The following is a 57,514-nucleotide window of genomic DNA, read 5'->3' as shown; positions in this document are numbered from 1 at the left end:
GGGCGAGGGGGCGCTGGAGGCGGAGATGCTCATGGCGAGACGGGGCGCGGGGCGGAGCGGAAGTAGCGGGCGAAGGCGGGGTCCGCGTGTCGCGCGTGGACGTGCTCGGGGCGGTACACGCGCAACGTGTATTCGTAGAGGGGCCCCGCGGCATCCAGCTCCCAGAACCGACTCAGCTTGCCCACCACGAAGTCCAGCAGCGCGCCCGGCGGTTGGTAGTACAGCTCCTCGCGCGTGTACTCGGGGTCGTGGAACGTGGTGAGGAAGTTCACCGAGAAGCCCTTCGTGCACAGCGCGTACATGGCGGCCAGCATTCCCTCGACGAAGCCGCGCCAGGCCTCGGGCGTGGCCGAGAGCCGGACGTTGAAGGTCCCCGACAGCGTCAGGTAGTCGTACCGTTCGGGCGGAAGGCTCGCGACGATGTCGCGCGTATGGAAGGTGCCCTGAGGAAACTTGCGCGCGCACGACTCCGTGAACGAGGGATGGACGTCGCTGCCGGAGTAGCGGGCCTCCGGGTGATGGTGCTGGAGGAACTCGCCGAAGTGCCCCATGCCGCACCCCACCTCGTGCACGGAGAAGGGGCCCGACGCGCCTTCGAAGAGCCGGGCCAGCCGGTGGAAGCGCTCGTATTGGGTGGCCTGGTCCCGGTGCGACAGGGCACGGGGGTCGTCTCCGTACTGGTCCAGGAGCGCGCCGTAGAAGGCGCGCTGCTCTTCAGCGATGTCCATGGAGGGTCTCCTGTCGCGCGGGCTCGGCCCGTGGCTCCGCGACGGCCAGCCTGGAGGTGCTCGTCGCCTGCCGCACCACCGCCTGGGGCTTCTGATTGATTTGGAGGAAGATGCGCGCCACGTACTCGGAGAGGATGCCCACGCCGAGCAGCGTCACGCCCGAGGAGAACAGCACCGCCACCGCCAGCGATGCCCAGCCAGGCACGGTGATGGTCCCGGTGATGCGCGAGAAGACCACCACTCCGCCCGCGATGGCGGACAGCACGGACAAGAGGAAGCCGCCGACGGAGGCGAGCCGGAGGGGGAAGGTGGCGTAGTTGAAGAGCAGGTTGAAGAACACCGTCACCAACCGGCCCAGTGTGTACGAGCTGCGCAGCCCCTCGGGGTGCTCGTGGCGCACCTCGGCGGCGGTGATGCGGTCGGTGACCCAGGACAGGTAGATGTCGAGGATGATGTCGTGCCGCTCGCTGCGGGCGACCTCGGCGGCGACGCGCCCGGAGATGAGCCGGAAGGCGGAGATGTCGAAGGCCACCCGCATCACCCTGCGAGGGATGACCATGATGAGGCGCGAGGCCAGCGAGCGCCACCCGGGGCCCTGCCTCACGCGGGGCAGACCGTAGACGACATCCGCGTCGGCCTGCTCGGCGCGGGCCAGCAGCGCGCCAATCTCCTCGGGCGGGTTCTGCAGGTCCTCGTCGAGCGTCACGACCCAGCGCCCACGGGCATGCCGGAAGCCGCACACCGTGGCGTTGTGTTGCCCGAAGTTGCGCATCAGCCGCACGCCCACGATGTGCTCATCCCCCTGCGCCAGCTTCTCGATGACGGCCCACAGCGCGGGCCTGGCGCTGTCGTCGACCAGGATGATTTCGAAGGGGGTGTGGCGGGCCTCCAACGTGCGGACCAGCCGCGCGCACAGCTCGGGGAGCGAGGACTCCCCACGAAAGCAGGGGACGACCACGGAGATGTCGACGACGGATGGGCTCATGCGAAGGAGGGCGGGCGGGGGAGCCCAACGCTCGCGAATCCTACCGCGTTCCCTGGACCTGTCGCGCGGTGGAGTGCGCTCGCCTGGTCGCCGCGAGTCCCTGGGGCACCCCGAGCGCGGTGTCCTCCGGGCAGGCGGGGGAGCCCCTCCGAGGCTCGAGCGGCTCCCGGAGCCCGGGAGGGTGCTGTAGCCTGGAGGCCCTCCCGCCTGCTTCATCGTGACGCCATGACCATTCCCTTCAATCGGCTGCAGATGCTCGGAGACGAGGCGAAGTACATCGAGCAGGCGCTGGCCAACAGCCACCTCATGGGAGATGGGGGGTTCACGCGCAAGTGCCATGCGCTGCTGGAGGAGCTGCTGGGCGTGAGGCGGGCGCTGCTGACCACGTCCTGCACCCACGCGCTGGAGATGGCCGGACTGCTGCTCGATTTGCAGCCGGGGGACGAGGTCATCGTCCCGTCCTTCACCTTCGTCTCCACCGCGAACGCCTTCGCGTTGCGGGGCGCGCGTCCCGTCTTCGCGGACGTGCGGCCCGACACGCTGAACCTGGATGAGCGCAAGCTGGAGGCGCTCATCACCGAGCGCACGCGCCTCATCGTCCCCGTCCACTACGCGGGCGTGGGCTGTGAGATGGACGCCATCATGGACATCGCCACGCGCCGAGGCGTGGCCGTGGTGGAGGACAACGCGCATGGCCTCTTTGGCCACTACCGGGGACGGGCCCTGGGCACCTTCGGGACCTTCTCCACGCTCAGCTTCCACGAGACGAAGAACGTGAGCTGTGGAGAAGGGGGGGCGCTGCTCATCAACGACGCGCACCATGCCGAGCGGGCGGAAATCATCCGCGAGAAGGGCACCAACCGCAGCCGCTTCTTCCGCGGCATGGTGGACAAGTACACGTGGGTGGACATCGGCTCCAGCTACGTCATGTCGGACTTGCTGGCGGCCTTCCTCTACGGGCAGCTGCGCGAGCATGAGCGCATCCAGGCGCGGCGCCGGGCGCTCTGGGACACGTACCACCAGGAGCTCTCCGCCTGGGCGACCGCCCAGGGCGTGGCCCAGCCCCACGTGCCCGCGCACTGCGAGCAGGCCTATCACATGTATTACCTGCTGATGCCGTCGCTGGAGGCCCGCACGCGCTTCATCCAGCAGCTGCGTCAGCAGGGCATCAACGCCGTGTTCCACTACCTGCCGCTGCACAGCTCGGAGATGGGCCGGAAGTTCGGCGGAGAGGTGGGCGCCTGCCCGGTGACGGAGGACGTCAGCGACCGGCTGGTGCGGCTGCCGTTCTACAGCACGATGACGGAAGCGGAGCAGTCCACGGTGCTCTCCGCCGTGAGGGACTTTCGGTGCTAGCGGCCCGGCACTCCGTCGCCATCATCCAATCCAACTACCTGCCCTGGAAGGGCTACTTCGACATCATCCACGATGTGGACACGTTCATCTTCTACGATGACGTGCAGTACACGCACCGCGACTGGCGCAACCGCAATCGCGTGAAGACGGCCCAGGGGCCGGTGTGGCTCACGGTGCCGGTGGGCTCCAGTACGGACCGGCTCATCTGCGACGTGCGAATCGAAGAGGGCACGTGGGCGCGCAAGCATTGGGAGACGCTGCGACACCAGTACGGCCGCGCGCCCCACTTCGAGCGCTATGCGCCGCTCTTGCGTGAGGTGTACCTGGAGCGGACGTGGACGCACCTGTCGGAGCTGAACCAGTTCCTGGTGCGCCGAATCGCCGAGGAGTGTCTGGGCATCCAGGTGCGCTTTCGCGACTCGCGCGAATGGACGCTCACCGGCGCGAAGCGGGAGCGGATCCTCGACCTGCTGCGGCACGCGGGCGCCACGCACTATGTTTCGGGCCCCGCGGCTCGCGACTACCTTCGACAGGAGGACTTCGACGCCGCGGGAATCCAGCTCACCTACAAGGACTACGCGGGGTACCCCACGTACCCCCAGCCCCATCCACCCTTCGAGCACGCGGTGACGGTGCTGGATGTGCTCTTCCACCTGGGGCCGGAAGCACCCGAGGCCATCTGGGGCTGGCGCCAGCGGGCTCGCTGAGGGGCTGCCTGCCTCCTGTTCGTCCTCGCGTCCGTGCTTGCGGCTTTGCCCGGCGCGCGAGGGGTGTGCTACCCCACGAGAGCGATGACTTCGGCTCGTGGCAGTACGGGATGGAACGCGGTGGCCCAGGGCGCCCTGGGGTGTTTTCTGGTGGCGGCCTTCTTCGGGTTGAAAGAGACCGCACCCGGGCTGACCGTCTCCTTCCGCATGCCCTTCAGCGCCAGCTCTTCCGGAGAGCTGTACCAGTGGCTGGGCCACGCGCTGTTGCTGGTGCCGGGAGGTGTCCTGCTGGGGCTGTCGCTCGTGCATGGGCTGTCGGCGCCAGCGGTCCGGATGTGGCGCCGGCTGGAGGCGCTGAGCGCGCAGGAGCGGCGCGCTGGAGCCGTGTTGGTGGCGGTGGTGGCCTTCCTGCTCGCACGAGTCGGGCGCTTCGTGTTCCTGCTGGACCGTCCCATCACGGATGACGAGCAGGCGGCTCGCTTCGGTGGGCAGGTGCTCGCCAGCGGCAGGTTCCTGGTGAAGCTGACGGACCCGCTGGAGTCCTTCCCCACCATCTTCCTCTACGTGCGGGATGGCATGGGCTCCAGCTTCGAGTGGCTCGGGCTGCAGGTGGCGTGGGCGTTGGGGGAGCTGACGGGGACGGGCTCGCTCGTCTTCTCGCTGGCGGCGGCGGTGCCCGCGGTGGTGGTGGCCTGGGTGGCCACCCGGCGGCTGGGCCCGGCGTGGGGTGGGGTGGCCGCGCTGCTGGTGCTGCTGTCACCGATGTCCGCGCTGCTGTCGATGACCGCTCATGCGCACCTGCTGTCCCGCGCGGCCTTGTCGGTGGCGGTGGTGTGCTTCCTCCAGGCGGAGGAGAAGGGCGGGCGCTGGTGGACGTGGCTGGGGCTGGTGAGTGGTGTCTCCTTCCTGTGTCGGCCGTTCGAGACCCTCTTCTTCCTGGCGCCGTTCTACCTCTGGGTGCTCTGGCGGCTGGTGTGCCGGGAGCTGCCCGTGGGAGCGTGTCTGGGAGGGCTGGTGCTGGGCTGGTTGCCGGCGGTGGTGGCCTTCCTCGCCTTCAACCATGCGGTGACGGGGGACGCGCTGCTCCCCGCGCGCGTGTCCATGTACACCTTCCCGGCGAAGCTCTCCGCGCATGACGCCTCGATGCTGGAGCGCTTCGGCGCGAACACCAGCTACAACGCGTTGATGCTCGCGGTGTGGTTCCTCGGGCCGGTGGGGGTGCTCCTCGTGGGAGTCGGGGCGTCGTGGGACCGGCTGACGAAGCTGTTGCTCCTGTCGGTGCTGGCGCTGCTGGGGCTGGGGCTCTTCCACGACAACCACGGCATCCACTCGGTGGGTCCCATTCACTATTCGGAATGCGCGCCGGCGCTGGCGCTGGTGGCCGTGCATGGGCTGCGGAGGCTGGTGGATGTGGCCCGCCGGGCCGAGCTGCCGTCCGCGACAGTCATGGCGGGAGTGCTCGGTTCCCTGGTGGTCGGACTGGGCATCTTCGACATGCGCAACGCGCTGGCCCTGCGAGAGCAGGCCCTCATCCACGAGTCGATGGAGGCGTACCTGAATGACGCGGGGCTGGGGCGCGCGGTGGTGCTGGCACCTCAGTACGCCGTGGCCTGGAATCAAGTGCCCGCGTTCCGGAAGGTGGGGAGCTTCGTCCTGGAGTGGCCGCCTCCGCACCCGGGCTACGAGGAAGACCTCATCGTCCTGCACGATGGGCCGGGCTTCGCGGAGAAGCTGCGTCCAAGGTTCCCGGATCGACGCTTCTTCCGATTGGTACCCGGCAAGGCCCCGGACCCCTTCCGGCTGGAGCCCATCGACGGGCGCGCACCTCCTCCCGCCTCGCCATCGCCCACCGTGGAAACGGGCACACGTTGACGCGCGTCATGCGAGCGCGCGAACGCGCGGGCGCCTCGAGTTCCTCCCTCGAGGCGATTGAATCCGACGTCACCCCTTCCTTTCGGCCCTGAGCTTCCGAGGCCCCTCATGACAACCGCCGCTGTGCGCCGCAGCTCCCTCCGTCCTTCTCCGCACTCCCTCCTGGTCTTCGTCACGGCGCTGGCGGTGTATGCGGGGGCACTGCGCAACGGGCTCGTCTATGACGACATCCCGCTCGTGGTGCAGAACCCGTGGTTGCGCTCGCTGGACACACTGGCCGAGGCCTTCCAGCGCCCGCTGTTCGCGTTCGACGACGAGCCAGCCTCCCAGGTGGATCGCAGCCCCGCGGAGAGCTACTTCAGGCCGCTCGCCCACGTGCTGTTCTTCGCGCAACGCGCGCTCTTCGGCACCACGGCCTGGCCGTACCATCTGGTGCTGATGCTCCTGCACGGCCTGGCGTCGCTCCTCGTGGGTTGGCTCCTGCGTGAGTGTCTCCGACGTCCCGGGGAGGGCCTCTCCGAGGCAGGAAGCTGGGCCGCGCTGGCCGGCGCGCTGCTCTTCGCCGTGCATCCCGTGCACACGGAGTCGGTGGCCTGGGTGAGTGGGTGCATGGACGTGGCGGCCACCCTGATGGTCCTGCTCTCGGTGCGCCTCATGGTGGGGAACTCCGGCTCATGGCGATGGGCCGTGGGGGCGGGTCTATTGTGGTTCGCGGGCCTGCTGTTCAAGGAAGTGGCGGTGGTGTTCCCCGTGGTGCTGTGGGCCACGGACCGTGCGGTGGGGGTGCGTCCCGCCCGCCCGGGGCTTCGAGGGTGGGTGCTCCGATATGCCCCACTGGGGCTGGGGCTGCTGGGGTACGCGGCTCTCCGGCTGAACGCGGTGGGCCTGTCTCTTCCCGTCCCCGTGGGGTCGGGGCGCACGGGGCTGTATCCCCTGCACATGCTGGCCCTGGCGGGGAAGCTGCTGGGCAAGTTGCTCTGGCCCCATCCGCTCGTGCTGACGATTCCCGTGCGTGTTCCGCCCGAGCCGACCGAGATAGCCCTGGGCGCCGTGTTGCTCGTGGCCCTGCTCGGCCTGCTGTGGTGGAAGCGCCGCGACGCGGGGCCGGCCTTCGCTGGATGCGTGTGGCTGTTGGCCCCGCTCCTGCCCGTCTTCTTCTTGCAGCTGAGAGGCGTGGAGGCCTACGCGGAGAGGTTCCTCTACCTGCCTTCCGTGGGCTTCTGCCTCCTGGCCGCAACGGGGCTGAGAGGGCTCCTGGAGCGGTGGCGCGAGCATGCGCGAGCAGTGAAGCTCCTGTCCGGTGGTGTCGTCGTGGTGTGCTCCGTGCTGACGCTGGTTCGTGTGCCCACCTGGCATGACGAGATCTCGCTCTGGGAAGACACGGTGGCGATGACGCCTGGGCAGCCCATTCTCAGGGGCTATCTGGGTGCGGCCTATCTCAAGGCGCGTCGCCCCGAGCAGGCCTTGGAGGAACTCAAGGTTGCCGCGGGGGCGCTGCCACGCAGCTATCAAATCCAGAGCGACCTGGCGGTGGCCTACGCGCTCCTGGGAAGGATGGACCTCGCCATCGTCCAGTTCGAGCGCATCCTCCAACTCCGTCCTGGCGAGCCGGTGGTCATCCACAACCTCGGGCTCGCGTTGCGGCGGACGAAGCGGATGGAGGAGGCTGTTGCCCGTTTTCAGGAGGCCCTGCGGCTGGCTCCTCGTCGCGCGGATTCACACCTGGAACTCGGGCGTACGCTGCTGCAGATGGGACGCCCGGCGGAGGCCGTGGCCCCACTGGAGGAGGCCTTGCGCCTCCATCCAGAGTCAGAGCCCGCTCGGCGAGGCTTGCAGCAGGCCCGGATGGCGCTGGGCTCCCCGCCCTGATTCAGACGACAGCGTGAGCGAGGGGCGGCCCGTTCGGTCCGGCCCCGGCTCATCAGCGGAAGTCGCGCCGCTCGAAGATGAAGATGGCGGCGGCGGTGAAGAGCGCAGCCCAGCCCAGGCCGTACCCCACGCCCGAGAAGAAGGTCGAGGTGTCGACTGGGAGGGCGTACGTCGCATGGAGGCGGAAGTTCATCCGCTCCAGGTTCGGCAGCAGGTAGTAGAGCGCCTTCGCGAAGGTCTTCACCGAGCCGTCATCCAGTCGGTTCGCGATGTCGTAGAGGTCCGAGGCCAGGTGGCCGGCGAAGTAGATGCCAGTGGTGGCGATGGCCGACACCGCCGGGCCCGTGAAGCTCGAGAAGAGGATTCCCGCGCTGGTCAGGACCAGCAACTCGAACCAGAGGCCCACCGCCGCGACGACCTGCGTGGAGTGGATGCTCACCTGGAACATCAGCAACTGGCTGACGAAGATGAGCATCATCGCCCCCATCATCACCGCGAGCGTCAGCATGTTGCCCGCCAGCCGCGCCAGCAAGAACTGGGTGCGTGACACGGGCTTGCTCACGACGAGGAAGATGGTGCGCCGCTCGATTTCGCGGCTCAGCAGCCCACTCGACAGGAAGATGGTGAGGAAGACGAGGATGAGGCTCATCATCCCCAGTCCAAAGTCGGTGAGCACCCGGTCGAATGTGGCGACCGTCACCTCCGTAATCAACGTCGACGACAGCAGCACCACCGCCGCGAAGGCTCCCACCACCACCGTGACGCGGTTTCGGCGTGCCTCCCGGAACCCATTCCAGACCATCGCGCCGAACGCGCTCATGTGTTGATCTCCCCGCCGACACTCGTCGTTCGTCCGGAATCCTTGAGGGCGTCCATGAAGAGCTGCTCCAGGGAGAACTGCGCCGCCTGGAGGCTGTTGACGCGTCCGCCGGCCGCCAGCACCTGGCTCAGCATCTTCTGGCTCTGGGCATCGGGCACCTGCACCCGCACCCGCCCGTCCAGGGACTGCGTGGACTCCAAGGCCACGCCCAGGCTCTTCACCTGCTCCAGTGGCAGGCCTTCCACCACCATCTCCACGGTGGGCACCTGCGTGGAGAGCAGCTCCCTGACGCTGCCCTCGCGCACGCGGCGGCCACCCACGAGCACGGCCAGCCTGTCACAGAGTGCTTCCACGTCAGGGATGATGTGGCTGCAGAACAGGACGGTGGTCCCCCGGTCTCTCTCGGCGAGGATGAGGTCGCGCATCTGCCGTCGTCCGACGGGGTCCAGCCCGCTGGTGGGCTCGTCGAGGATGAGCATCTTCGGTCGGGCCACTAGCGCCTGCGCGAGCGCCACGCGCTGCACCATGCCCTTGGAGTAGCGCCGGATCTGGAGCTTCTCCGCGGCCCCCATCTCCACGGAGCCCAGGACCTCCTTCACGCGCACGTCAAGCTCGTGGCCGCTCAGGCCGCACAGCTGCCCCGCGAGCGTCACGAACTCACGGCCCGTGAGGTACTCGTAGGGCGCGGGATTCTCTGGCAGGAAGCCCACGAGTCGCCGCGTGGCGGCCTTGTCCACGGGCTGGCCGAACAGCAACGCGTTGCCGCTGCTGGGCCGCACCAGGTTCATCAGAATCTTGATGGTGGTGGACTTTCCGGCGCCGTTGGGACCGAGCAGGCCGTAGATCTGCCCGGCGCCCACTTCGAGGTCCAGACCCTGGAGGGCGCGAACGGTGCGGTTGAACCAGAAGCCTACCTTGTAGGTCTTCGAGAGTCCTCGGACTTGAATGGGAGGGGCGTCAGGGCTGAGGGGATTCATGATTCTTCGCGTCCATGGGCTTCGGAACGAGGCGCTTCCCGTCCGACGTCTTCTCGTTGTGGATGAGCTCCAAGCGGAACCTCGCCGCGGTGGAATAGGCGCGTCCGTCGTCTCCCAGGAAGAGCTTGCCGCCCAGGGGATCGCCGGGAAGCTCGCTCAGGTCTCCTGATGAGACGAGGGCCTCGAGGGAGCCGGGCAACTGGCCGGTGCGAGCCTTGTGGCGCTGGAGGGCCTCGTCGAGCTGCTGGAGAAGCTGCTCCTGGAGGATTTCATTCACGCGGCGCTCGTAATACGTGCGCGTCTCCTCGTCTTCGGCGCTGTCGCGCAACATCTGCGCGAGACTCAGGCTGGTTTCGAATTCCCCGGCCTGGGCATACAACCTGGTCGCCAACCCCGAGTACCACTCTGGCGCGCCGGGCTCCCGCGCGAGCTCCTCGACGATGGCGGCCGCTTCTCGATAGCGGCGCTCGAAGAACATGAGGTTGTAGGCGAGCTGGAAGTGGATTCGCTTGTCTTCCGGCGTGTTGGCGATGCCCTTGCGGAGGATTCGCGAGGACTCCTCGACGTTGGCGTACTGCTCGCGGCCCAGGTGGATGGGGATGGTGATTCCCGCGAAGGTGTAGACCTTGGCGAAGCGGGGATCGAGGTCTGTCGTGAGGTCCGCGTAGTAGTAGATGTCGCGGTACTCGGACACGGTGCTGGCCGCGCCGACGCGGTTGATCGTCATCACCCAGAAGTAGTCGGCCACCAAGCCGAGCTGGGCCTTGAACAGGGCCTTGAGGAGCCCCGCTCGGGGAAGCAACGGGCGATCATCCAGACGAAGCGGTGGAGGTGGCCGGCCAGAGAGGAGGGCCACCGACAACAGGCCAGCGACCAATAGCAGGGCAGTCAGCTTGCGCATCGTTCCTTGGAATGCATACGGGGCACCCGAGTCTCTCGGGCGCCCCGTTGATACCATGTGATGCCCCGCCCGAAGGCGGGGCGTGCTGTGATTAGCAGCTCACGTCGTTGTAGGCGTTGCCAGGCTCACCGCCGCCGACCTGCGGGGTGTCGATGCCGCAGGGGGCCAGGAGGGTGGTGGTCGAGGTGGCGAGGGAGGTGATGCCCCACGTGTCCGCGGCGGGGTCGTTGTCCACGTTGCCCACGGCCACGGCGCTGAAGTCGCAGCTCGGGCATTCACCTTCGATCTTGGCGGTCATCGGGTAGGTGGGGGTGGTCGGAACCTTGGAGAAGCGAGCCTCGTCCTGGCCGATGCAGCCGTTCGCATAGGTACGACCCGCCGGGGTCGCGGGCTGCGCCAGGTTGCAACCACCGTTGATGGAGTAGCTGAAGCGGTTGCCCGGCTCCGGATCAAAGCCGACGACCTTGAAGTCCGAAACGTACTTGTCCTTCTCGCCGAAGTACGCCTTCTGGGCCGTGAAGATGGCCTTCAGGTTCGTCTTGGCCTCGGACTGCTTGGACTTGGCCTGGAAGCGGATGAAGTTCGGGATGGCGATGGCGGCCAGGATGCCGATGATGGCGACCACGATCATCAGCTCGATGAGGGTGAAGCCACCCTTCTTCTTCAGGAGACGGTTCAGCATGTCGGGAGTGCTCCGCAGGTGCAGAGGGGGGTTGAACGACAGCCCGGATTCATAGCACGAACGGTGCCATGGCCAACAGTTGCCCCAACCCGATGAATTCCCACAGCGGGGTGGGGCGGATCTCGCTCGCCTGTCGCCTGAGCTGCCAAAAATTGTCACCGCTCCTGCCGCAAATCGTCGATCCGCGATGCTGTCCTCCCTGGGCCGCGACGCTAGGATGCCCGACTCCGTGACGGACTCCTCCCTCGTGCCAGGCTGGGCCGGGCCCCTCTTCACCGCCTTCCTCCTGGTCCTCGGCCTGTGTATCGGCAGCTTCCTCAATGTCGTCATCGCCCGTGTCCCTGAAGGACTGAGCATCGTCCGGCCGGGTTCGCGCTGCCCCAAGTGCGGGCATGTCCTGTCCTGGTACGAGAACATCCCCGTCCTCTCGTGGCTTGCGCTGAGGGCTCGGTGTCGTTCGTGTCACGCGCCCATCTCCCCGCGCTACGTGCTGGTGGAGGTGCTCACCGGACTGCTCTTCCTCGCGTGTTTGCGGAGGTTCGGGTGGACGTACGAGTTGTTCCCCGCGCTCGTGCTCGTGTCGCTGCTGATACCGCTCACCTTCATCGACCTGGCGCACTGGATCCTGCCGTTTTCGCTGACGGTGCCAGGCATCGCCGCGGGGCTGGTGCTCGCGGTGCCCCGAGGCGCGGACGCGGTGGTGGATGCCACGTTGGGAGCGGTCATCGGCTTCCTCGCCTTCCGCCTGATGGAGTACATGGGCTGGAAGGTCTTCCGGAAGGAAGCGCTGGGCGGCGGTGACAAGTTCCTCGTCGCGCTCCTGGGGGCGTTTCTTTCCTGGCGAGCCCTGCTGGGCATCCTCTTCTTGTCATCGCTGCAAGGCGCGGTGGTGGGACTGGCCATGCTCGGACTCACCGGGCGCGCGGGGCCGTCGACACCTCCCGATGCCGCGCCCGTGACGCCTCCCGAGGGCGTCGCGCCACCTCCCGATGCTCCGCGCGTCAAGTCATCCGAAGGCGCGGCTTCCCCTTCCGAGGAGAAGCTCGTCTCGCACACGACCGAGGGCTCCGCCCTGCCTTCCGGTACCGAGAGCGCGACGCTTCCGCCTGTCGTTCCGGCTGACGTGTCGTCTCCTGGCCTCGGCGCGACGACGGCCGGGCCCGAGGGCACGAATGAGTCCGAGCCCGAATCCACGATGACGTGGGAGTTCACCCGGCCGGGGATTCCGTTGTGGAAGCGCTTGTTGCTGGTGCCCTGGTGCCTGCTCTTCCAGCCGATTCCCGATGCGCCCATGGACGATGAAACGGGCGAGGAAGAGGAGTGGGTGCCTGGGCCCACCAACATTCCCTTCGGGCCGTGGCTCGCGCTGGCGGGCTTGGAGGTGATGTTGCTGGGGCCGTGGCTCGCGCGCGTGCTGCCGATGGACATCGCGATGTTGCTCGGGGGCGCGCCGTGAAGCGCGCGCACGCGCGATGAAGTGGCGCATCGCCAGCGTGGCGTTCCTGCTGAGCTCGCTCTGCACGGGACTCTCCTGGTTGTCGCTGCAGCCCGTCCTCATCCGGTTGTTGGAGCTGGGGCGTCGGCTCGTGTCGCCGGGGACACCGGACGCGGAGGTGCTGACGCAGGTGCGAGGCTTTCTGCCGCTCGCGCTGGGACTGGACCTGGTCGCGCTCACGTTGCTGTCGTACGTGGTGTTGGACCTGACGGTGGGCCGTCCGCTGCGCTCCGCCGAGGCCATGGTGGAACAGCTGGGGCGACTGGAACTGGACCCGCACCTGACACCCACGCAAGGCGGGCCGCTGCTGTCGAGGATGCAGCGCGCGTTGCAGCGGCTGGCGGAGGCGCTGCGTTCGGAGCAGGCCCTCACGCGCTCCCAGGTGGAGTCGCTGCGGGAGGCCAACACCCGTCTGGCGCGAGCCCAGACGGAGCTGGTCTCCGCCGAGCGGCTGGCCACGGTGGGCAGGCTCGCGGCGGGCGTGGCTCACGAGGTGGGAAACCCCCTGGCGGGCATCCTCGGGTACCTGTCGCTGGCGCGGATGAAGGCGCCCACGGAGGAGCTGAAGGACTACCTGGAGCGCATCGACCACGAGGTGCAGCGCATCGACCGCATCGTCCGGAGCCTGCTGGACCTGGGGCGGCCGGAGACGGCGTCGCCAGGGCCGGTGGATGTCGGCTCGGTGGTGGAGACGTGTGTGCGGCTGGTCCGCGCCGCGCCCGAGCTCGCGGGTGTGTCGGTGGACCTGGCGCTGGAGCCGGGGGTGTTCGCCCGGGCGGAGGCCGGCCCGCTGTCGCAGATCCTCATCAACCTCCTGCTCAACGCCGCGCAGGCCATGGGAGGGCAGGGGAGCGTCAGTGTGGTGACCCTTCGTGAAGAGGGAGAGGCCCGGCTGGTGGTGAGGGACCACGGCCCAGGCATTCCGCCCGAGGTCATGCCCCGGTTGTTCGAGCCCTTCTTCACCACGAAGGGGCGACAGGGCACCGGGCTGGGGCTGGCGGTGTCGCTGCGGCTGACGCAGGTCATGGGCGGTCGGCTGGGGGCGGAGAACCTGCCTGAAGGTGGCGCGCGCTTCACCGTGTCCCTGCCCGCCGTGTGAGCGGACGCTGTCCGGCCAGAAGATATCTCCTGCCTCGGGACTGGGGGATGATGCCAGAAGGCCCCCATGTCCTTGTTCCGCACCATCCTCGTCGCCGATGATGAGCCCTCCATCCGGCACATCCTCACGTTGGTGCTCACCGACAAGGGCTACGACGTTCGCGCTGTCGCGGACGGGGAGGAGGCGCTGCGGGAGCTGGCCACGCGCGACTACGACGTCCTCGTCTCCGACGTGCGGATGCCTCGCAAGGATGGGCTCACGCTGCTGCGCGAGGCGCAGGCCGCGCACCCGGGGCTCACCGTGGTGGTGATGAGTGCCTACGGCTCGCAGGAGCAGGCCCTGGAGGCGGTGTCCGCCGGCGCCTACGACTACGTCCAGAAGCCCTTCAAGCCCGAGGAAATCGTCTTCGTCCTGCGCAAGGCCGAGGAGCGCGAGCGGCTGCTGCGCGAGAACCGGCGGCTCAAGCAGGGCGGTCTTCCCTCCGTGCCCCAGGGGCACATCCTCGGAGGGAGCGCGTCGCTCCATGCGGTGCTCAAGCAGGTGGCGCGCCTGGCACCGGTGGACACCACCGTGCTCATCAGCGGGGAGAGCGGTACGGGCAAGGAGCTCATCGCCCGGGAGCTGCACGCGCGCAGCCCGCGAGCCCCGCTCCCCTTCGTCGCCGTCAACTGCGGCGCCATTCCGGGAGGGTTGCTCGAGAGCGAGCTGTTCGGTCACGCCAAGGGCGCCTTCACCGATGCGCGCACGGCCAAGCGCGGCCTCTTCTCCGAGGCTGACGGCGGCACGCTCTTCCTGGACGAGGTGGGCGAGCTGCCGTTGCCCGCGCAGGTGAAGCTCCTGCGGGTGCTGCAAGAAGGAGAAATCCGTCCGGTGGGCGAGAACCGGGTGGAGAAGGTGGACGTGCGCGTGGTGGCGGCCACGCTGCGGGACTTGGGCAAGCTGGTGGAGAAGGGGGAGTTCCGCGAGGACCTCTACTACCGCCTCAACGTGGTGAACGTGAGGGTGCCTCCCTTGCGAGAGCGCCGCGAGGACGTGCCCCTGCTGGCGAGCGCCTTCATCCACCGCTTCAACCGCGAGCTCAACCGCGAGTCTCCCGTGGAAGGTCTGTCGCCGGAGGCCGAGGCCCTGATGTCCGCCTACGCCTGGCCGGGCAACGTGCGCGAGCTGGAGAACGCCATGGAGCGGGCAGTCCTCCTGGCGGATGGCCCGCATATCCTTCCGGCCAACCTGCCCGAAAGGCTGTGGGCCGCGCCCGCACCCGGGCCGACGGGAACCAACACCGGCGGGATGCCACAGGTCGGTAGCGACCTGTCGCTCAAGCGGGCCATCCGGGAGCTGGAGGAGTCCTACATCCGGGCGGCCCTGAGACGGACGAAGGGGAACCGGACCCGGGCGGCGGAGGTCCTGGACATCAGTCACAGGGCGTTGCTGTACAAGATCAAGGAGTACGGCATCGACCCGGACGCGGAGGCTGAACGGAGCTGAAGGGGAGATTCCGTCGGGCCGTATTTGACGGAATGCGGCCGGAGCCGGAAAATCGGGCCTCCGCGACCGTGGTGGGGGGCCCGGCGCAGTTTGGACGCAGGGGTCCCGGCCGAACGGAGAGCAGGCGGGCTCCGGGCACTTTTTAGGAGGGGTTGACGGCCAGTGCTACGCTGGCTGCCTCTCGACGGAGTCAAGCATGGCGAAGGGCAAACTGGCACTCGGTCTGGACATCGGATCGACCTCCATCAAGATGATCCTGCTCAAGGAGCAGCGCAAGCGGGGCGAGGTCGGCTTCGCGTTGCAGAGCTTCGGCATGAAGCCGCTGCCGCCCGAGGCCATCGTCGATGGCGCGCTGATGAACTCCACCGCCATCGTCCAGGCGGTGCAGGAGCTGATGTCCGAGCTGAAGGTGAAGGGCAAGGACGTCGCCATCGGCGTGTCCGGCCACTCGGTCATCATCAAGAAGATTCAGATGCCGCGCATGTCCCAGGAGGAGCTCGAGGAGAGCATCCAGTGGGAGGCCGAGCAGTACATCCCGTTCGATGTGAAGGACGTGAACATCGACACGCAGATCCTCGACGGGGGCGGCAACGACGCCACCGGGCAGATGGACGTGCTGCTGGTGGCCGCCAAGAAGGACATGATCAACGACTACACCACGGTGGTCTCCGAGGCGGGGCTCGCCCCGGTGGTCGTGGATGTGGACGCCTTCGCCGTGCAGAACATGTTCTCCGTCAACTACGACCTGCCGGAGAAGGAGACCGTGGTCCTCATCAACGCGGGCGCCTCGGTGGTGAACATCAACATCATCGCCAACGGCGTGACGGTCTTCACCCGCGACGTCACCATCGGTGGCAACCAGTTCACCGAGGAGATCCAGAAGCAGCTCAACGTCTCCTACGAGGAGGCGGAAGCGCTGAAGATCGGCGGCAACCGCGCGGACGCGGATGCCGTGGTGCCCCAGGAGGTCGAGCGCGTGCTCTCCAGCGTCGCCGAGCAGGTGGCCGGTGAAATCCAGCGCTCGCTGGACTTCTACGCGGGCACCGCGGCGGACTCGAACTTCACCAAGGTCTACCTGTCCGGCGGCACGGCGAAGATTCCGGCCCTGTTCAAGACCATTGAAGCGCGCACCGGGGTGCCGGTGGAGATCCTCAACCCGTTCCGCAAGATTGAAGTGGACAACCGCAAGTTCGACCCCGCGTTCATCATGGACGTGGCGCCCATGGCCGCGGTGGCAGTGGGACTGGCGCTCCGGCGTCCTGGCGACAAGCTGGCCTAGACCGTCCACTTCCTGGAGACGACGCACATGATGATTCGCATCAACCTGCTTCCCGTCCGGAAGGTTCAGACCCAGCAGAAGGGCCGGCAGATCCTGGTCCTCTTCGCGCTGGCGCTCATTGGCGCCGCCGTGGGCAACTACCTCTGGTTCGACGACCGCGACAGTGAGTTCCAGCGCAACGCCCTGTCCATCACCCAGACGCGCGCGAAGATCGCCGAGCTGGAGAAGGTCATCGGCGAGGTGAAGAACATCAACGCCCGCAAGACCGAGGTGGAGAAGAAGCTGGCCGTGCTGGACTCGCTGCGCAAGGGCCGCAACGGTCCGGTCCGGATGATGGACGCGCTGGCCTCCGCCACGCCGAAGAAGGTCTGGGTGAAGGCCTTCGTCGAGACCAGCAGCGCGGTCGCCATCGATGGCTCGGCCGTCAGCCACGATGAGGTCGCCGAGTTCATGCGCGGCCTCAACGGCGTGGTGTGGACGCCCAAGGGCATGGGGCGCCTGGTGGATCAGCGCCGGGACACGAAGACGTCTCGCGTGGAGCTCCTGACGGCGGAAGCCACCATCGAGGAGTTCCCCGCCGGCCAAATCACCCCGTTCTTCACCAACATCGACCTGACCAGCGCCGTGCAGACGAAGGGGTCCGCGGGGCCCACGGGTGTGCCCTCCCTGGTTGACTTCAAGATCACCCTCACCGCGAACTACGCCATCTGACCGAGGCCACCGCCATGGACAAGTACCTGGACCAATTCGTCAAGGCGTCCCCGGCCGCCAAGTTCGGTGGCCTGGCAGCGGTCATCATCTTGATGACCGTCGCCAACTTCTTCCTGCTCATCGACCCCACCGAGACCCGCATCAAGCACCAGCTGTCCGAGCGGCGCACGCTGGACCTGGAGCTGGCGGAGAAGAGTGAGATCGCCCAGAACCTCAACGAGCGGCGGCGTGAGATGGACGTGCTGGAGCAGAAGCTCGCCGAGGCCCTCACGGAGCTGCCGGAGAAGAAGGACGTCGAGGAGCTGCTCGCGCAGATCAACGACATCGGCAAGAAGAGCGGCCTGGAAATCTCCCTGGTGCAGCCCGACCGCGAATACGTGGGCAGCGGCGAGTTCTTCGCCCGCATCCCCATCCGGATGACGGTGAGCGGCAACTACCATGAGATCGGCATGTTCCTGCAGGAGATGGCGAACATGCGCCGCATCGTGAACGTCAACAACATCAACCTCGGCCAGCCGACCCTCAAGAACGAGAAGGTCGTGCTGCAGAGCACCTTCCTGGCGACGACTTTCCGGTTCGTCGAGACCAAGAACTAGAAACTTGATCCGTCCGGAAAGTAGGGCGACAAGGGGATTGAGGATGAAGATGTTCAAGGCCACCATGACGACTGCCGCGCTCGCGCTGACGCTCGCTGCCTGCGAGGAGGCACCTCCGCCCCCTCCGCCGGTGGCGGCGCCACCTCCCGCGGCGCAGGCCGCGGCGCCCGTGGAGACGGCACCGACCGCGGTCGAGGCCGCGGCCGTGGCGCCATACGTCTACAGTTACAACCCGGTGGGTAAGCGGGATCCGTTCCGCAGCCCGTTGGAAGAGCTGGGCCCGGTGGCCCAGGCCAATCCCGTCACGACGTGCATGGAGCCTTTGTGCGCGTTCGACCTGGACCAGCTCAAGCTGGTCGCGGTCGTCACGGGGGACGCCAATCCACTGGCGATGGTCGAAGACCCGCTGGGTCGAGGTCACATCGTGCGCCGCAACACCCGGGTTGGACGCCAGGGTGGCAAGGTCACGCAAATCCTTCGCGATTCGTTGACGGTGACCGAGGTGTTTTCGGGCAACGGAGAGATCATCAAGAATCCGGTGACTCTGCAGCTCAAGCCCGATGACCAGCAGGACCCTAGTTACAATCTGATGACGGGCAAAAACTACGGGGAGTAGCGCCCCCTGTGGCGCGCCCGCGGGCGGCAGCCCGCTTCCAACTTGGTGAGGGGACGCATGCTCGAGAGGAGCGCTGTGACGAGGGGCAAGTGGATGTTGGCGACCGCTTTTGCGGTCGTCCTTGCGGGCGCCAGCAGCAGTGGCGCCGAACTGAATACGCTTCGGGACCTGGATGTGTCCCGTACCGGCTCGGGCGCCCAGGTGGTGGTGACCGGAACCCGGCCCCCCACCTTCACCGTGTTCCGGCTGAGTGGTCCGGAGCGGTTGGTGGTGGACCTCTCGTCGGCTGACGCGACGGGTATCAAGGGCCACCACGATGGCTCCGGCCCCGTGGCCGGTGTCGTGGCGTCGCAGTTCTCGGACGAGCGCGCGAGCGTCGGCCGGGTGCTGCTGGCGCTGGACAAGGCGTCGCAGTACGACGTCCGGGCGGATGGAAACCGCGTGGTGATTTCGGTGGATGGCGCGACGCCCGCCGCCGAGGTCAAGCGTCCGGAGCCCGTCGCCGCTCCTGTCGCCACGGCTCCCGCTGCCCCGACGCCCGCACCGGTCGCCGAGGTCAAGCCCGCCGCGCCCGCCGCCGTCATGGTGGCTGAAGCGCCGGCGAAGCCCGCCGCTGAAAAGCCCGCGCTGCCAGAGAACGTGGTCGCCGCCGAGGCGGATGAGCGTGAGGTGGCTCAGCCAGCTCAACGCATCACGCAGCTGGCCTATTCCGACGACACGCTTCGCATCCGCGCGGATGGCGACATCGCGCGCTACGAGGTGCTGGAGCTGGCGGACCCGCCGCGGCTCGCGGTGGACCTGTACGGTGTTGGGCTCTCCGCCCGCGCCCCTCGCGTGAATGGCGCGACCCTCAGGGACGTGCGTGTCGGCGCCCACTCGGACAAGGTCCGGCTGGTGCTCGATGTGCGCGGCAAGATGCCCGCCTATCGGGTGGACCGGGCCGACAAGGGCCTGGAAGTGGTGCTGGGTGGAGCGGTGGCCCGCAAGGCCGCGCCCGAGCCCTCGCCGCAAGAGGTCATCGCGTCGGTGGCTGAAGTGGAGCCGCTGCGCCCCGCGCCCCAGCCGGTGGAGGCGCCTGTCACGGCCTCCCTGGTGGAGGTGAAGGACCTGTCCTTCCAGGAGGGTGGGGCGGGTGGTCGCGTGGTGCTGAAGCTGTCCGGAACGGCCGCCTGGAAGGTGGACCGTCCCGACCCGCGCAGCGCCGTGCTGACGCTGGACAACGCCCGGCTGCCGAAGAAGCTGGAGCGCAGCCTGGACACCAGCGCGCTGGAGACGCCGGTGAAGATGATCAGCGCCTTCAGTGTCCCCGGTGAGGGCCGCAAGGTGCGCGTGGTCGTCGCCGCCGACGGCGCCATCGAGGAGAAGGTCACCCAGAACGGCGGGACGCTCTCCTGGCGCCTGGACGTGAAGGGCGTGAAGACGGACGAGGTGTCCGTGGCGCAGCGCACCGCCGGCTTCACCGCCGAGGCGCCCGCCTACGCCGCCGAGGGCGCGCCGCAGCAGGCCCGCTACCGTGGCAAGCGCGTCTCCTTCGAGTTCAAGGACATCGACATCCAGAACCTCCTGCGGGTCATCGCGGAGATCTCCAAGAAGAACGTGGTCGTCGCGGACGACGTGTCCGGCCGCGTCACCATCCGCCTGCGCAACGTTCCCTGGGACCAGGCGCTGGACCTCATCCTGCGCACCAAGCAACTGGGCAAGGAGGAGTTCGGCAACATCATCCGCATCGCTCCCCTGAAGACGTTGGAGGAGGAGGCCCGGTTGCGTCAGGAGCGCAAGAAGTCGCTCCAGCAGCAGGAGGACCTGCTTGTCAACCTCATCCCCGTCAATTACGCGGTGGCGGCCGACATGGCCGCGCGCGTGAAGGACGTGCTGAGCGAGCGCGGCAACGTCACGGTGGACACTCGCACCAACGTGCTCATCGTGAAGGACGTGCGCTCCAACACGGAGAAGGCCCGCGCGCTGGTGCGCAGCCTGGACACGCAGACCCCGCAGGTGCTCATCGAGAGCCGCATCGTGGAGGCGAGCACCGCCTTCAGCCGCCAGCTCGGCGTGCAGTGGGGCGGCCAGGCGCGCGCTTCCCAGGGCACGGGCAACCCCACGGGCCTCATCTTCCCGAACAACGTCGCCGTCACGGGCGGCTCCGTGGGCACGGCCGCGGGTCTTCCCGCCGCGCCGAACTTCGCGGTGAACCTGCCGGCGACGGTCGGTGAGAACGCCGGTGGCGCGCTCGGCTTCGTCTTCGGCTCGGCCGGCGGCGCGCTGCAGCTCAACCTGCGGCTGTCCGCGGCGGAGAACGAGGGCACGGTGAAGACCATCTCCGCGCCCCGCGTGACGACGCTGGACAACAACACCGCGCGCATCAGCCAGGGTGTGTCCATCCCGTTCAGCCAGACGTCGGCCGGCGGTGTGAACACGACCTTCGTGGAAGCCCGCCTGTCGCTGGAGGTGACGCCGCACATCACCCAGGACGGCAGCATCCTGATGTCCATCAACGCCTCCAACAACCAGCCGGACCAGTCCAACACCGGAGCGAACGGGCAGCCGTCCATCCAGCGCAAGGAAGCCAACACTCAGGTGCTGGTGAAGGATGGAGACACCACGGTCATCGGTGGCATCTACGTCCGCCGTGGCGCGACCACGACCAACGCGGTGCCCTTCCTCTCGAAGATTCCGGTGCTGGGGCTCCTGTTCAAGAACTACTCGGAGCGGGATGAGCGTCAGGAACTGCTCATCTTCATCACGCCCCGCATCCTCAACCGGCAGACCATCGCGCAGAGCCTGTAAGGCATCGCGCCTCTTCATGCAGGAGAGCGTTCGCTCATGAAGCCCATCTATCTCGCCGCGCTGCTGGCGTTCGGCACGGTGTCTTGTGTCGACAACCTCCCGAAGCTCCAGATTCTCCAATCCGCTCCACCCGAAGAGGACTGCTCTGTTCCTGATGACGTGGCGTTGCTGAGCGGCTCGTTGAACCTTGCGCTGGCGGGTGACTACCTCGTCGGGCTCACTGTCACCTCCAACCTGTCCGACACGCCCATCGTCGTCGGGGAGGGGCCGGTCTCCGATATCGACTCCACCGCCGTCTATCTCACCGAACTCGAGCTCAGCTATCAGACGGAGCCCGAGCTCAACATCCCCAGTGCGACGGTTCCCATCTACGGGACCTTCCGTGGCAATGCGGATGGTTCCATGGTGCTCGGCCTGTTGACGCGCGACGCTCAGAACGCGCTGCTGGCCGCGACCGCGGGAGGAGGGGCCGTTGTCGATGTGCTCGTGACTCTGCGGGTCCGCGGACACACGGTCGCTGGCGGCGACGTGGAGACGAACGAGATTTCCTACCCGCTGGTCGTGGGCTTCGCCGAATACAAGTGCCCCAAGGATGGCGATGTCCATGGCCCCAGCGTGGGGCCGTGTGACCCGCGCGGGCAGAATGGCGCCGTCCCCGAGTGCGTGACGCCCTGAGCGGCGCCGCTGCCCAAGAACACTGAGAGCCCATGTCCTTTCGCACGCACCTCGAGTCAGTGGTCAACCAGGTGGACGGAGCCCTCGCCTGCAGCGTGATGGGCTTCGACGGCATCTCCGTGGACACCTTCCAGCGCGAGGAGGCAAGCGAGCTGGACTTGAGTGGTGCCTGGGTGGAGTACGCCAACCTCCTCACGCAGCTGCGCAACGCCGCGGAGACGCTCAAGACGGGGACGGTCAGCGAGGTCAGCGTCAACAGCGACAAGGTGCTGACGCTGATGCGGTTGGTGTCACCGGAGTACTTCCTGGTGCTGGCGCTGCGCGCGGATGGCAACTACGGCAAGGGGCGCTATGTGCTGCGCGTGACGGCCCCCAAGGTGAGCGCGGAGCTGTAGCCGCGCTCGCTGTAAACCAGTCATCCAGACGACGCGCCGCTCCACTGGTTTCCCCTTCCCATGGAAGGGGGCATGGGCTAGACACCCCCGACTTTTCAAGCTTCCGCTATTTCGAGTCTGAAGGAGTCGGTCCCCATGGCCGGATTCATTGATACGTCCGAGTTTCACAACAACATGAAGATCGAAATCGACGGTGAGCCGTTCGTCATCGTCGAGTTCCAGCACGTGAAGCCCGGCAAGGGTTCCGCCTTCGTTCGCACCAAGATTCGCAGCCTCCTCTCGGGCCGCGTCCTCCAGCCCACGCTGAAGTCCGGCGAGAAGGTGGGCAAGCCGGACATCGAAGAGAAGGACATGCAGTACCTGTATGTCCAGGGTGACGACTACTACTTCATGGACAAGCGCGACTTCGAGCAGACCTTCATCAGCGAGAAGGCACTCGGCGACGCGAAGAACTTCCTGAAGGAGAACATCGACGCCACCATCCTGTTCTGGAACGGGAAGGCGATTGCCGTCACGCTGCCCAACTCGGTGGACCTCAAGGTCGTCAAGTGCGACCCGGGCGTGCGCGGCGACACGGTGTCTGGTGCGCTGAAGCCCGCCACGCTGGAGACCGGCTTCGAGGTCTACGTGCCCCTGTTCATCAACGAGGGTGACGTCCTGAAGATCGACACGCGCGACGGTGGCAAGTACCTGACCCGCGTCGCCACCGCGGGCTAGCTCAGGCTCCGCTCGGAGGGACGCGAGAATGGCAACCAAGCGCAAGTCGACCCGGGCGTCCGCGCCCACCAGCGCGCCCGCCCCGGCGAGCGCGCGAGACGCGGGCAACACGTCCCTGGACGTGGAGGCCCTGCGAGAAATCGTCAACATCCTGGAGGCCTCGGACGTGACGAGGCTGGTGTGGAAGCGCGGGGAAGAGAAGCTCTTCATCCGCCGCGGCCACGCCCCGGAGACGACCATCGTCCACCACTCGGCCCCCTCGGCCGTCCAGGTGGGCCCGGCCGTCGAGTACACGGCTCCGTCGGCGCCTCGCGCCGCCCCGGTCGCCGCTGCCCACTCCGTGGCCGCCGCGGCCCCCGTGGCCGAGAAGGCGCCGGAGAAGCCGGGCCACGTGGTCACCAGCCCCTTCGTCGGTACCTTCTATCGGACGCCGGCGCCGGATCAGCCCGCCTTCGTCGATGTGGGTTCGGTGGTGAAGAAGGGCCAGGTGCTCTGCATCATCGAAGCGATGAAGTTGATGAACGAAATCGAGTCCGAGGTGTCCGGCCGCGTGGCCGAGATCCTCGTGGAGAACGGTCGCCCGGTGGAGTTCGGCCAAGCGCTGTTCCGCATCGAGCCGGCTTGACGCGGCGCGCGCGCCTTCGCTTTTCGCGGGGCGCGCGCCCGAGCCGGCCGTTTCAGGAGACACCCCCGTGTTCAAGAAGGTGCTGATTGCCAACCGCGGGGAGATTGCCCTGCGGGTCATCCGCGCCTGCCGGGAGCTGGGCATCGCCACGGTGGCGGTGCACTCCACGGCGGACGCCAACGCCCTCCATGTCCGCTTCGCCGATGAGGCCGTCTGCATTGGCCCGCCAGCGTCCAAGGAGAGCTACCTCAACGTCCCGCAGTTGCTCTCCGCCGCGGAAATCACCCGCGCGGACGCCATCCACCCCGGCTACGGCTTCCTCTCCGAGAACGCCGAATTCGCCGAGGTGTGTGAGAACTGCAAGATTCGCTTCATCGGTCCGCGTCCGGAGATGCTGCGGATGATGGGCAACAAGGTCCGTGCGCGGCAGGCGGCGCGCGAGGCGGGCATGCCCCTGTTGCCCGGCAGCCCCGGCACGGTGAAGGACCCTCGCGAGGCGGAGGCATTCGCCCGGGAGATTGGCTTCCCCGTCATCCTCAAGGCCGCGGCCGGTGGTGGTGGCAAGGGGATGAAAATCGTCCGCGAGCCGAGCGCGCTGGCCCAGGCGTTCTCCACCGCGCAGGCGGAGGCGGTGGCCTCCTTCGCCAACGGCGACCTCTACATCGAGCGGTACGTGGAGAAGCCGCGCCACATCGAAATCCAGATTGTCGCCGACGAACACGGCAACGTCATCCACCTCAACGAGCGCGAGTGCTCGGTGCAGCGCCGGCATCAGAAGCTCATCGAGGAGTGCCCGTCACCCGCGCTCACGCCGGAGCTGCGGCAGCGGATGGGTGAGGTGTCCGTCCAGGCGATGCGCAAGCTGCGCTACAACAACGTCGGCACCATCGAGTACCTGCTGGACGAGCGCGGCGAGTTCTACTTCATGGAGATGAACACGCGCATCCAGGTGGAGCACCCCGTGACGGAGCTCGTCATGGGCGTCGACCTGGTCCGTGAGCAGATCCGCATGGCCTACGGCCACCCGCTGCGCTTCAAGCAGGAAGACGTGCAGATGCGCGGACACTCCATCGAGTGCCGTGTCAATGCCGAGGACCCGATTACCTTCGCGCCGTGGCCCGGCAAGATTACCGGCTACAGCGTCCCGGGTGGCTACGGGGTGCGCGTGGACTCGGGGGCCTACGAGAACTACACGGTGCTGCCGTACTACGACAGCCTCCTGGCCAAGCTCATCGTCCACGCGGAGGACCGCGAGACGGCGATCCGCCGCATGCAGCGCGCGCTGGGCGAGTACGTCGTGGAAGGCATCCGCACCAACATCCCCTTCCACCGCGCGGCGCTGGCGGACGAGTCGTTCCAGGAAGGCAACTACGACACGCGTTTCGTCGAGCGTCTCCTGGCCAGTGAGACAGGTTCTCGCCGGCTGAAAAAAGCAGTCGAAGAGACGCCGTAGCACACGTCCGCCTACGTGGCGTTCCCGCCCGTGGGGCGGGCATGCAAGCAGGTGAGCTGGCCCCGGGGGGAGCCGGGCTGTTTCTTGACCCGCGTTGGAGGATTCCGTTAGCCTCCGACTCTCCCCCTTTTGAAGATAGAAACCCGCGAAGTTCCAAGGGGTTTCGGCTTTCCGGAAGCCCACGCTCGATGGACAAGAACAAGATCATCGAAGCCGCCGCGAAGCTCGTCGCGAAGGGCGCCTACGACAAAGCCATCAAGGAGTACCAGAAGGTCCTGGAGGTCGACCCGAAGGACATCCGGGTCCTCCAGAAGATGGGGGAGCTGTACGTCAAGAAGAACGACAACGCCCAGGCGGCGCACTTCTTCACGAAGGTCGCGGAGAGCTACTCCTCCGACGGGTTCTTCCTCAAGGCCGTCGCTCTCTACAAGCAAGTCCTCAAGCTCAATCCGAACCTGCTGGAGGTGAACCTCAAGCTGGCGGAGCTTCACCAGCAGCTCGGGCTGATGTCGGAGGCGATGGCGTACTTCCAGATCGTCGCCAACCACTACGACAAGGCGGGCGACACCAAGTCGTCGCTCGATACCTTGAAGAAGATGGTGGATCTCGACCCGGAGAACGTGGCGTCGAAGATCAAACTCGCGGAGCTCTATGCGCGCGAGAACATGACGCGCGAAGCCATCCAGGAGTTCAAGCGCGCCGCCGAGTACCTCAAGCGCAACAGCCGTGGCGACGACTGGGCCCGCGTGGCCGAGCGACTGTCCACGCTCGAGCCGGACAACCTGCCCCTGGCCAAGGAGCTGGCGTCCTCGTACTTGCAACGCGGTGACCAGAAGCGCGCGCTCGCGAAGCTGCAAGTGTGCTTCAAGGCGGACGGCCGCGACGTGGAGACGCTGTCGCTCCTGGCCCAGGCGTTCCAGGGACTGGGGCAGACGTCCAAGACGGTGTCTGTCTACAAGGAGCTGGCGAAGATCCACCAGGAGCGCGGCCGGCCCACGGAGGCCGAGGCCGTCTGGACGCAGATTGAAGTGTTGGATCCGCAGGACCCGGATCTCCTGGCCCGCCGTGCGCCCGCGCCGCAGCCCGCCGCCGCGCCGCAGCCTGCTCAGGCCCCGCAGTCCGCCGCCGCGCCGCAGCCCGCCGCTCGCGCCGCGCCGCAGCCCGCGCCCCAGGCCGCTCCGGCTCCCGTGGCGCCGCCCGCGCAGCAGGGCGGACTGGCGCGAGAGCAGCTCTCCAAGCTGCTCACGGAGACCGACGTCTACGTGAAGTACGGGCTCCACGACAAAGCCCTGGAGCACCTGCGCAAGGTCTTCTCCGTGGATCCGGAGAACCTGGATGCGCACGAGAAGGCGTATCAAATCTACGTCGCGTCCGGGAACGCGGCGCAGGCGTCCGAGCAGCTGCTGAACGTGCTGCGACTGTGCACGCGCGCGGCGGACTCGACGCGCGCGCAGCAGTACCTGGCGACCATCCTCCAGCAGAACCCCTCCCACCCGGAGGTGCCGGCGTTCCTGTCGGTGCTGCGCGTGGAAGGTCCGGTGACGACGGCGCCGTCGGCCACGGTGGTGGAGTCGGTGGGCGAGGACGCCATCCTGGTGGACTCCAGCGACGACGAGGTCCTCGTCGCGCCGCCCCCCGAGGACGCTCTGCTGCACCCGCCCGGCGACGAGCTGGCGCTGGCCACGCTGCCCTCGAACGACTCCGACGAGGTCATCGACGACGACGGGGACGCCACCGTCGTCAGTGAGGAAGCGCTCGTCGGCGAGGCCATCACCTCGGGTGAGCACGACGTCTTCGACACGCCCGCGCCGGAAGACCTGGCCGCGGACTCCGCGGACGAGACGCTCGTCTCCAGTGACGACGACGGGCTGATGCTGACGGATGAGCCCGGCCTCGTGTCGTCGGAGGACGAGCCGCTCGTCGAGTCGGCCGACCTGGATGCGTCGTACGCCAGCGACGAGGGCCTGTCGCTGGGGGACTCGGACGACGAGGCCACGTCGACGTCGATGGCGGCACTGTCGCTCGGAGACGAGGACGAACCGCCTCCGACGATGGTGCGCGCGCCCACGCGGGCCCTGCTCCAGGAAGCCGCGCCGAACACGCGCAAGCAGCCGGTGTACGTGGAAGAGGCGCAGCTCGACGTGGACGAGATGCCCACGCGGGTGGGCATCGCTCCGCTGGATGCCTCCATGCTCGACGAGCTGGAGGAGGCGCCGGGCTCGGACATGCCCTCGCTGGGGGATCCGTTCGAGGAAGAGGAGCCCACTGCCTCGCACGCCGTCGTGTCGCTGGACGACATGCCGACGGAGGACCCAGAGACCGACTTCGGCTCGGAGCCTCAGGCCGAGTCCGACTTCGAATCAGAGCCCCAGGACGAGACCGACTTCGGGTTGGAGTCCCAGGCCGAGCCCGACTTCGAGTCGGTGGAGGAGCCCGAGGAGGCGTCCGCCGAACTCGTCGCCGACAGCGCCAGCGAGGGTGACGAGGAGGAGCCGGCGGCCGAGGAGTGCGACGAGGCGGCCTTCTTCCTGGACCAGGGCCTGATGGAAGAGGCCCGCGAAATCCTGGAGACGGTGTCGATTGCCTTCCCGGGCCATGCGCGCGCCACCGAGCTGATGGAGCGGCTGGAGGCGATGGAGGCCAGTGGTGGGGCGGCGCCCGAAGAGGAGCCGCTGGAGCCCATCTCGGTGCCTTCCGTGCAGCCGGTGACGGATGCGGGCGCGGAGCGCGACGCGTTCGACCTGGCGGCGGAGCTGGCCGGCGAAATCGACAACCTGGGCGACGACACGGCGGCCGCGGCGCCCGCGGAAGAGGACTTCCAGTACTCGGTGGAGGAGGTGTTCTCCGAGTTCAAGAAGGGCCTGGCCAAGGTGGTGAAGCCCGAGGACGTGGACACGCACTACGACCTGGGCATCGCCTACAAGGAAATGGGCCTGCTGGACGACGCGCTCCACGAGTTCGAGGTGGCCCGGCAGGGCTGCGCGGGCACCAAGCGCGAGGTGGACTGCCTGACGATGATGGGCATGTTGCACCTGTTGCGCGGCGACGGCGGCTCGGCGGTGGAGACCTTCCGAGAGGGGCTCGCGAGCCCGTTCGCCACGGGTGAGGCGGCCAAGGCGCTCGGCTTCGAGCTGGCGACGGCCTACGAAGCGAACGGCGAGCCAGGCAAGGCGCTGTACCACTACCAGCGAGTGGCGGTGATGGACGCGAAGTACCGCGACGTGGGGACGCAGGTGTCCCGCATCGCGGCGAGTACGCAACCGGAAGAAGACCCCCTGCCGACCCCGGCACCCGCCGCGGTGAATGGCTCCAAGGCCCATGGTGCCGCACCCGCAGCGGCGGTGGCGAATCCCCCGGTGCCAGCGGCCGGCGCGCCCAAGGCGCGCAAGGTCGGTTACGTGTAGTTGCCCCCGAGGTCCGGCGAGCCCATGACGACCTACCTCGATTTCTTCGACCTCACCCAGGAGCCCTTCTCCAACGCTCCGGTGAGCCGCTTCTATTACAACTCGGCGCAGCACTCCCAGGCGCTCACCCGACTGATGCATGCGGTGAGCTACATGAAGGGCCTGTCCATCCTCGTCGGCGACATCGGCGCGGGGAAGACGACGCTGGCCCGCCGCATGCTCGATTCGCTGCCCGAGTCCGAGTACGAGGCCGCGCTGCTGGTCATCATCCACTCGGGCATCACCGCCAACTGGCTCTTGCGGCGCATCGCCCTGCAACTGGGCGTGGAGAACCCCGCGCAGGAGAAGCTGGCGCTCCTGTCGCAGCTCTACCAGCGGCTCCTGCAAATCTACGAGTCCGGCAAGAAGGCCGTCGTCCTCATCGACGAGGCGCAGATGCTGGAGACGCGGGAGTTGATGGAGGAGTTCCGCGGCCTGCTGAACCTGGAAGTGCCGGAGCGCAAGCTCATCTCCTTCGTGTTCTTCGGCCTGCCCGAGATTGAGAAGAACCTGAAGCTGGACCCGCCGCTCGCCCAGCGCGTGGCCATGCGCTACAAGCTCGAGCCCTTCACCGCCGAGTCCACCGAGGCCTACATCAAGCACCGCCTCCGGCTCGCCGGCTGCCCGCGCATGCCGTTCTCTCCGGAGGCCCTGCTGGCGGTGCATGAGCACTCGTCGGGCTCGCCGCGTGTCATCAACACGCTGTGCGACAACGCGCTCTTCGAGGCCTTCCTCGCCCGCGCCGAGACGGTCTCCGCCGAGCTGGTGCATCGCATTGGAAAGAACCTGGGACTCCAGGGCATCAATGCGGCCGCTCCCGGAGCAGGCGAGCGGGCGAGCGCCCCGGCGACCCATCTGCCCCGAGCGTCGAACAACAAGCTCGATCTGGCGGAGATAGACCGTTACCTCGAAGGGCTGGGTAAGCTCTAGGGGCTTTGGCGACACAGAGCCGCAACGGTGCGCTTCGAGCGCTGCTGCTCGTGCTCCTCGTTCTATCGGGGAGTGTGCTCGCGTTGCGCATGCCCGAGACGTGGGAGGTGGCCTGCACCGTCGCGCGGCGGCACCTGCCGGACGTGCTCGGGCTGGACGTGGGCATCGGCCGGTGTGAGTTGGATCCGCTCGGCTCGCGCGTGGTGGTGCACGGCTTCTCGCTCTTCCTCCCGGGCGAGGACACGCCGCTGGTGGCGGCGGACACCGCTGAAGTGCAGTTCGGGTTCCTGCGCCCCTTCTCCGGACGGCTGACGCTCGCGCTGGTTCGGGCCCAGCGGCCGCGCGTGACGCTGGATTTGTCCCAGCCCTCGGCGGACCCGGCGAAGAAGTCGGAGGGCTGCTTCCTGGATCCACTCGAGCGGGTGCGGGTGTCCCACCTGGACATCAGCGGAGCGGAGCTGCGACTGGCGCTGCCCGAGGGCCGGCGCGTGGAGGTGGCGGACCTGGACGTGCGCTGGACGGAGCGCTGGGGCGTCATCGAACTGGATGCGGAGGCGCGTCGCGGCCTCGTGCGGTTGGGCGCGGATGGCGCGGAGCTGGCGCTGCAGCGGCTGGCCTTCGCTGGCGCCTTGGACCCCGACGAGGCGCTGCTGGAGCTGGAGCGCGCCGAGGTGTCCCTGGATGACATCATCACCACGGTGTCGGGACGCGTGGACTCGCTGTGCCAGCCCCACCTGGCGCTGGACGCGCAGGTCTTCCTCCCGCTGCGCACGCTGTCGCAGGCGAAGCTCCTGCCAAAGCCCGCGACGGGGCACCTGTGGAGTCGCGTGTCCATCGCCGGCAAGCCGGAGTCGCCCGCGGTGTCGCTGGAGCTGTCGGGCAACGGGCTGGGGTACGACAGGTTTGGGCCGGCCAACATCTCCGCGCGCCTGTCGTACTCGGGCGATGAGCTTCGGGTGGAGGAGGTGGTGGTGCCCGTGGGGTCGGGCCGGGTGCGCGCCACGGGCAAGCTGGGGCTGACGCCGCTGTTCCCCCTGGAGGTGAGCCTCAAGACGGAGGATGCCTCATTGGCGCGCATCCTCGACAAGGCGGGGGTGAAGGGCGCGTGGGTGGACTTCGCGGCTTCGCTCGACGCGCAGCTCACGGGCAACCTGCTGCCGCGCTTCTCGCTGTCGGGACCGCTGGATTTGCGCACCAGCCGTTTCAAGCTGGCCACGCGGGCCTATGACGCGCCATCGACCGATGGAATCACCATCCTGGAGTTCGACAAGGGGCGCGCGCAGGCGCAGGTGAAGCTCCAGGCGGACCGGGTGTCGTTCAATCACGTCTCCGCGGAGGTGGGGCGCTCACGCGTCCAGGGCGACGTGGGGCTGCTCATCGGCGGCGGGCTGGGGCTCGACATCCACGGACAGGGTGAGCTGGACCTGGCGGACTTTGGCCACATCGCGGGCCTGAAGTGGGCGGGACGGGGCAACGCCACGTATTCAGTGACGGGGCCGGTGTCGCAGGTGAAGGTGGAGTCCGGGCTGTCGTTCCGCGACTTCGTCTTCTGGAGCTTCTCGCTGGGCGTGCTGCAGGGGAAGCTGAACTACTCCGACGGGGTGTTGGCCTTCCCTTCGTTCACCGGACAGAAAGGGCGCACGCAGTACTACGGCAAGGCCGGCGTGGGCTTCGGACGGTTGCTCAACCTGCGGCTCGAGGTGAATGTCCCGCAGGGACGCACCGAGGACCTGGTGGACGTGGTGGCGGGCCTGACGCCGTCGCTGGCGGTGATGCAGGGCACGCTGGGTGGCACGGCTTCGGGCCGCGTGGAAATCGACAGTCCCATCGAGCGGCTGGAGGGACTGGTGGCCTTCGACGTGAAGGACACCACGTACTACGGACGCAGGCTGGGGGATGGCTCGGCGCGACTGCGCTTCGTGGACGGCAAGGCGATGGTGCTCGAGCGCACGGAGCTGCGCGGTCCGCTGGGGCGCACGTGGGCGGAGGGCACGCTGCTGTTCGCGGGAGGGCTGGATTACCGCTTCGGTGGAGATGGCCTGTCGCTGGCGGAGACGGTGGAGCCGGAGCTCGCGCGACGCATGGGCATCCAGGGGACGATGGTGATGGACGGCGTCGTGTCCGGAACCTCCGACGTGCCCGTGGTCGACGTCACGCTGCGCGCCCCGCGTGTGACGTTCGCCGAGCGCGGCCTGGGCGCGATGGACCTCACCGGGCGACTGGTGGGCAAGGACCTGGAGGTCTGGGGCCGCCCCTTCCAGGACGCCAACGGCCGCGTGAAGCTCAAGGTCCAGGACTCGTGGCCCTATGACGCGTCGCTGACGCTGTCGCTGCCGGAAATCCGTCCGCTGCTTCCCTCGGAGCCGCTGTGGGCGGGCGTGTCCGGCGCGGTGTCCGGCGCGCTCACGGCGAAGGGGCCGCTGATGGAGCCCGAGGCGGCGCACGTGCGGGCGACGGTGGACAAGCTCGTGCTGTCCCGCGACGACGTGCGGGGCGAGAACACGGCGCCCATCAGCCTCGCGTACGAGAAGGGGCGGTTTGAGGCGCAGCCCTTCCGCTTCCTCGGGCCGTACGTCGACCTGAACCTGGGCGGCTGGATGACCACGCGCGGGGGAATCGGCTTCACCCTGCGCGGCGGCGGAGACCTGCGCCTCCTGGAGTCGCTGCTGCCAGCGATGGTGGAGCGCTCCACGGGCCGCGTCACCGTGGACGCGGAGGCCACGGGCACGCTGGAGGCGCCGTCCGTGGTGGGCAGCGCGGAGCTGCTGGACCTGCGCCTCGCCATGCGGGACCTGCCCGTCAACATCCGAGGCATGTCCGGGCGCGTGGAGATGACGGGTCAGCGGCTGCTGCTGGAGCACCTGCAGGGGCAGCTCAACGAGGGGCGCATCTCCGCGCGCGGCGACGTGCGGCTCGCGCGCTTCATGCCCCAGCGGCTGGGCCTCACGGTGCAGTTGGACGAGGTTCCCTACCGCCTCACGGAAGACCTGCCGGCGACGTTCTCCGGGCTGCTCCAGGTGGTGGGGCCGCCCCGAGGCTTCACCGTCACGGGCGGCATGGACATCGTCAAGATGCGCTACCAGAAGGCGCTGGACGTGGAGTCGCTGCTCAAGTCCATGCAGAAGCGCGCCAACGTGGCGTCGGCGGCGAACGTCATCGCGGGTGAGCAGCAGAAGCCCTGGGTCATCTGGGACGTGAACGTCCACTTCGGCGACGTGCTCGTGGACAACAACCTGGCCAAGGCGCGGATGCTGGGGGACGTGCGGCTGACGGGCACGGACCTGCGGCCGGGCCTCCTGGGCCGGGTGGAGCTGGCGGAGGGCAGCCAGGCGTTCTTCCGCAACAACCCCTTCACCATCAGCCAGGGGCAGCTGGAGTTCCAGGACCCCACCAGCCTGGAGCCCGTCTTCGAGGTCCAGGCCCAGACGCTGGTGCGCGAGTACGTGGTGAAACTGCACGCCTTCGGCAAGCCCTCGGACCCCCAGGTGCTCCTGTCCTCGGAGCCGGCGCTGGTGGAAGGCGACATCGTCTCCCTGCTGACGCTGGGTTTCACCTCGTCGGACCGGGACACGGCGGCGTCCGCCGGGGCCGGGCTGGCGGCCGAGGCCCTCTTCAACGTGTCGGGCCTGGACCGGCAGGTCCAGCGGTTCCTCCCCAGCAATCCGGTGCTGCGGGATTTGTCCCTCCAGATTTCCACGACCTACAACGACGCCACACGTCAAGCGGAGCCCACCGCGCAACTGGAGTCGAAGTTCCTCAGCGAGCAGCTTAAAATCGGTATGACTCAACCGGTGAGTGGGCGAGGAACGCGGGCGCGTGCCGAGTACCGCTTCGACGACAGACTTTCCGCGCAGGCCCAGTGGGACAACGAGAACAGCGAAGCCTCGTTTGGCAACCTCGGGCTCGAGCTGAAGCTGAGCTGGGAGGTCGAGTAGCCCGCGCCGCCATGGCGCTGGCACTGGGGCTCTGCGTCCTGTGCGCGGGCCTGGCGCGAGCCCAGCTTCGCGAGGTCGACGTTCCCGGGCCGGAAGTGGTGGCCGTGGAGCTGCATCTGCCGGGCGGTGTGGACGGACAGGGGCTCAGCGGACTGGTGGCGGTGCGCAAGGGCCAGTTGCTGACGCCCGCGGCCGTGCGCCGCTCGGTGGAGCGACTGTGGGCCACGGGGCGCTTCGCGGACGTGGTGGCGAGCGTGGTGGACGTGCCCGGTGGGGTGCGCCTGGTGTTCCAGCTCACGCCCGTGTCGAGGCTTGCGCGGCTGCGCTTCGAAGGCAACGCGGTGCTGTCGGACGGGGAGCTGCTGGATGCCAGCGGCCTCCTGGAGGGCGGCCCCCTGGATGGCGAGGAGCTGGAGGGGGCGGTGTCCTCCGTGCTCCAGGCGTACCAGCGCAAGGGCTACGACTCCGTGAAGGTGACGGCGCGGCAGGAGCCGGTGACGGACGGCGTGGCGGTGTTGCTCCTCGTCTCCGAGGGCCAGCCGACGCGCGTGCGACAGGTGAGCTTCTCGGGCAGCCCGGGGCTGCCGCTGCCGCGCCTGCTGGAAGTGCTGGCGATGCCGCCGGGCGACGTGTTCGACCGGGCACGGCTGGAGTCGGGGCTGGACCAGTTGCGTGCGCTGCTGCGTGAGTCGGGCCACTGGAGAGCCCAGGTGGGCACGCCCTCGGTGCTCGTGGAGGGCAGCTCCGCCTCGGTGGCGGTGCCCCTGTCGGCGGGGCCTCGGTATTCGCTGCGCTTCCATGGCAACCACCGCTTCTCCGCGGAGATTCTGGAGGGTGTGCTGGCGCATGACGCCGCGGAGCCGCTCGACGAGGTGGTGGCGGGACGGCTGGCGCGGCGGGTGGAGTCCTTCTACCGGCACCGTGGCTTCCACGACGCGAAGGTGCGCTCGCGCGAGGTGGTCCGGCCGGACGGTGAGGTGGCCGTGCTGGCCTTCGACGTGGATGAGGGCCAGCCCCTGCGCGTCAACGAGGTCCGCTTCCATGGCAACGCCTCGCTCGGCTCGGGGACGCTGAGGGAGTTCCTCGCGGAGCGCATTCGCGCGGGCGAGCTCCAGCCGGAGCTGGACCTGCGACTCCAGGACGACCCGCTGGACGCGGAGGGTCGCCATGGCCGTCGCGCCGCGGCGAGGGAGCCCGTGCCGGACCCGTCCACGGTCTACGTGGAAGAGGCGTGGCTGGAGGCGACGGAGGCGATGAACGAGGCGTACCGCGAGCGGGGCTTCCTGTCCTCGTCCGTGGTGTTCCGTGGGCTGACGGTGGATGCGCGCACGCGGACGGCGGTGGCGGACTTCGACGTGGAGGAAGGGCCGCAGGCGCGCGTGACGGAGGTCCGCTACGAGGGGCTGCCGGAAGGTACGGCGCGGCTCTCGACGGGGGCGGGGGTGGGGGTGCACAAGGGCCTGCCCCTGAGCTTCGAGGCGGTGGAGGCGGCGCGCCTGTCCCTGGAGCGAGGGCTGGGGCAGCAGGGATATCTCTTCGCCCGCGTCACCACGGAGTCGTCCGTTGGAGAGGACGGACGGGCGGCGACGGTGGTGTTCCGCGCGGACGCGGGGCCCCAGGTGAAGGTGGGCAAGGTGCTGGTGCAGGGGCTGACGCGCACGGACCCGGACCTCATCATGGCCAACCTCAACCTGGAGGAAGGGCAGCCGCTCGCGCTGGAGGCGCTGACGGAGGGCCAGCGTCGACTGGCCCGGTTGGGGTTGTTCCGACAGGTGGATGTCTCGCTCGCGGACCCGACTCGCCGCGAGCCGTCCAAGGACATCGTGGTGACGGTGCACGAGCGGCCGCGCCTGGATGGGCAGGTCTCCGGCGGCTACTTCCTCGTCGACGGTCCTCGCATCACCCTGGACACGACGTATCGCAATCTCGATGGGCTGGGGTTGAGCCTGCTGGCGCGCGGGAAGGTGAACTACGCGGGCTGGAGCGCGGAGGCGCTGTCCGCGGACCGGCGCATCGCCTGTCAGCAGTCGGGAGGCGCGGCCTCCGCGGGCTGTGACGTGGAGCTTCAGGGGCTGGCGGGCCTGGGAGGCCGTGGCAACCTGGCGCTGTCGCAGCCGCGCCTGTACTTCCTGCTACCGTTCGAAGTGGGCGCGCGACTGGATTTGATTGCCGAGCGCGTGCACCGGCCCTCGTATGTGTCCGCGCGATTCGCGGCGGCCGCGGCGCTCGACTGGGCGGTGACGTCCTGGTTCAACGCCTCGCTGTCGTACGAAGTGGAGAACAACCGGCTGCGCTCGCGCGCCGGCGTGCTGGAGTTGCTCAACCGCGCCGACCAGGAGCGGCTGCGCTACCCCTACGGCGACTTCGCGCTGCATTCGCTGCGGCCGTCCATCACCCTCGACTTCCGGGACGACCCGGCGAATCCCCGGCGCGGCCTGGTGCTCATCAGCAGCGCGGAGCTCACGCGAGGCATCAGCGTGAAGCCCACGGACGTGGCGGGCAATGCCGTGGCGGCGTTCCCCATCAACAGCGTGAAGCTGGCGAGCAACCTGAGTGGCTACATCCCCCTGGGGCGCAGGGCGAGTCTGGCGCTGTCTGCGCGCGCGGGGACCATCGTCCCGCTGGAGCCGGGCGCGCAGACCATCGGCTCGAAGTTGTTCTACCTGGGCGGCTCGTCGAGCCTGCGCGGCTTCCGCGAGGACGGGGTGTTGCCGGAGGACGTGCGCGAGGCGCTGCATCAGCGGCTGCGGGATTGCCGCTCACTCATCAGCCCGTCGGGGTGCTCGGGAGAGCTGAAGGCGGTGCTCGCGGGGCAGGTGCCGGGGAGCCAGGGCGGTGAGCTCTTCACGCTGGGCAAGGCGGAGCTGCGGGTGCCGGCGCTCACGTCGCTGGACCTGGGGCTGTTCCTCGAGGCGGGCAACCTGTGGTTGGACCGGACGCGGTTGGATTTTGAGCGACTGCGCTACGCGGCGGGCGTGGGCCTGCGGTACGTGACGCCGGTGGGCCCGCTGGCGTTCGACGTGGGCTTCAACCTGGACCCGGATGAGGAAGTGAACGAGGCGCGGACGCAGTTCCACTTCAGCATCGGTACGTTCTGAGGAGGCGGGATGCGCGGGTCCGCATGGCTGACGGCGCTGGTGGTGGTGGGGTGGGGCGTGGGGTGCGGCCACACGGAGGACGCGGCGATGAAGCCGGAGCGTCCCAAGTGGATGCCTCCGGAGGGGACGTGTCCGAAGGGCGCGCTCGTCCAGATGGAGCGGCTGGGGTTGAAGCCAGGGGACAAGGTCCCCGTCATCGTCGATGCCATCCAGGACCACCCAGGTCCCGCCCGGTACAACTACAGCTTCGTGATTGCGCTGCCTCGGGACGACGGGGAGAAGAAGCTGCCCGGCGCGCGCATCGGTGGACGGTTGTACGTGACGAAGCACCGGGTGTTCGGTCGCTATGACCGGGTGTTCCTGCCGGAGAGCGGCGCGATGTCGGTGCCGTTCTGCGGCATCCTGTTGGATGCGCGGTGGGACCGTGACGGCGAGGGGCTGATTGCCTACCCGAGCCCGATGAAGGGCTTCTCCGTCGTGCAGGACAACACGGGCGTCATCCTCGTCGTGGACCAGTACCCGTGAGCTGTCGCGCCCTCCCGTGAGGTACAGTCCGGGACGTGTTCTACGCGTGCGTCCGGGCCGTGGTGGCGGTGTGTCTGCGACTCTTCTACCGGGTGAAGGTGAATGCACCCGGCGCCGAGCCGGAGGGCCCGGTGTTGTTCGTGGGCAACCACCCCAATGGCCTCATCGACCCGGCCCTGGTCTTCATCCTCACGCGCCGCAAGGTGACGTTCCTGGCGAAGGCGCCGCTGTTCCGCATGCCCGTCCTCGGCTGGCTGCTCAAGGGACTCGATGCGCTGCCCGTGTACCGCAAGCAGGATGACCCGACGAAGATGGGGGGCAACGAGGGCACGCTCGACGCCGCCAAGGGCGCGCTCGTGCAAGGCCGCGCCATCACCATCTTTCCCGAGGGGAAGAGCCACTCCGAGCCCGGCCTGGCGGAGCTGAAGACGGGGGCCTCGCGCATCGCGCTGAGTGCCGCGAAGGAAGGTGCCCCGGTGCGCATTGTTCCCGTGGGCCTCACCTACGCGGAGAAGCATGTCTTCCGCAGTGAGGTGCTCATCGACGTGGGCCCCGCCATCGAAGTGGCCACCTTCCTCCCCGCGGATGCCGCCTCGGAACCTGATTCCGTGCGCGCCCTGACCGAGCGCATCGCGGAGGGGCTCCGCGCCGTGACGCTCAACCTGGAAGAGTGGGCGGACCTGCCGCTCGTGCAGCTCGCCGAGCAGCTCTTCTCCTTCAAGCAGGGGGGAACGCTGGACGCGGAGCGGCTGCGCCTGTGGGCGCGTGGGGTGCAACTGTTCCGCGCCCAGGAGCCCGAGCGGTTCGAGGACGTGCGCACCCATCTCGCGTCCTTCCAGCGTCGTCTCGCGCTGGTGCACGCGGAAGGGCCCAAGGACCTCGCGCTCGTCTACCGCACAGGCAACGTCGTCCCCTTCGTCGTGAAGAACCTGCTGGCGCTGGTGTTCGGCCTGCCGCTCTTCGCGCTGGGACTCGTGCTCTTCTGGTTGCCCTACCAGGTGCCCAGGGTGGCCAGCCGCAAGGCCGAACTCGACGTGCAGGCGACGGTGAAGTTCCTCACGGCCTTCGTCGTGGCGCTCGTGTGGTGGGCCGCGCTCACTGTCGCCGCGGGACTGTGGGGGGGCACCTTCTGGGCGCTCCCGACCTTCCTCATCGTGCCGCCCCTGGCGCTGTTCACGCTCTACTTCGCGGAGCGCTGGGACGTGCTCCTGCGGGACATCGACGTGTTCTTCACGCTGGGCGACCGCGCGCGCCTCAAGGCCCTGCTGCTCTCCGACGGAGAGCGGCTGGCCGCGGAGGTGGAGCGACTGGCGGAAGAGTACCGGCCCAAGGTCGACGCCACCGTCAAGCGGTAGCGCGCTCTCTCGGCACGGCCTCGCGGAACAGCCGTGCGCCGATGAGCAGGGCCACTCCGCCCAGCAGCACGGGCAGGGCATTCACGGCGATGGCGGTGCGCAGGTTCGCCGCGTCGGCGATGTTGCCGATGAGCGTGGGCGAAATCGCGTCCCCCAGCAGGTGGATGCACAGCACGTTCAGCCCCATGGCGAAGGCGCGGAACGCGGGTGGCACGCAGTTGACGATGGCGGCGTTGATGGGGCCGCTGTTGAGGAAGATGAGGAACTGCGCCACGCCCATCGCCGCGAGCGCGGGTCCCACGTCCTTCAGGTTGACCGCGAGGTACATGCACGGCGCCGCCAGCAAGAGGCCGATGCCGGACATCCACAGTCCACCGCCCTCACGCTTGCGGTCCATCTTGTCGCCCAGCCACCCACCGGCCACCGTCCCCAGCAGGCCCGCCACCGCCGTAATCGCGCCGAAGATGAAGCCGGAGCTGTCCGCCGCCATCCCTCGCTCGCGCACCAGATAGGTCGGCATCCAGAAGCCCAGGCCGCCGATGGAGAACGTCATCAGCGTGTAGCCCGCCGTCACCGCCCAGAAGGCCGCGTTGCGACCCAGCCCCTTGAGCCCCACCATGAAGGGCAGCTTCGCCGCCGCGTCCGGACCATCCATGGCCCCGCGCTTCGGCTCCGGCATGAAGAAGGCCAGGGCCCCCAGAATCAGGCCCGGCACGCCTCCCGCGAAGAAGGCCACGTGCCACGAATACGCCTGCGTCAGCCACCCACCCAGCCCGTAGCCCGCCGCCGCGCCCACCGGAATGGCGATGTAGAAGAACGCGAGCATCCGGGTGCGCTGCTCACGCGGGTACAGGTCCGAGATGATGCTCGGCGCCACCGCGCCATAGCCCGCTTCGCCGATGCCAATCACCGCGCGCGCGACGAGCAACGCGATGAAGGACGTGGCAAGTCCACTCGCCCCCGTCGCGAGGCTCCACAGCAACACCCCGCCCGCCACCAGCAGCCGGCGTGGATACCTGTCACCCAGGAAGCCACCCACCGGGGAAGCCAGCATGAACACCACGATGAACATGGTGCCCAGCAGCCCCGCCTGGGTGTCGTTGATGCCGAACTCCTTCTGGATGCCCGGCAACGCCACCGCGACGATGTACCGGTCCAGGTAGTTGACCAGGTTGATGAGCGTGAGGACGAGCAGCGCGTAGCCGGCATTCGCCGCGGGAGCGATGGGCGCGGTGGTCGGGGAAGGGGAGATGCTCACGGAAGACGTGCTCATGACCGGGCCGCCCCGGCTCCGAAGCGGTGCGCGAGCAGTCCCCACCTCAAGCCCCTGTCACTCACGCGGCAGCCGTCCAATCCCAGGGCCTTCACCGACTCCAACAGGATGATGGCGCCCGCGGGGATGACGTCCGCGCGCTTGGGCTGCATGCCCGGCAGCGCTCTGCGCTCTTCCAGTGGCATCTGGCACAGCCGGTCCGCCAGCGCGGTCAGCTCGCCCACGGACAGCGTGCCGCCATGCACCCGCTCCGCGTCATACGGGTCGATGGCGTGTCGCACCGCGTACAGCGTCGTCACCGTGCCCGCGACGCCCACCAGCCCCGAGGCGGGAGGTGGAGGGGGCAGCGTCTTGAAGGTGTCGCGCAGGTGCGACTCGATGCGCGCCCGGTCCTCCGAGGACATCGGGTCGGAGCGCACGAAGCGCTCGGTGAGCCGCACCGCGCCCACGTCGAAACTGTGCCGAAACTCCACGTGGCCCGCGGGGTTGCCGAAGATGAACTCCGTGGAGCCTCCGCCGATGTCCAGCACCAGCAGGGGCCCCGCCGCCTCGCCCGCGAAGTCCGAGTACACCGCGGCGAAGGACAGCTGCGCCTCCAGTTGCCCGGAGATGATTTCCACCGTGACGCCCGCGCGCTCCTTCGCGGCGGAGAGGAACTCCGCGCCGTTGCTCGCGTCGCGTGCCGCGCTGGTGGCGGACACCGCGATGTCCTCCGCGCCCAGCTCCCGCGCCTCGCGCGCGAAGGCCTCCAGCACCGAAAGCGTGGCCTCCATGCCCTCCGCCGACAGCCGACGGGTGGCGTCCACGCCACGGCCCAGCCGGGTGATTTCCGCGCGCTCCCGGACGGCCTCGAAGCGGCCCTCCGCCGTGCGTTCCGCGACCAGCAACAGCACGGAGTTGGTACCGATATCGATGGTGGCGAATCGCGGCATGCGCGCAAGCCTACTCAACGCAGGAGCGCTTCCAAAGCGTCCGCCAGCGCCCGGTACTCCTCCGGCGTGTTGTAGAGCTGCGCGGACACGCGGACGTGACGGTGGGGCGGCTTGGGCCAGGCGACGATGGGCACCTCGATGCGGTACTCGTCGAACAGGCGAAGGTGGACCGGGTCCAGGTAGAGGGGCGGCTCGGGCTGCTCCGGGTAGCCCGCGGGCAGGGTGACCACCGCCATGCTGCCCACCATGTCCTCGGGGCAGGCGGGGGCGGTCTTCATCCGCTCGCACAGCAGTGCGCGCGCGGCCAGGGCCTTGCTCCGGTTGTTCGCCATCACCTCGGCCCAGCCTCCGGGTAGCAGGCCACCCACCACTCGCAGCGCTTCCGGGACACAGAGCGCGGCGGTGGGGTCCATGGTCCCCGTCCAGTCGAAGAGGAGCCGGAAGCGGGAGCGGTCCGTGCGGGGCGAGTTGCGCCCATGGCTCACCGCCAGGGGCGTCATGCCCTCCTGCAGGTCGCGGCGCACGTGGAGGAAGGCCGCGCCCTTGGGAGCGCACAGCCACTTGTGGCAGTTGCCCGTGTAGTAGCCCGCGCCCAGCGAGCGCAGCGACAGGGGCACCATGCCGGGCCCGTGCGCGCCGTCCACCAGCGTCTCGATTCCCTTGGCTCGCAGCTCGGAGATGAGCCGGGCCACGGGCATCACCAGCGCCGTCTGGCTGGAGACGTGGTCCACCAGGAACAGGCGCGTGCGGGGCGTCACATGCGCGAGCACCACGTCCACGATGGACTGCGCGGAAGTCACGGGCCAGGGGAGCTTCGCCACCACGACCTTCGCGCCCCACTGCGCCGCGACGAAGTCCAGCGCGTTGCGACTGGCGTTGTATTCGTGGTCCGTGGTGAGCAGCTCGTCACCCGGCTCGAAGCGCAGCGAGCGCAGCACCGTGGTGACGCCGCTGGTGGCGTTGGCGACGAAGGACACGTCCTCCGCATCCGCGTCGACGAAGTCGGCGAGCGTGGCCCGGGCCTCGTCCAGCAGCGGCTCGATTTCGCGGTGGAGGAAGCGGACGGGCTCCGCCTCCATGCGCGCGCGCAGCTCCGACTGCTTCTGGAGCACGGCGGTGGGGCACGCTCCGAAGGAGCCGTGGTTGAGGAACAGGACCTCGGGGTCCAGTCCCCAGTGGGAACGGAAGGGGGCGCTCATGCGCGGGAACTGGACCCGAGCACGCGCCCCCTGTCAACGCGCCACGAGTCCTACGGCTGCGCGTCCGCGAGCGGCGCCCAGTCGGGCGTCAACAGCGTGCCCTTCTCCGCCCGGAGGGGGAGCTGGTTGTTGCCGTCCGCAGTCATCACGAACAGCTGCGAGCCGCCTGCCCGGGTGGTGGAGAAGAGCACCAGCCGACCGTTGGGCGAGAAGGCGGGCTCCTCGTTGTTGCCCTGGTCCTGCGTCAGGCGCGTCACCTTGCCCGACTCGACGTGGATGGTGAACAGGTCGAACGCGTTGCGCTCGTCGCGCGCGGTGAAGACGATGAGGTCGCCGCGCGGAGACCAGTCCGGCGTCTGGTTGTAGTTGCCCTGGAAGGTGAGGCGCCGCACGCCCGAGCCATCCGCGCCCATGATGTAGATTTGAGGGCTGCCACCCCGGTTGGACACGAAGGCGATGCGCTTGCCGTCGGGCGACCACGCGGGGCTGGTGTTGAGGCCGTAGGGCGTGTCGGTGATGGCCTTCGCGCCGCTGCCGTCGGCGCCGGACACGTAGATTTGCGCGCTCTCTCCCTCGGCCAGCGAGTACGCCAGCCGCTTGCCGTCCGGAGAGAAGGCGCCTCCGGTGGCCATCTGCCCGGCGGAGACCACCGAGCGGGCTTCGCCACCCGGACGCTGCACCCAGATGTCCGGTCGGTTCTTCCGGTAGGACGTGTACGCCACCTGCGCGCCGTCCTGGCTCAGCGAGGGGAGGATGTTGATGCCGCCCTTGGTGAGCGACACGGGATTGCCGCCGTCCCAGTCCGCCACCACCACGTCGCGGTTGTTGCCCGCCTTGCGCACGTAGGTGATGCGCGACAGGAAGGGGCTGGGCTCGCGGGTGAAGTGCCGGTACAGCGCGTCCGCCAGCCGGTGGGCCAGCAGCGACGGGTTGTTGGCCGGCGCGTCCTTGGCGACCTTGAGGTCCTCGCGGCCGGTGCCCACGTTGAACAGGCGCAGCTCGCCGCGCAGCGTGCCCGCGTCGTCCGCGAGCGACACCTTGACGAGCGCCTCGGCGCCCACGTCCGCCCAGCGGCTGAAGGTGATGGTGCCGGCGGCCATGCCCTCCTTCGGGTCGGCCGTGAAGCTCTTGCGGTCCAGCACCTGGAGGATGCCGGAGGCCACGAGGTCGAAGTTGAACGCCGTGTCGAACGTGTTGGCCTGCGCCTTGGCACCCTCGTTCTGGGTGATGGGCGCGGGGACCGCCACGGGCAGCGGGCGGAAGTTGGCGCCGGAGATTTCAATGGTCGGCGTCTGGGCGAATGCCGCGAGCGGCACGAGGACGAGGGAGAGGAGCAGGGCTTTCATAGGGCGTTGAACATCAGGTTGACGCCGTTCTTCTGCAGCGCGTCTCGGAGGTGGTCGGGAGGAGGCGAGAAGGGTGAGGCCTTGCGCACGGCGTTGAGGACCGCCGCGTCGAACAAATCATTGCCACTGGGCTTGGTGAGGCTCACGTCCAGCACCTCGCCCGAGCGGCCCAGGCGCAGCGCGACGAGCGCCTTGAGGTGCAGGCGCTCCGATTCGGGGATGGTGTCCGCGACGCTGTAGTTGCGCCGCACCTGTGCCTGGAGCATCCCGAAGTAGCGCTCGCCCTCGGCGGTGGCCGAGTCGCCGTCCGCGTCTCCATCCTCGGCGCCCTCGGGCTCTTCATCCGGCGACGCCTTGGCCGTCTTGTCGAAGGCGCCGAAGAGCCGCTTGCGGCGGTCCTCGCCTTCCTTCTCACCCTTCACGGGCGTGGGCTTGGGCGCGGAGGAGGGCTCCGGCTTGACGCCGGGGATGGGCACCGCGACGGCGGCGGAGGACGGCGGAGGCGGCGCTTCAGGCGCGGGCTTGGGCGCGTTCACCTGCTTGGGCGGCGGTGGCGGCTGCTCCTTGCGCGGCAGGAGCTTGGCGTCGCGGGGCTTGCCCAGGCGCACCAGCGTGGCGCGGATGGGCTGCGCCGTGAGGTCCACCGGGGGCGATGCGTTGAAGCGCGCATACAGCACCGCGGCGAGCAGCAGGGCGATGTGCCCCACCACCGACGCGATGACGAACGGCGACACCCGCGCGGAGCGATTGACGAGCAGGCTGTGGCTCACCGCGGAGTGCATGGGCTAGCGCTTCGCCTCCTTCGGCTTCTTCGAGGTCGACGAGGTGTTGGACGTCTTGGCCCCTGTCGAAGGGTCCGTGATCATCCCCACATTGTTGATGCCCGCCCGCTGCGCGGCCGCCATGACCTCCACGACGGTGCCGTAGGGCACGTCCCGGTCGGCGTGGAGGAACACTTCTTTATCGGCCTGCACCTTGGCGTTGGCGGCGAGCTTCGCCTCCAGCTCCTCCAGGGGCACCTCGGCGTCGCCGATGTAGACCTTCTTGCCCGCGTCGATGGAGAGGACCACCTTCTTCTCCGTGGCCTCCACGGGCGCGGCCTTGGTCTCCGGCAGGTTCACCTTCACGCCCTGCTGGATGAGGGGCGCGGTCACCATGAAGATGATGAGCAGCACCAGCATCACGTCCACCATGGGCGTGACGTTGATCTCGCTCATCGTGGTGCGGCCACCACTGCGATTGCCTCCGCCCATTCCCATGGTCGCGCCCGCCTAGCGGAAGAAGTGACGCTTGATGATGTTGAGGAAGTCCGCGGAGAAGTTCGACATCTCCGTGTCGAACACCTTGATGCGGCTGACGAACGAGTTGTAGGCGACCACGGCCGGAATCGCCGCGAACAGGCCCGCCGCCGTGGCGAACAGCGCGTTGCCCACCGGCGCCGCCACCGTGGCCAAGGTCGCATTGCCCTGCTCGGCGATTTGATTGAAGGCGCTGAGGATTCCGATGACGGTGCCGAACAGGCCCACGAAGGGCGAGGCCGCGCCGACGGTGCCCAGGAACGACACCCGCGCCTCCAGCTCCGTGATTTGCGACGTGGAGGCTCGCATCAGCGCGCGCTCCACGTTCTCGATTCCGCCCAGCCGCTCCGCCATGGCGCCCTCGGCGCCGCCTTCCTTGGCCTGGGCCAGCTTGGACAGCTCCTCGTAGCCGGCGCAGAAGACCTTGGACAGGGGCGAGGCGTCGAGCTTCTGGGCCGTCTGGTAGATGGCCTCCAGCCGGGACGCCTTCCAGAAGGTGTCGAGGAAGGTGAGAGACTGTGCGCGGGCCTTGGCGAGCTGGGTGGCCTTCATGGCGATGAGGGCCCAGGAAGCCACGGAGACACCCATCAGGAGCAGCAGGACGGCCAGCTCGATGAAGGAAGCGTCGCGGATGATCTCCACGTAGTTCATGGCGCCAAGCGCCAGGGGCAGGTGGGGCGTCATGAGGTGGAGCGCGTAACACTCCGCTACAACTGGGTCAAACAAACGGGGACGGGGGCCGGTTGCCTGCTTGAAGTTGCTTGGCCGTACGGATGAATAATTCCCGGAGAGGGTCGTCAGAGGTGACTGAAACGGGCCGAACACCTCAACACCCCACGGACAGGTTGCCCCCCATGAACTCCAGACTGCTGGTCGCTCTCCTCTGCCTGGCGGCGGTCTCCACCGGCTGCATCATCCACGGCGAAGACGACTACGACGAGCCCATCTACCCGGGCGACGCGACGTTCCGCTGGACCTTCGGCGGACTGCGCTGCGACGAGGACCGCGACATCAAGGGCGTCAACATCACGATTCCCGGCGAGCGGCTGGCCAACGACGGCCAATACGCGTGTCAGGCCAACGGCTTCGACGGCATCGTCCTCCACGACTTCGCGCCGGGCATCTACAGCTTCAACGTGGAGGCGATCAGCTACACCAACGAGGTGCTCTACGAGGCGAGCGGCACCTTCCGCGTGGATGGCGACGTGACGGTGAGCATCGACCTCGCGCCGCTGGGCGCCCCGCCGTCCTTCGCGTACGTGAACTGGCTGTTTCCGGCGAACTCCAGCAGCGGCAACCCGAACTGCAACCAGGCGGGTGTGGCCTTCGTGGATGCCCGGGTGGATGGTGGGCAGTGGGCGCGCTTCGACTGCACGGCGGGCCATGGCGGCAACAGCGTGAAGACGCCGTATCTGGACCCGGGTGAGCACGACCTGGAGCTGGTCGCCCTCGACTCGCAGCAGCGCACGCTGTACGCCCACAGCGGGCGGTTCTCCACCCGCTACGGCGAGCCGACGTCGTACACCGCCACCCTTCGCACCACGAGCAGCGGCGCCGCCATCCGCTGGGAGTTCGTGGAGGGGTCGAGCAGGCTGGGCTGCGGGCAGGCCGGCGTGACGCACGTGGAGGCCCGCATCGATGGGGGCGCGTGGGTCCGCTTCAGCTGCTTGGAGGGAAGCTCGGGCGCCAGCGTCACCACGCCCACGCTGAACCCCGGCAATCATGACCTGCAGTTGGTGGCCGTCGATGGGCAGAACCGTCCCTGGTATTATTACAGCGCGCAGTTCTCGATTCAGTCCGGCGAGACGAAGCAGGTGCTGGCCCCGATGTGGGTGATTGGCGGGGCGTCCATCAAGTGGGAGCTGCGCGCCGGTGGCTCCGCGCTGAGCTGCTCGCAGGCGGGCATCACCGAGGTGGCCATCAACTTCCGCGATGTCTTCACTGGGGAGCTGGTGTACGGCATCGTCGGTGACCGGCACGGCTGCAACGACGCGCCGGTGGTCTACGAGTTCCTCCGCCCGGGCCGCTACGAGGTGGAGATGTACGCGAAGGCGGGCAACGGCACGGAGTACTTCTCGGTGAACGACAGCGTGTTCATCAATGTCGACGGTCACGTGTTCCCGGGGGCGAGCAGCGCCGCGCTGGTGTCGCTGTTCCCGTAGTCGAACCCGCTTGCTCGTGGGGTGAAGAAGAGGGTCGGGGCCACGCGCCTCGGCCCTCTTCGCGTTGCGGGGGAGCCCGTGTCGTTGGCATCAAACGTGATAGGGACACCGGACATGCGGCAAGGCAGCCACAGTCCCATTGGCGTATTTGATTCAGGTGTCGGAGGGCTCACGGTCCTCAAGTCACTCATGGAGCACCTCCCCCACGAGAGCACGGTGTATCTGGGGGACACGGCCCGGGTGCCCTACGGCACCAAGTCCGGCGAGGTGGTGACGCGCTACTCGCTGAAGAACGCGGAGTTCCTGCTGGAGCGCGGCATCAAGCTGCTGGTGGTGGCGTGCAACACGGCCTCCGCCGCGGCCCTGCCCGCGCTGGAGGCGACGCTGCCGGTGCCGGTGGTGGGCGTCATCCAGCCAGGAGCCCAGGCGGCCCTGGAGCGCACGCGAGGCGGCGGAGTGGGCGTCATCGGTACGCCGGGCACCATCCGCTCCGGGGCCTATCAGCGCGCCCTGGAGACGGCGAACCCCGGGGTGCGGGTGAAGGCCCGCGCCTGTCCGCTCTTCGTGCCGCTGGCGGAGGAGGGATGGACCACGGGCGACGTGCCCCTGCTGACGGCGCGTGAGTATCTGGGGGAGTTCGCGCGGGAAGGCGTGGACACGCTCGTCCTGGGCTGCACGCACTACCCGCTGCTCAAGGGAGTCATCGCGGAGGTGGTGGGGCCCCATGTCGCGCTGGTGGACTCGGCGGAGGCCACCGCGCTGGCGGTGGCGGCGCTGCTGGCTCGCAAGGAGCTGCTGGCGCCCGCGACGACGCGTGCCCCGTCTCACGCGTACTACGTGACCGACGTTCCCGAGCGCTTCATGGAAGTGGGGGCGAGGTTCCTCGGCCGGCCCATCGATGCCGCCGAGCAGGTCGACCTGAAGTTCTGAGTCCCTGGCGTCGGGGGAGGCGCTCCGCGCGGCACGCGGGCCTCACCCCTCGGCGGTCCATCGCGTGGACCTCGCTCGAGTCATCGGAACACGGGCGTCATCGCCCGTGGGCCGGCTCAGGCGGACGGGCGGGTGGTGGCCGTGGCGGGCGGGGCTTCTTCCGGCGTGGTGGCCTTGGTGAGCAGCTCCTTGGCGGCCTGGACGACGGGAGCCTCGGCGGCGACCTGGGCCTCCACGAGCGCGCGGGCGGCCTCGTCACCGATGTCGTCCTCGCGCGGCACCAGGCCGGTGACACGCGTCACGAGGCGCTCCGCCAGGGGGAAGAAGTGCACCAGGTTGAGCGGCCAGTTCAGCCAGCCCACGGTGATGCAGTAGTACTTGTTGAAGGGCGCGGTGTGGTGGATGCGGTGGTGCGCCGGCGGCAGGATGAGGTGCACGCGCTGCAGGAAGCCGATGATGGCCGGCGGCGAGTCCATGTGCGACCACTTGTGGAACTGGTTGGTCGCCATCACCCAGAAGATCATCGCGCCCAGGAAGCTGGCGCAGAACACCCAGCCAGAGCTGCTCAGCGGCATGGACACCGCGGCCACGGCCACGGGCAGGGAGATGAGGCAGTTGTTGCCGTTGGTCTCCACGAAGTCGTGGCGGGTGATGGCCTTCTCGTCGACGTGGTGCTCGCGGAACGGGCGAATGAGGGCCTTGCCCAGAATCGGCATCTCCGTGGAGCCCCACGTGTCGCCCATCCAGTGGACGAAGCCGGAGACGAAGTCCGCGGCGAGGTAGCCCAACAGCACCGCGCCCAGGAGCAGCCACGGGCCGCCATGCGGGTTGTTGTAGAGCCGGTACACCAGGAACAGCTCCAGCGCGATGAAGCTGACGATGGCGCCAATCTCCATGGCGCGGATGGCGGGTGAGTAGCCTCCGGCCAGGACCTGGGCGTCCTGGAGGCGAACCTTGTTCTTGATCTCGTTCGTCTTCTTCATCCGTGGAGTCCTGGACGTTGGCGCCGCTGACCACCGCACCGCATGTTCTGTACGTACCCCAGCCGCTTTCGGCTTTTCAACGGACCGGGGTCGCGTTCTCACATGAAGGGTGGGCTGCATGGCAGGCGGGCGTCGTCCGCAAGAAATGCGCGGGGTCAGCGGCCAGGCTCCCCTGGCGCGACATGCGGGGTTGACGCTTACCTTGTGTCGTGGGGAAGCGGCTGGTACGGTCCGCCCACTCGGCAATGACGAAAACCTTCGAGAAGGCCGTCACCGGCTTCAACCACAACATCAAGCACAAGGGGAAGGTTTACCACGTCCAGACCGAGGACTCGGGCGTCAACAATCCCCACATCATCACCCACCTGTTCGTGGGCGGTAACATCCTCGCGTCCAAGAAGACGTCCTACTCGGACATCCTCAACGCGGAGAATCTGGCGGAGGTCGTCCGTGAGTTGATGGAGGAGCAGCACAAGGAGATGCTGCGCAACCTCATCAACAACGTGTACGACAACTTCGAGTCCACGGTCCGGCACTATCAGCCCGGTCAGCTGGCCTCGGAGGCTGAACAGGCCCACGCGAAGCTGCAGCCCGGTCAGCCGATGGCGCCCAAGCCGGTCGTCGTCGCTCCCGTCGCGCCCCTGCCTCCCGCGCTTCCCCCCGAGGTCGCCGCTGCTCGCGCCTTGAAGGAGAAGCCGAAGATCAACGAGGTTGGCGTCGAGACGCTGTTCGGAGAGGACCTCATCTCCGAGAAGAGCCTCGACGAGGTCATCCTCAGCTACCTCGCCGGAGAAGGCGACCAGTAGCCCCTAGCTCCCCGGTGGCGTCTCGCCCCGGGAGCGCGGTGTCGGCCAGTCGACAGTTCCAGACTAGGGCAGCACCCACTGCACCCACGTGGCTCCGTACACCGTGAGCACCGCGGCGGCGAGCAGGTCCAGCAGCACTCCCACGCGCATCATCACCGGCAGACGCACCACGCCGCTGCCGAAGACGATGGCGTTGGGCGGTGTGCCCGCGGGCAGGGCGAAGTCGCACGAGGCCGCGAAGGTGCTCACCGCCAGCAGGGGCCGCGAGGCGGGCAGCACGTTGAGCATGACGTTCGTCGTGGCCGTGTTGGAGGCGATGGCCGACAGCAGGATGGTGGCGCTGGCGACGACTCCGTGCTGCACCAGGACTGGCAGCGACTCCAGGCCGGACAGCCGCGAGGTCATCCACGAGGCCAGGCCACTGGCCTCGATGCCCGCCGCCAGCGCGAAGCCGCCGCCCAGCAGGAGCAGCGTGTCCCAGGGCACGCGCCGCAGGGCAGCCACGGACAGACGCCCCAGCACGAGCAGCGTCAGCGCGCCGACCATCGCCACCATGGCCTCGTAGTGCTTGCCCCCCAGCTTGAAGCCGTTGAAGGCGTGGGCCACGGGGCCGGCGAGCACCTGGCGCAGCGGGTCGCCGAAAATCCACAGCAACGCCGCCACGAAGAAGACGAGGCCCACCGTGCGCTCCCCCCGTGAGAGGGGGCCCAACTGGGCCAGCTCGCGGTCGATGACGTCCCCGCCCTGGCCGGGTCCCATCTTGTCGCGACGGGCCCACCTCCACAGCACCGCCCACGTCAGCGGCAGGAAGATGAGGACGAAGGGGAGGGCCGCGACCATGTACTCGACGAAGCCCACGTCGGTGCCCAGCCGGCGCGACACCACGCCCGCGAAGACGGAGTTGGTGGGGCTGCCAATCTTGGTGCCGATGCCGCCGATGTTGGAGCCGTACGCGACGGCCAGCATGAGCGCCGCGCCGAAGTGCTCCAGGGGGCGTCCTTCCGCGGCGCGGAGCTGGGAGAGCAGCGCCATGCCGATGGGCACCATCATCACCGCCGTGGCGGTGTTGGAAATCCAGAGCGACACGGCGGCGGTGGCCGCGAGCATGCCGAACAGCAGCCGCTCCGGCCCGGTGCCGACGGCGCGCATGATGAGCAGGGCGATTCTCCGGTGCAGGCCCCACTGCTCCATGCCCGCGCCCAGGGCCATGCCTCCCATGAAGAGGAAGATGTAGGGGTCCAGGAAGGGCAGGGTGGCGCGCCCCACCGCGACGGCGACGTTGTCCGTGTCGAAGACGCCCAGCAGTGGAAAGAGCGCCACGGGGAGCACCGCCGTCCACGCCATGGGGACGGCCTCGGTGAACCACCAGAGGGCCATCCACGCGGCGACGGCGGCCGCGGCGGCGGGGCGGTGGTCCAGGCCCGGCAGGGTGTGGAGACCGGAGGGAATCCCGTAGATGAGGGCGGCGGCCACGGGCCCGGCGATGCGTCCCACCCACTGTCCCGTTGTCGCACGCCGCACGGCCTGCTCGCTCATAAGGCGTGGCACCGTCGCACAGGTGGCGCCGGGGGTGGGAGGGGAAAGCCCCGGCTGCGGCCCGGCGTGCGTGGGGCGCTCCCGCCCGGCCGTGGTAGGTTGGCGCTCTCCCGCGCCGCGCCATGATTCAATTCTTCCACGTCTACAAGGCGTATCCCGGCGATCCGCCGGTGCTCTCGGACATCAACCTCAGTGTGGAGAAGGGCGAGTTCGTGTTCCTCACGGGCCCTTCCGGCGCGGGGAAGACGACGCTGCTCAAGCTCATCTTCTGCGCGGAGAAAGCCACCAAGGGGCAGATTCTGGTGGGGGGCCGCAACATCGCCCGCATCCGTGAGTCCGCCGTGCCGTACCTGCGCCGCAACATCGGCGTCGTGTTCCAGGACTTCAAGCTGCTGCCGCACCGGACGGTGGAGGACAACGTGTCCTTCACGCTGGACGTGCTGGGCGTGCCGCGCGCGGAAGCGCGCGACAAGGTGCGGCGGATGCTGAAGCTGGTGGGTCTGGAGCACAAGGCGGACTCGTTCCCCCTGCGCCTCTCCGGTGGAGAGCAGCAGCGCGTGGTCATCGCGCGGGCGCTGGTCAATGACCCGACCATCCTCCTGGCGGACGAGCCCACCGGTAACCTGGACCCGGCGCTCACCGTCGAAATCATGGACCTGCTCACCCAGGTGAACATCCGAGGCACCACGGTGGTGGTGGCCACGCACGACGCCACGCTGCTGTCGCGCTACCAGAAGCGCACGGTGGGCCTGGAGCGCGGGCAGATTGTCTCCGACGAGGACGGCGTCAAGGCGGCGCGACGGATGGTGGTATGAGCGCGCTGGCGAAGACGCGGTACTTCTGGCGCTCGGCGGCGGTGGGGCTCAAACACTCGCCCTTCGTGCACTTCATCGCGGTGACCACCATCGCCATCGCCCTGTTCTCCGCGGGGCTCGCGCGGGGCAGTGCGCGCGTGTTGGACAACCTGCTCGCGTCGCTGGGCGGCGAAGTCGAAGTCACGGTGTATCTGGCACCGGAGCTGGGACAGGACGAGGCGCATGGCGTGCGCGCCCGCGTCGAGGAGCTCAGCCAGGGACAGGTGACGCTGGTGCCTCCGGATGCCGCGCTGGAGCGGCTTCGCACCGAGCTGGGCGATTTGGGCGAGGCCCTGTCGGAGCTGCCGGAGAACCCGCTGCCCGCGGCGCTGGAGCTGCGTGTTCCTCCGGAGCAGCGCACGCCCGAGGCGCTCCAGGCCCTGGCGAAGGAGCTGCGTGCGCTGCCCGGGGTGTCCGGCGTGGACTACGGAGAGCAGGCCGTGGAGCGACTGACGGCCATCGCCCGGGCCCTGCGCTTCGGCGCGCTGGTGGCCTTCGTCGTCGTGCTGGGCGCCACCGTGGTCATCGTCGCGGCCACGCTCCAGCTCGCCATCTATTCGCGGCGCGAGGAGATTGAAATCCAGAAGCTGGTCGGCGCCACGGACCGCTTCGTCAAGGCGCCCTTCCTGCTGGAGGGACTGCTTCAGGGGTTGCTCGGCGCGGGCGTGGCGTTGCTCGGGTTGTGGGCCTTCGGTCGGCTGGTGGGGCCCACGCTGGGCTCGCTGTTCGCGTTCCTCCTGGGCCCGGGTGTCGCCGCGCCGTGGGTGGAGCCGCGCTTGGTGCTGGAGCTGGTGGGCGCGGGGTGCGGCCTGGGGCTGGGCGGCAGCTTCGTCGCGGTGGGGCGTTTCCTGCGCGTATGAGCCGCTCCTTCGTCCTCACCCTGGCGCTGGTGCTGGCCGGCCTCCCCGCGCACGCGCAGAAGCTGGAGGAGGCGGAGCAGTCCGCGCTGCGCGAGAAGCTCGCCGCCCAGCGCGCGACGCTGGCGCTCGTCGAGTCGAAGAAGCTCACGGTGCTCGAGGGCCTGGAGCTGATGGAGGAGATGGTCGCCTTCTCCCGGCGGCGCGTGCGGGCCCTGGAGGGGGACCTCGCGGTGTTCCGCAAGCGCGTCATCCTGGCCGAGCGCGAGGAGGTGCTGCTGCGCGAGGCGCTGCGCGTGCAACTGCGGCGACTGTCCCCCCGGCTGCGCACCCTCTACCGCGTCATGCGCCGGCGGCCGCTGGAGGTGCTCCTGTCGGCGGAGGACTTCGCCGCGCTGGTGTGGCGGGCCCGCGCGCTGGAGGCGAGCATGTCGGGCGATTTGGACCTGCTGCGCGGCGTGCAGCGCGTGGCCCACCTGCAGCGGCAGTCCACGCTCGAGCTGAAGCGGCTCCAGACCTCGCTCGCCGCGCGGGTCACCTTCCTCCAGGAGCAGGAGCGGCTGGCCCGCGCGCAGCACGAGGCGCTCGAGGAAGTGGTGGGCTCGCTCGCGGGCGAGGCCGAGCTGGCCCGTCGCGCGGTGAAGGAGCTGGAGCAGGCGGACGCGGAGCTGACCCAGGTGGTGCGCGAGCTGAAGGAAGCCCCCGCCACGCATGGTTTCGGAGCCCTGCGCGGCAAGCTGCCACAGCCCACGCGCGGCATCATCGAGGTGGCGTTCGGCAAGGTCGTCAACCCGCGCTTCAACACCGTCACCGTGCAGAAGGGGCTCGACATTCGCGCCGCCACCGGGACACCCGTGGTCGCCGTCGCCGATGGCACCGTCGTCTATGCGGGCTCGCTGCGGGGCTACGGCAACCTGCTCATCGTCGACCACGGCGACGGCTACCACACGCTCATGGCCCACCTGTCCTCCATCGCCCTGGAGCTGGGCGCCGCCGTGGCCACCGGCGAGGTGGTGGGCGAAGTGGGAGACACGGGCTCGCTCAAGGGCTCGTACCTCTACTTCGAGGTCCGAAAGTCCGGGCAGGCCGTCGACCCCGGGCCCTGGCTGGCCCCTGTGCCATGACGCGTTGCGGCGAAACGATTCGCGCCTTGTTATCCTGAGGCAACAGACTCCCACCACGAGAGGAGCAGGCGAGCGCATGGACCTCATGGGCGGAATGCAGAAGGCGGTACGGCGCGTGCTGGTGGCGCGAGGTGTCCAGTCCTCGACAGTCGATGTCGGGGGGCAGTCGGTGCACTTCTACTCGCTGAAGGGGCAGGGGAAGGGGCCGCCGGTGGTGCTGGTGCACGGACTGGGCGGCTCGGCCAATGGCTTCGGCCGCACCTTCTTCGGCCTGGCGAAGCGCTTCTCGCGAGTCGTCGCGCCCGACCTGCCAGGACACGGCTTCTCCACCGAGTACTGCGGTGGGCAGGTCTGCGTGCGCAACCAGTTCGAGGTGCTGCGCGCCTTCGTGGAGCAGGAGGTAAAGGAGCCGGCCTTCGTCGTCGGCAACTCGCTGGGCGGAGCGATGGCGGTGAGCCTCGCGTCGGAGTATCCCCAGTGGGTGCGCGCGCTGGTGCTGGTGGCTCCGGCGGGAGCGGAGCTGCCGGTGGAGGAGAGCACCGCCCTGCTCAACTCCTTCAAGGTGGGCACGCCCGCGGAGGCCCGCGCCTTCACGAGGCGCCTGTTCCACCAGGCCCCGCTGCCCGCGCTGCTCCTGGCGACAGAGCTGCGCCGCTTCTATGACACACCCACCGTGAAGGCCCTCACCGCCGAGGCGATGTCCACCCGGCTCAGCCTGGAGCCAGAAGCGGTGCGCAAGCTGTCCATGCCGGTGCTGTTCCTCTGGGGTGGCAGTGAGCGGCTGTTGCCGTCACGCTCCCTGGACTGGTTCCGCGCCCACCTGCCGGCGCACGCCCAGGTGCGGGTGGTGCAGGGCTTCGGGCACGTGCCGCAGATGGAGCGTCCGGACGAGCTGGTGTCGCACCTGGTGCGCTTCGCGGATGCGTCGAGCCTCTGAGGGCCGGGTATAGACTGGGACGCCCTTCGAGCCTCACCGCGAAAGGACGTACCGACGTGACGGGTCTCCACCAGCCATGGCGCGCGGCGCTGGCCGCGCTCCTCCTCCTGTCAGGGCCCTCGGCCGCGGAAGAGAAGAAGGACGCGGCTGTGCGGTCCTCCGCTTCCAGCGCGGTACGGGCGGAGAAGGACGACGTCACCTACCGACAGCTGGAGACCTTCGCTCGCGTGCTGTCGTACGTGGAGAACAACTACGTGGAGGGGCCGGACCAGGAGCGGCTCATCTACGGCGCCATCCAGGGCATGCTCGACACGTTGGACCCGCACACCGTCTTCATGCCGCCGGAGGTCTTCCGCGAGATGAAGATCGACACCTCGGGCGAGTGGGGTGGGCTGGGCATCGAAATCGCGCGCAAGAACGACCGCATCGTCGTCGTGGCTCCCATCGACGACACGCCGGCGGCGCGCGCGGGAATCAAGGCGGGCGACGAGCTGGTGGGCATCGACGGCGAGAGCACGCGGGGCATGGACGTGGGGCGGGCCATGCAGAAGATGCGAGGGCCCGCGGGGGGACGCGTGCTCTTGAGCATCCTGCGGCACGGCTTCAGCGCGCCTCGCGAAATCGCCATCATTCGGGACCACATCCGCATCGTCTCCGTGGAGAGCGAGCTCTACGGCGGCTTCGGCCACGTCAAGGTGAAGAACTTCCAGGAGCGCACGGACCTGTACCTGCGCAAGGAACTCGACAGGCTGCGCGGCCTCAACGGTGGCAAGGAGCTGCGCGGCGTGGTGCTCGACCTGCGCAACAACCCGGGCGGCCTGTTGGACCAGGCGGTGGCGGTGAGTGACCGCTTTCTGCCGGGCAACCTGCCCATCGTCTCCACCCGGGGACGTGACGGTCGCAACTCCACCGAGGAGCGCAGCAAGGACCGCGACACGGAGAAGAAATACCCCCTCGTCGTGCTGGTCAACGCGGGCAGCGCGTCCGCGTCCGAAATCGTGGCCGGCGCGCTCCAGGACCACGGCCGCGCCACCGTCCTGGGCACGCAGACGTTCGGCAAGGGCAGCGTCCAGACGGTCATCGAGCTGGAGGATGGTTCCGGCCTGAAGCTGACCATCGCCCGCTACTACACACCCAAGGGCCGCAGCATCCAGGAGCGGGGCATCACCCCCGACTACGTCGTGCCGGACGAACCAGGTGGAAAGCCGGGCCGTGAGACGCCACGCGAGAAGGACCTCCAGCGTCACTTCCGCGCCGAGTCCACCTCTACCTCCGAGTCGTCCTCTTCCGCGCCTCGCGGCCTGCCCGAGAACCTCGCGCCGTGGGACGCCACCGCGGCCCTCAAGGACTATCCGCTCAAGGTCGCCCTCGAGTATCTCAACGGCCTCAGCGCCGTTTCGGGGCGCCCTCCGGCTCGCGCCGAGGGTCGTTGAAGACACCTTCCCCCTTGCATTTCGGCGAGACCTCCATTTGATGGCGGGCGGACAAAGGTGAACGAGTGATGCGACCTTCGAGCAATCGCGCGATGCACGCGGCCCTCAGCGGGTGGTTGGTGGGCATGCTGGCCGTCGGCCCCGCCGCCGCGCAGTCGAGCCTCCCCCTCCGACTGACTCCCCGAGCAGTACCCACCGCCTCACCGTCCTCCGTGACGGTGGTGGCCATCTCGCTGGATGCGACATCACGAACGGAGGCGGCGCGGCTGGCGTACTGGGCGGAGCAGTCGGTGGCGCGCTCCGGACGGCTGGACCTGGTGCGGTTGTCGGACGCGCTGGACGCGCAGGGCAAGGCGGCGCGCGAGGCGAAGGCCGCCGAGGGTGCGTCGGCCATGAAGGACGGCCAGACGGCGTATGACGAGCTGGACACGCAGAAGGCGCTCCAGCAGTTCGAGGCGGCCGCGCGCGCGTTCGAGGCGAGTGACTTGTCGCGCAACTTCGGCGACCTGAGCCGCGCCCGGGTGATGAAGGCGGCCTCGCAGGTGGCCAACGGCGAGGGCACGGCGGCGCAGTTGGAGATTCGCGCGGTGCTGGCGGTGGACCCCCGCGCCCAGTTCTCGCCCAACTTCTTCCCGCCGGACGACATGGCCTTCGTGGACAAGGAGCGCAAGGCGGCGCTGGCCGGCTCCACCGCGACGCTGTCGGTGCGCACCGAGCCCGTGCCCGCGCAGGTGTACGTGGACGGCCAGTTCCGCGGCGTGTCGCCGGTGGACCTCAAGGGGCTGACGCCCGCGGACCACTACGTGACGGTGATGGCGCCGGGCTTCGAGGTGGAGCAGCGCCGGGCACGCGAGGGCGAGACGACGCTCACGCTGGCTCCCGCCGCGTCCATGCGTGCGCTCCAGACGCTGACCGAGCGCATCGTGCGCAAGCCGGAGGGGCCGGAGCGTGACCTGGCCCTGCGCGAGTTGGGCACGCTCGCGGGCGTGTCCCAGGTGCTGGCCCTGCTGGTTCGCGGTGGCACGGGCACCGCCCCGCTCCAGGTGACGGGCCTGCGGCTCGACGTCGCGGACGGACACAACCTGGCCTACGCGCTGGGACCGGTTCCCGCGGGCGAGACCATGGCGACGGGCTCCGACGCGCTCTTGTCCTCGCTGGTGGGCGCGGACACGGCCCGGCTCGCCGGCAACAAGCCGGTGACCCACTTCGCGAGCGGCGGTGGCTCCAACCGCAAGACGCTGGGCTACGTGCTGATGGCTACTGGCGTGGCGCTCTTGGCGGGCGGCATCTACTTCGGCATGGAGGCGTCCTCGAAGGAGGATGACTTCCGACGCGCGCCGCAGACGAGCCCTCGGGCACAGGACTTCAAGGACACGGGCAAGACGTACGCGCTGGTCGCGGACATCGGGCTGCTCACGGGCGCGGTCGCCGCGGGCCTCGGCGGCTACTTCGCCTTCTCCGGTGGTGGCAGCGGTGGCGGTGACTCCAAGCCCACCCCCGCGCCGGCGCCCGCACCCAAGCGTTCGCGTGCCACGCCGCCGCCCAAGGCCGACTCCAAGAGCGACTCGTTGAGCATGCCTCCGCCCCCCAAGGGCACCAGGCCCGTGGGCGAGTCGCTGCCCATGCCGCCTCCGCCGCCCCCGGCGAAGACGACGCCCGCGGCCTCTCCCGCGAAGACGACGCCCGCGGCTCCCGCCACGAAGACGACCCCGCCGCCCCCGGTGAGCG

Annotated in this window: 47 protein-coding genes; 32 read left to right on the top strand and 15 right to left on the bottom strand. The window is 68.7% G+C overall.

The genetic code is table 11. The features are described from left to right. Positions 1–29: 29 nt before the first annotated feature. Together FJV41_RS13630 and FJV41_RS13625 are read right to left on the bottom strand one after the other, a co-directional pair. Positions 30–728, bottom strand: a complete 699-nt coding sequence (locus FJV41_RS13630; protein WP_141642900.1) for a methyltransferase domain-containing protein — start codon at positions 726–728, stop codon at positions 30–32. Then, a complete protein-coding gene (locus FJV41_RS13625) occupies positions 715–1,713 on the bottom strand; it encodes a glycosyltransferase family 2 protein (RefSeq protein ID WP_174485420.1) in 999 nt (332 codons plus the stop codon). The genes FJV41_RS13630 and FJV41_RS13625 overlap by 14 nt, the downstream gene beginning before the upstream one ends. 225 nt (positions 1,714–1,938) lie before the next feature. Here FJV41_RS13625 and rffA point away from each other — a divergent pair, with 225 nt between their 5' ends. From rffA to FJV41_RS13605, 4 genes are all read left to right on the top strand, one after another. Beyond that, complete coding sequence (rffA, locus tag FJV41_RS13620) at positions 1,939–3,069, top strand: dTDP-4-amino-4,6-dideoxygalactose transaminase (protein ID WP_141642898.1); 1,131 nt, start codon at positions 1,939–1,941, stop codon at positions 3,067–3,069. Next, on the top strand, positions 3,063–3,776 hold the full coding sequence (locus FJV41_RS13615) for a WbqC family protein (RefSeq protein ID WP_141642897.1): 714 nt from the start codon (positions 3,063–3,065) through the stop codon (positions 3,774–3,776). Before rffA ends, FJV41_RS13615 begins: the two co-directional genes overlap by 7 nt. An 84-nt stretch (positions 3,777–3,860) precedes the next feature. Further along, on the top strand, positions 3,861–5,648 hold the full coding sequence (locus FJV41_RS13610) for a glycosyltransferase family 39 protein (RefSeq protein WP_141642896.1): 1,788 nt from the start codon (positions 3,861–3,863) through the stop codon (positions 5,646–5,648). Between the two features lie 108 nt (positions 5,649–5,756). Then, positions 5,757–7,517: a tetratricopeptide repeat protein gene (locus FJV41_RS13605; RefSeq protein ID WP_141642895.1), complete on the top strand. Its 1,761-nt coding sequence runs from the start codon at positions 5,757–5,759 to the stop codon at positions 7,515–7,517. 52 nt (positions 7,518–7,569) lie between these two features. Here FJV41_RS13605 and FJV41_RS13600 read toward each other — a convergent pair whose 3' ends face one another. From FJV41_RS13600 to FJV41_RS13585, 4 genes are all read right to left on the bottom strand, one after another. Further along, entirely contained in the window at positions 7,570–8,337 is a 768-nt protein-coding gene (locus FJV41_RS13600) for an ABC transporter permease (protein WP_141642894.1), read from the bottom strand. Further along, complete coding sequence (locus tag FJV41_RS13595) at positions 8,334–9,314, bottom strand: ABC transporter ATP-binding protein (RefSeq protein WP_141642893.1); 981 nt, start codon at positions 9,312–9,314, stop codon at positions 8,334–8,336. Before FJV41_RS13595 ends, FJV41_RS13600 begins: the two co-directional genes overlap by 4 nt. Then, positions 9,295–10,215: a tetratricopeptide repeat protein gene (locus tag FJV41_RS13590; RefSeq protein WP_141642892.1), complete on the bottom strand. Its 921-nt coding sequence runs from the start codon at positions 10,213–10,215 to the stop codon at positions 9,295–9,297. The genes FJV41_RS13595 and FJV41_RS13590 overlap by 20 nt, the downstream gene beginning before the upstream one ends. Positions 10,216–10,306: 91 nt before the next feature. Continuing rightward, positions 10,307–10,882 (bottom strand): prepilin-type N-terminal cleavage/methylation domain-containing protein, encoded by a 576-nt coding sequence (locus FJV41_RS13585; RefSeq protein ID WP_181790619.1) that lies wholly within the window; start codon positions 10,880–10,882, stop codon positions 10,307–10,309. Between the two features lie 202 nt (positions 10,883–11,084). On the opposite strand from FJV41_RS13585, the gene FJV41_RS53625 reads away from it, so the two are divergent. The 19 genes from FJV41_RS53625 (at position 11,085) to FJV41_RS13485 (ending at position 38,116) form a co-directional block, all read left to right on the top strand. Then, a complete protein-coding gene (locus FJV41_RS53625) occupies positions 11,085–12,353 on the top strand; it encodes a prepilin peptidase (RefSeq protein WP_438616740.1) in 1,269 nt (422 codons plus the stop codon). 16 nt (positions 12,354–12,369) lie between these two features. Next, positions 12,370–13,491, top strand: a complete 1,122-nt coding sequence (locus FJV41_RS13570) for a sensor histidine kinase (RefSeq protein WP_141642890.1) — start codon at positions 12,370–12,372, stop codon at positions 13,489–13,491. A 66-nt stretch (positions 13,492–13,557) separates the two neighbouring features. Next, a complete protein-coding gene (locus tag FJV41_RS13565) occupies positions 13,558–14,976 on the top strand; it encodes a sigma-54-dependent transcriptional regulator (protein ID WP_141642889.1) in 1,419 nt (472 codons plus the stop codon). A gap of 196 nt (positions 14,977–15,172) precedes the next feature. Further along, a complete protein-coding gene (gene pilM, locus FJV41_RS13560) occupies positions 15,173–16,255 on the top strand; it encodes a type IV pilus assembly protein PilM (RefSeq protein WP_141642888.1) in 1,083 nt (360 codons plus the stop codon). Between the two features lie 27 nt (positions 16,256–16,282). After that, positions 16,283–16,966 carry a PilN domain-containing protein gene (locus FJV41_RS13555; RefSeq protein ID WP_141642887.1) on the top strand — a complete coding sequence of 228 codons (684 nt, stop codon included), beginning with the start codon at positions 16,283–16,285 and terminating at the stop codon, positions 16,964–16,966. A 14-nt stretch (positions 16,967–16,980) separates the two neighbouring features. After that, positions 16,981–17,562 carry a type IV pilus inner membrane component PilO gene (locus FJV41_RS13550; protein ID WP_141642886.1) on the top strand — a complete coding sequence of 194 codons (582 nt, stop codon included), beginning with the start codon at positions 16,981–16,983 and terminating at the stop codon, positions 17,560–17,562. Positions 17,563–17,605: 43 nt separating this feature from the next. Beyond that, entirely contained in the window at positions 17,606–18,178 is a 573-nt protein-coding gene (locus FJV41_RS13545) for a pilus assembly protein PilP (protein WP_174453023.1), read from the top strand. Between the two features lie 57 nt (positions 18,179–18,235). Beyond that, positions 18,236–20,965: a type IV pilus secretin PilQ gene (locus FJV41_RS13540; RefSeq protein WP_141642884.1), complete on the top strand. Its 2,730-nt coding sequence runs from the start codon at positions 18,236–18,238 to the stop codon at positions 20,963–20,965. A 36-nt stretch (positions 20,966–21,001) separates the two neighbouring features. Beyond that, positions 21,002–21,640: a hypothetical protein gene (locus FJV41_RS13535; protein ID WP_141642883.1), complete on the top strand. Its 639-nt coding sequence runs from the start codon at positions 21,002–21,004 to the stop codon at positions 21,638–21,640. A 32-nt stretch (positions 21,641–21,672) separates the two neighbouring features. Then, entirely contained in the window at positions 21,673–22,035 is a 363-nt protein-coding gene (locus FJV41_RS13530) for a roadblock/LC7 domain-containing protein (RefSeq protein ID WP_141642882.1), read from the top strand. Positions 22,036–22,170: 135 nt separating this feature from the next. Next, positions 22,171–22,752 (top strand): elongation factor P, encoded by a 582-nt coding sequence (efp, locus tag FJV41_RS13525; RefSeq protein WP_141642881.1) that lies wholly within the window; start codon positions 22,171–22,173, stop codon positions 22,750–22,752. Between the two features lie 28 nt (positions 22,753–22,780). Continuing rightward, positions 22,781–23,377, top strand: a complete 597-nt coding sequence (gene accB, locus FJV41_RS13520) for an acetyl-CoA carboxylase biotin carboxyl carrier protein (RefSeq protein ID WP_141642880.1) — start codon at positions 22,781–22,783, stop codon at positions 23,375–23,377. A gap of 67 nt (positions 23,378–23,444) precedes the next feature. Further along, entirely contained in the window at positions 23,445–24,830 is a 1,386-nt protein-coding gene (accC, locus tag FJV41_RS13515) for an acetyl-CoA carboxylase biotin carboxylase subunit (RefSeq protein ID WP_141642879.1), read from the top strand. Positions 24,831–25,018: 188 nt separating this feature from the next. Next, positions 25,019–28,234 (top strand): type IV pili formation protein SgmX, encoded by a 3,216-nt coding sequence (gene sgmX, locus FJV41_RS13510; protein WP_141642878.1) that lies wholly within the window; start codon positions 25,019–25,021, stop codon positions 28,232–28,234. Positions 28,235–28,258: 24 nt separating this feature from the next. Beyond that, on the top strand, positions 28,259–29,203 hold the full coding sequence (locus FJV41_RS13505) for an ExeA family protein (RefSeq protein WP_141642877.1): 945 nt from the start codon (positions 28,259–28,261) through the stop codon (positions 29,201–29,203). Positions 29,204–29,208: 5 nt separating this feature from the next. Further along, positions 29,209–33,138 (top strand): translocation/assembly module TamB domain-containing protein, encoded by a 3,930-nt coding sequence (locus FJV41_RS13500; RefSeq protein ID WP_141642876.1) that lies wholly within the window; start codon positions 29,209–29,211, stop codon positions 33,136–33,138. A gap of 11 nt (positions 33,139–33,149) precedes the next feature. Beyond that, complete coding sequence (locus tag FJV41_RS13495) at positions 33,150–36,236, top strand: POTRA domain-containing protein (RefSeq protein ID WP_141642875.1); 3,087 nt, start codon at positions 33,150–33,152, stop codon at positions 36,234–36,236. 9 nt (positions 36,237–36,245) lie between these two features. Beyond that, on the top strand, positions 36,246–36,761 hold the full coding sequence (locus tag FJV41_RS13490) for a hypothetical protein (RefSeq protein ID WP_141642874.1): 516 nt from the start codon (positions 36,246–36,248) through the stop codon (positions 36,759–36,761). Between the two features lie 35 nt (positions 36,762–36,796). After that, positions 36,797–38,116, top strand: a complete 1,320-nt coding sequence (locus FJV41_RS13485; protein WP_141642873.1) for a lysophospholipid acyltransferase family protein — start codon at positions 36,797–36,799, stop codon at positions 38,114–38,116. On the opposite strand, the gene FJV41_RS13480 is transcribed toward FJV41_RS13485, so the two are convergent. The 7 genes from FJV41_RS13480 to FJV41_RS13450 are packed head-to-tail and all read right to left on the bottom strand — an operon-like array spanning position 38,106 to position 44,848. Beyond that, positions 38,106–39,389 carry a spinster family MFS transporter gene (locus tag FJV41_RS13480; protein ID WP_141642872.1) on the bottom strand — a complete coding sequence of 428 codons (1,284 nt, stop codon included), beginning with the start codon at positions 39,387–39,389 and terminating at the stop codon, positions 38,106–38,108. The genes FJV41_RS13485 and FJV41_RS13480 overlap by 11 nt on opposite strands. Then, the gene (locus tag FJV41_RS13475; protein WP_141642871.1) at positions 39,386–40,321 is read right to left on the bottom strand and encodes a Ppx/GppA phosphatase family protein; all 936 of its coding nucleotides are present in this window, start codon (positions 40,319–40,321) and stop codon (positions 39,386–39,388) included. Before FJV41_RS13475 ends, FJV41_RS13480 begins: the two co-directional genes overlap by 4 nt. Before the next feature lie 14 nt (positions 40,322–40,335). Then, positions 40,336–41,520 (bottom strand): aminotransferase class V-fold PLP-dependent enzyme, encoded by a 1,185-nt coding sequence (locus tag FJV41_RS13470; RefSeq protein WP_141642870.1) that lies wholly within the window; start codon positions 41,518–41,520, stop codon positions 40,336–40,338. Between the two features lie 50 nt (positions 41,521–41,570). Next, positions 41,571–42,866: an LpqB family beta-propeller domain-containing protein gene (locus FJV41_RS13465; protein ID WP_141642869.1), complete on the bottom strand. Its 1,296-nt coding sequence runs from the start codon at positions 42,864–42,866 to the stop codon at positions 41,571–41,573. After that, entirely contained in the window at positions 42,863–43,648 is a 786-nt protein-coding gene (locus FJV41_RS13460) for an energy transducer TonB (RefSeq protein WP_141642868.1), read from the bottom strand. The genes FJV41_RS13465 and FJV41_RS13460 overlap by 4 nt, the downstream gene beginning before the upstream one ends. Before the next feature lie 3 nt (positions 43,649–43,651). Further along, on the bottom strand, positions 43,652–44,125 hold the full coding sequence (tolR, locus tag FJV41_RS13455; protein WP_141642867.1) for a protein TolR: 474 nt from the start codon (positions 44,123–44,125) through the stop codon (positions 43,652–43,654). A 12-nt stretch (positions 44,126–44,137) separates the two neighbouring features. Continuing rightward, entirely contained in the window at positions 44,138–44,848 is a 711-nt protein-coding gene (locus FJV41_RS13450) for a MotA/TolQ/ExbB proton channel family protein (RefSeq protein ID WP_141642866.1), read from the bottom strand. Between the two features lie 170 nt (positions 44,849–45,018). Between FJV41_RS13450 and FJV41_RS13445 the strand changes: the two genes are divergently transcribed. Both FJV41_RS13445 and murI read left to right on the top strand, forming a co-directional pair. Further along, on the top strand, positions 45,019–46,326 hold the full coding sequence (locus FJV41_RS13445; protein WP_141642865.1) for a hypothetical protein: 1,308 nt from the start codon (positions 45,019–45,021) through the stop codon (positions 46,324–46,326). Between the two features lie 114 nt (positions 46,327–46,440). Continuing rightward, positions 46,441–47,256 (top strand): glutamate racemase, encoded by an 816-nt coding sequence (murI, locus tag FJV41_RS13440; protein ID WP_141642864.1) that lies wholly within the window; start codon positions 46,441–46,443, stop codon positions 47,254–47,256. Positions 47,257–47,372: 116 nt separating this feature from the next. On the opposite strand, the gene carF is transcribed toward murI, so the two are convergent. Beyond that, on the bottom strand, positions 47,373–48,239 hold the full coding sequence (gene carF, locus FJV41_RS13435; RefSeq protein WP_141642863.1) for a plasmanylethanolamine desaturase: 867 nt from the start codon (positions 48,237–48,239) through the stop codon (positions 47,373–47,375). A gap of 245 nt (positions 48,240–48,484) precedes the next feature. On the opposite strand from carF, the gene FJV41_RS13430 reads away from it, so the two are divergent. Next, on the top strand, positions 48,485–49,045 hold the full coding sequence (locus FJV41_RS13430; RefSeq protein ID WP_141642862.1) for a RomY N-terminal domain-containing regulatory protein: 561 nt from the start codon (positions 48,485–48,487) through the stop codon (positions 49,043–49,045). Between the two features lie 63 nt (positions 49,046–49,108). Here the strand turns inward: FJV41_RS13430 and FJV41_RS13425 are convergent, their stop codons facing one another. Further along, positions 49,109–50,581 carry an SLC13 family permease gene (locus FJV41_RS13425; protein WP_141642861.1) on the bottom strand — a complete coding sequence of 491 codons (1,473 nt, stop codon included), beginning with the start codon at positions 50,579–50,581 and terminating at the stop codon, positions 49,109–49,111. Positions 50,582–50,703: 122 nt separating this feature from the next. Here FJV41_RS13425 and ftsE point away from each other — a divergent pair, with 122 nt between their 5' ends. From ftsE to FJV41_RS13395, 6 genes are all read left to right on the top strand, one after another. Then, a complete protein-coding gene (ftsE, locus tag FJV41_RS13420) occupies positions 50,704–51,396 on the top strand; it encodes a cell division ATP-binding protein FtsE (protein ID WP_141642860.1) in 693 nt (230 codons plus the stop codon). Next, entirely contained in the window at positions 51,393–52,295 is a 903-nt protein-coding gene (locus FJV41_RS13415; protein WP_141642859.1) for a cell division protein FtsX, read from the top strand. Before ftsE ends, FJV41_RS13415 begins: the two co-directional genes overlap by 4 nt. Next, positions 52,292–53,416 carry a murein hydrolase activator EnvC family protein gene (locus FJV41_RS13410; RefSeq protein WP_181790617.1) on the top strand — a complete coding sequence of 375 codons (1,125 nt, stop codon included), beginning with the start codon at positions 52,292–52,294 and terminating at the stop codon, positions 53,414–53,416. The genes FJV41_RS13415 and FJV41_RS13410 overlap by 4 nt, the downstream gene beginning before the upstream one ends. Before the next feature lie 76 nt (positions 53,417–53,492). Next, complete coding sequence (locus FJV41_RS13405; protein ID WP_141642857.1) at positions 53,493–54,353, top strand: alpha/beta fold hydrolase; 861 nt, start codon at positions 53,493–53,495, stop codon at positions 54,351–54,353. 56 nt (positions 54,354–54,409) lie between these two features. Beyond that, complete coding sequence (locus FJV41_RS13400) at positions 54,410–55,786, top strand: S41 family peptidase (protein WP_141642856.1); 1,377 nt, start codon at positions 54,410–54,412, stop codon at positions 55,784–55,786. A gap of 68 nt (positions 55,787–55,854) precedes the next feature. Beyond that, positions 55,855–57,514: PEGA domain-containing protein (locus tag FJV41_RS13395; protein WP_141642855.1), on the top strand; the 1,660-nt coding region annotated here is incomplete at its 3' end.

The sequence above is a fragment of the Myxococcus llanfairpwllgwyngyllgogerychwyrndrobwllllantysiliogogogochensis genome, from assembly GCF_006636215.1.
GTDB classification, from domain to species: Bacteria; Myxococcota; Myxococcia; order Myxococcales; family Myxococcaceae; genus Myxococcus; species Myxococcus llanfairpwllgwyngyllgogerychwyrndrobwllllantysiliogogogochensis.
The sequence above is the reverse complement of the archived record's forward strand: the minus strand, read 5'-3'. Positions and strand labels throughout refer to the sequence as shown.

Excerpts from the sequence above, each read along its gene's own strand:
- FJV41_RS13630 (WP_141642900.1), bottom strand. The coding sequence starts at position 728 with ATGGACATCGCTGAAGAGCAGCGCGCCTTCTACGGCGCGCTCCTGGAC.
- FJV41_RS13625 (WP_174485420.1), bottom strand. The coding sequence starts at position 1,713 with ATGAGCCCATCCGTCGTCGACATCTCCGTGGTCGTCCCCTGCTTTCGT.
- rffA (WP_141642898.1), top strand. The coding sequence starts at position 1,939 with ATGACCATTCCCTTCAATCGGCTGCAGATGCTCGGAGACGAGGCGAAG.
- FJV41_RS13610 (WP_141642896.1), top strand. The coding sequence starts at position 3,861 with ATGACTTCGGCTCGTGGCAGTACGGGATGGAACGCGGTGGCCCAGGGC.
- FJV41_RS13605 (WP_141642895.1), top strand. The coding sequence starts at position 5,757 with ATGACAACCGCCGCTGTGCGCCGCAGCTCCCTCCGTCCTTCTCCGCAC.
- FJV41_RS13600 (WP_141642894.1), bottom strand. The coding sequence starts at position 8,337 with ATGAGCGCGTTCGGCGCGATGGTCTGGAATGGGTTCCGGGAGGCACGC.
- FJV41_RS13595 (WP_141642893.1), bottom strand. The coding sequence starts at position 9,314 with ATGAATCCCCTCAGCCCTGACGCCCCTCCCATTCAAGTCCGAGGACTC.
- FJV41_RS13590 (WP_141642892.1), bottom strand. The coding sequence starts at position 10,215 with ATGCGCAAGCTGACTGCCCTGCTATTGGTCGCTGGCCTGTTGTCGGTG.
- FJV41_RS53625 (WP_438616740.1), top strand. The coding sequence starts at position 11,085 with ATGCTGTCCTCCCTGGGCCGCGACGCTAGGATGCCCGACTCCGTGACG.
- FJV41_RS13570 (WP_141642890.1), top strand. The coding sequence starts at position 12,370 with ATGAAGTGGCGCATCGCCAGCGTGGCGTTCCTGCTGAGCTCGCTCTGC.
- FJV41_RS13565 (WP_141642889.1), top strand. The coding sequence starts at position 13,558 with ATGTCCTTGTTCCGCACCATCCTCGTCGCCGATGATGAGCCCTCCATC.
- pilM (WP_141642888.1), top strand. The coding sequence starts at position 15,173 with ATGGCGAAGGGCAAACTGGCACTCGGTCTGGACATCGGATCGACCTCC.
- FJV41_RS13555 (WP_141642887.1), top strand. The coding sequence starts at position 16,283 with ATGATGATTCGCATCAACCTGCTTCCCGTCCGGAAGGTTCAGACCCAG.
- FJV41_RS13550 (WP_141642886.1), top strand. The coding sequence starts at position 16,981 with ATGGACAAGTACCTGGACCAATTCGTCAAGGCGTCCCCGGCCGCCAAG.
- FJV41_RS13545 (WP_174453023.1), top strand. The coding sequence starts at position 17,606 with ATGAAGATGTTCAAGGCCACCATGACGACTGCCGCGCTCGCGCTGACG.
- FJV41_RS13540 (WP_141642884.1), top strand. The coding sequence starts at position 18,236 with ATGCTCGAGAGGAGCGCTGTGACGAGGGGCAAGTGGATGTTGGCGACC.
- FJV41_RS13535 (WP_141642883.1), top strand. The coding sequence starts at position 21,002 with ATGAAGCCCATCTATCTCGCCGCGCTGCTGGCGTTCGGCACGGTGTCT.
- FJV41_RS13530 (WP_141642882.1), top strand. The coding sequence starts at position 21,673 with ATGTCCTTTCGCACGCACCTCGAGTCAGTGGTCAACCAGGTGGACGGA.
- efp (WP_141642881.1), top strand. The coding sequence starts at position 22,171 with ATGGCCGGATTCATTGATACGTCCGAGTTTCACAACAACATGAAGATC.
- accB (WP_141642880.1), top strand. The coding sequence starts at position 22,781 with ATGGCAACCAAGCGCAAGTCGACCCGGGCGTCCGCGCCCACCAGCGCG.
- sgmX (WP_141642878.1), top strand. The coding sequence starts at position 25,019 with ATGGACAAGAACAAGATCATCGAAGCCGCCGCGAAGCTCGTCGCGAAG.
- FJV41_RS13505 (WP_141642877.1), top strand. The coding sequence starts at position 28,259 with ATGACGACCTACCTCGATTTCTTCGACCTCACCCAGGAGCCCTTCTCC.
- FJV41_RS13495 (WP_141642875.1), top strand. The coding sequence starts at position 33,150 with ATGGCGCTGGCACTGGGGCTCTGCGTCCTGTGCGCGGGCCTGGCGCGA.
- FJV41_RS13490 (WP_141642874.1), top strand. The coding sequence starts at position 36,246 with ATGCGCGGGTCCGCATGGCTGACGGCGCTGGTGGTGGTGGGGTGGGGC.
- FJV41_RS13480 (WP_141642872.1), bottom strand. The coding sequence starts at position 39,389 with ATGAGCACGTCTTCCGTGAGCATCTCCCCTTCCCCGACCACCGCGCCC.
- FJV41_RS13475 (WP_141642871.1), bottom strand. The coding sequence starts at position 40,321 with ATGCCGCGATTCGCCACCATCGATATCGGTACCAACTCCGTGCTGTTG.
- FJV41_RS13470 (WP_141642870.1), bottom strand. The coding sequence starts at position 41,520 with ATGAGCGCCCCCTTCCGTTCCCACTGGGGACTGGACCCCGAGGTCCTG.
- FJV41_RS13465 (WP_141642869.1), bottom strand. The coding sequence starts at position 42,866 with ATGAAAGCCCTGCTCCTCTCCCTCGTCCTCGTGCCGCTCGCGGCATTC.
- FJV41_RS13460 (WP_141642868.1), bottom strand. The coding sequence starts at position 43,648 with ATGCACTCCGCGGTGAGCCACAGCCTGCTCGTCAATCGCTCCGCGCGG.
- tolR (WP_141642867.1), bottom strand. The coding sequence starts at position 44,125 with ATGGGAATGGGCGGAGGCAATCGCAGTGGTGGCCGCACCACGATGAGC.
- FJV41_RS13450 (WP_141642866.1), bottom strand. The coding sequence starts at position 44,848 with ATGACGCCCCACCTGCCCCTGGCGCTTGGCGCCATGAACTACGTGGAG.
- FJV41_RS13445 (WP_141642865.1), top strand. The coding sequence starts at position 45,019 with ATGAACTCCAGACTGCTGGTCGCTCTCCTCTGCCTGGCGGCGGTCTCC.
- murI (WP_141642864.1), top strand. The coding sequence starts at position 46,441 with ATGCGGCAAGGCAGCCACAGTCCCATTGGCGTATTTGATTCAGGTGTC.
- carF (WP_141642863.1), bottom strand. The coding sequence starts at position 48,239 with ATGAAGAAGACGAACGAGATCAAGAACAAGGTTCGCCTCCAGGACGCC.
- FJV41_RS13430 (WP_141642862.1), top strand. The coding sequence starts at position 48,485 with ATGACGAAAACCTTCGAGAAGGCCGTCACCGGCTTCAACCACAACATC.
- FJV41_RS13425 (WP_141642861.1), bottom strand. The coding sequence starts at position 50,581 with ATGAGCGAGCAGGCCGTGCGGCGTGCGACAACGGGACAGTGGGTGGGA.
- ftsE (WP_141642860.1), top strand. The coding sequence starts at position 50,704 with ATGATTCAATTCTTCCACGTCTACAAGGCGTATCCCGGCGATCCGCCG.
- FJV41_RS13415 (WP_141642859.1), top strand. The coding sequence starts at position 51,393 with ATGAGCGCGCTGGCGAAGACGCGGTACTTCTGGCGCTCGGCGGCGGTG.
- FJV41_RS13410 (WP_181790617.1), top strand. The coding sequence starts at position 52,292 with ATGAGCCGCTCCTTCGTCCTCACCCTGGCGCTGGTGCTGGCCGGCCTC.
- FJV41_RS13405 (WP_141642857.1), top strand. The coding sequence starts at position 53,493 with ATGGACCTCATGGGCGGAATGCAGAAGGCGGTACGGCGCGTGCTGGTG.